This is a genomic window from Paenibacillus lacisoli, from assembly GCF_030580655.1.
Taxonomy (GTDB): Bacteria; Bacillota; Bacilli; order Paenibacillales; family Paenibacillaceae; genus Paenibacillus; species Paenibacillus lacisoli.
This window is the reverse complement of the sequence record NZ_JAUQTB010000006.1, coordinates 56,332-114,002: the sequence shown is the minus strand read 5'-3', so window position 1 is coordinate 114,002 and position 57,671 is coordinate 56,332. Positions and strand designations below refer to the sequence as shown.

Annotated in this window: 53 protein-coding genes (1 of these 53 running past the window's edge); 10 read left to right on the top strand and 43 right to left on the bottom strand. The window is 50.6% G+C overall.

All coding sequences use genetic code 11. From position 1 onward, the window contains the following. Positions 1 to 188 precede the first annotated feature (188 nt). Both Q5741_RS12465 and Q5741_RS12460 read left to right on the top strand, forming a co-directional pair. Entirely contained in the window at positions 189 to 1,361 is a 1,173-nt protein-coding gene (locus Q5741_RS12465; protein WP_305024420.1) for a M23 family metallopeptidase, read from the top strand. 70 nt (positions 1,362 to 1,431) lie between these two features. Beyond that, entirely contained in the window at positions 1,432 to 1,860 is a 429-nt protein-coding gene (locus tag Q5741_RS12460) for a bactofilin family protein (protein WP_305024419.1), read from the top strand. 51 nt (positions 1,861 to 1,911) lie between these two features. On the opposite strand, the gene Q5741_RS12455 is transcribed toward Q5741_RS12460, so the two are convergent. From Q5741_RS12455 to Q5741_RS12380, 16 genes are all read right to left on the bottom strand, one after another. Then, a complete protein-coding gene (locus Q5741_RS12455; protein WP_305024418.1) occupies positions 1,912 to 2,184 on the bottom strand; it encodes a hypothetical protein in 273 nt (90 codons plus the stop codon). 141 nt (positions 2,185 to 2,325) lie between these two features. Then, complete coding sequence (locus Q5741_RS12450) at positions 2,326 to 3,273, bottom strand: LCP family glycopolymer transferase (protein ID WP_305024417.1); 948 nt, start codon at positions 3,271 to 3,273, stop codon at positions 2,326 to 2,328. 25 nt (positions 3,274 to 3,298) lie between these two features. Further along, positions 3,299 to 4,633 carry a UDP-glucose dehydrogenase family protein gene (locus tag Q5741_RS12445; protein WP_305024416.1) on the bottom strand — a complete coding sequence of 445 codons (1,335 nt, stop codon included), beginning with the start codon at positions 4,631 to 4,633 and terminating at the stop codon, positions 3,299 to 3,301. 30 nt (positions 4,634 to 4,663) lie between these two features. After that, positions 4,664 to 5,797, bottom strand: a complete 1,134-nt coding sequence (locus Q5741_RS12440) for a hypothetical protein (RefSeq protein WP_305024415.1) — start codon at positions 5,795 to 5,797, stop codon at positions 4,664 to 4,666. Between the two features lie 17 nt (positions 5,798 to 5,814). After that, entirely contained in the window at positions 5,815 to 7,179 is a 1,365-nt protein-coding gene (locus tag Q5741_RS12435) for a sugar phosphate nucleotidyltransferase (RefSeq protein WP_305024414.1), read from the bottom strand. Continuing rightward, complete coding sequence (locus Q5741_RS12430) at positions 7,176 to 8,459, bottom strand: glycosyltransferase family 4 protein (RefSeq protein ID WP_305024413.1); 1,284 nt, start codon at positions 8,457 to 8,459, stop codon at positions 7,176 to 7,178. The genes Q5741_RS12435 and Q5741_RS12430 overlap by 4 nt, the downstream gene beginning before the upstream one ends. Then, positions 8,456 to 9,094: a putative colanic acid biosynthesis acetyltransferase gene (locus Q5741_RS12425; protein WP_305024412.1), complete on the bottom strand. Its 639-nt coding sequence runs from the start codon at positions 9,092 to 9,094 to the stop codon at positions 8,456 to 8,458. The genes Q5741_RS12430 and Q5741_RS12425 overlap by 4 nt, the downstream gene beginning before the upstream one ends. 14 nt (positions 9,095 to 9,108) lie before the next feature. Continuing rightward, positions 9,109 to 10,320, bottom strand: a complete 1,212-nt coding sequence (locus tag Q5741_RS12420; RefSeq protein WP_305024411.1) for a glycosyltransferase — start codon at positions 10,318 to 10,320, stop codon at positions 9,109 to 9,111. 51 nt (positions 10,321 to 10,371) lie between these two features. Continuing rightward, positions 10,372 to 11,703 carry a lipopolysaccharide biosynthesis protein gene (locus tag Q5741_RS12415; protein WP_305024410.1) on the bottom strand — a complete coding sequence of 444 codons (1,332 nt, stop codon included), beginning with the start codon at positions 11,701 to 11,703 and terminating at the stop codon, positions 10,372 to 10,374. Positions 11,704 to 11,718: 15 nt separating this feature from the next. Then, positions 11,719 to 12,708: a GDP-mannose 4,6-dehydratase gene (gene gmd, locus Q5741_RS12410; protein WP_305024409.1), complete on the bottom strand. Its 990-nt coding sequence runs from the start codon at positions 12,706 to 12,708 to the stop codon at positions 11,719 to 11,721. Positions 12,709 to 12,756: 48 nt separating this feature from the next. Continuing rightward, positions 12,757 to 13,695 (bottom strand): GDP-L-fucose synthase family protein, encoded by a 939-nt coding sequence (locus tag Q5741_RS12405; RefSeq protein ID WP_305024408.1) that lies wholly within the window; start codon positions 13,693 to 13,695, stop codon positions 12,757 to 12,759. A 24-nt stretch (positions 13,696 to 13,719) separates the two neighbouring features. Beyond that, positions 13,720 to 14,421, bottom strand: a complete 702-nt coding sequence (locus Q5741_RS12400) for a sugar transferase (protein ID WP_305024407.1) — start codon at positions 14,419 to 14,421, stop codon at positions 13,720 to 13,722. Then, positions 14,421 to 15,326, bottom strand: coding sequence for a UTP--glucose-1-phosphate uridylyltransferase GalU (gene galU, locus Q5741_RS12395; protein ID WP_305024406.1), 906 nt, complete (start codon positions 15,324 to 15,326; stop codon positions 14,421 to 14,423). The genes Q5741_RS12400 and galU overlap by 1 nt, the downstream gene beginning before the upstream one ends. 355 nt (positions 15,327 to 15,681) lie before the next feature. Continuing rightward, entirely contained in the window at positions 15,682 to 16,347 is a 666-nt protein-coding gene (locus tag Q5741_RS12390) for a CpsD/CapB family tyrosine-protein kinase (RefSeq protein ID WP_305024405.1), read from the bottom strand. Further along, positions 16,328 to 17,077: a YveK family protein gene (locus Q5741_RS12385; protein ID WP_305024404.1), complete on the bottom strand. Its 750-nt coding sequence runs from the start codon at positions 17,075 to 17,077 to the stop codon at positions 16,328 to 16,330. Before Q5741_RS12385 ends, Q5741_RS12390 begins: the two co-directional genes overlap by 20 nt. Positions 17,078 to 17,286: 209 nt before the next feature. Next, positions 17,287 to 17,595, bottom strand: coding sequence for a hypothetical protein (locus Q5741_RS12380; RefSeq protein WP_305024403.1), 309 nt, complete (start codon positions 17,593 to 17,595; stop codon positions 17,287 to 17,289). Positions 17,596 to 17,932: 337 nt separating this feature from the next. Here Q5741_RS12380 and Q5741_RS12375 point away from each other — a divergent pair, with 337 nt between their 5' ends. Beyond that, entirely contained in the window at positions 17,933 to 18,307 is a 375-nt protein-coding gene (locus Q5741_RS12375) for a helix-turn-helix domain-containing protein (protein ID WP_305024402.1), read from the top strand. An 86-nt stretch (positions 18,308 to 18,393) separates the two neighbouring features. On the opposite strand, the gene Q5741_RS12370 is transcribed toward Q5741_RS12375, so the two are convergent. The 4 genes from Q5741_RS12370 to Q5741_RS12355 all read right to left on the bottom strand — a co-directional run bounded on the left by Q5741_RS12370 (position 18,394) and on the right by Q5741_RS12355 (position 21,995). Continuing rightward, positions 18,394 to 18,558, bottom strand: a complete 165-nt coding sequence (locus tag Q5741_RS12370; RefSeq protein ID WP_305024401.1) for a hypothetical protein — start codon at positions 18,556 to 18,558, stop codon at positions 18,394 to 18,396. Between the two features lie 451 nt (positions 18,559 to 19,009). Then, complete coding sequence (locus Q5741_RS12365; RefSeq protein ID WP_305024400.1) at positions 19,010 to 20,092, bottom strand: AI-2E family transporter; 1,083 nt, start codon at positions 20,090 to 20,092, stop codon at positions 19,010 to 19,012. A gap of 222 nt (positions 20,093 to 20,314) precedes the next feature. Next, positions 20,315 to 21,094 carry an ABC transporter permease gene (locus tag Q5741_RS12360; protein ID WP_305024539.1) on the bottom strand — a complete coding sequence of 260 codons (780 nt, stop codon included), beginning with the start codon at positions 21,092 to 21,094 and terminating at the stop codon, positions 20,315 to 20,317. Further along, entirely contained in the window at positions 21,087 to 21,995 is a 909-nt protein-coding gene (locus tag Q5741_RS12355) for an ABC transporter ATP-binding protein (RefSeq protein ID WP_305024399.1), read from the bottom strand. Before Q5741_RS12355 ends, Q5741_RS12360 begins: the two co-directional genes overlap by 8 nt. Positions 21,996 to 22,237: 242 nt before the next feature. Between Q5741_RS12355 and Q5741_RS12350 the strand changes: the two genes are divergently transcribed. Then, the gene (locus Q5741_RS12350) at positions 22,238 to 23,551 is read left to right on the top strand and encodes a hypothetical protein (protein ID WP_305024398.1); all 1,314 of its coding nucleotides are present in this window, start codon (positions 22,238 to 22,240) and stop codon (positions 23,549 to 23,551) included. 68 nt (positions 23,552 to 23,619) lie between these two features. Here the strand turns inward: Q5741_RS12350 and Q5741_RS12345 are convergent, their stop codons facing one another. The 4 genes from Q5741_RS12345 to Q5741_RS12330 form a co-directional block, all read right to left on the bottom strand. Beyond that, positions 23,620 to 24,129 (bottom strand): hypothetical protein, encoded by a 510-nt coding sequence (locus tag Q5741_RS12345; RefSeq protein WP_305024397.1) that lies wholly within the window; start codon positions 24,127 to 24,129, stop codon positions 23,620 to 23,622. A gap of 384 nt (positions 24,130 to 24,513) precedes the next feature. Then, positions 24,514 to 29,112, bottom strand: coding sequence for a glutamate synthase large subunit (gltB, locus tag Q5741_RS12340; RefSeq protein WP_305024396.1), 4,599 nt, complete (start codon positions 29,110 to 29,112; stop codon positions 24,514 to 24,516). Positions 29,113 to 29,668: 556 nt separating this feature from the next. Continuing rightward, entirely contained in the window at positions 29,669 to 32,017 is a 2,349-nt protein-coding gene (locus Q5741_RS12335; RefSeq protein ID WP_305024395.1) for a YhgE/Pip domain-containing protein, read from the bottom strand. Positions 32,018 to 32,214: 197 nt separating this feature from the next. Beyond that, positions 32,215 to 32,811: a TetR/AcrR family transcriptional regulator gene (locus Q5741_RS12330; protein WP_305024394.1), complete on the bottom strand. Its 597-nt coding sequence runs from the start codon at positions 32,809 to 32,811 to the stop codon at positions 32,215 to 32,217. A 427-nt stretch (positions 32,812 to 33,238) separates the two neighbouring features. Here Q5741_RS12330 and Q5741_RS12325 point away from each other — a divergent pair, with 427 nt between their 5' ends. Next, positions 33,239 to 34,417, top strand: coding sequence for an MGDG synthase family glycosyltransferase (locus Q5741_RS12325; RefSeq protein WP_305024538.1), 1,179 nt, complete (start codon positions 33,239 to 33,241; stop codon positions 34,415 to 34,417). A gap of 150 nt (positions 34,418 to 34,567) precedes the next feature. Here the strand turns inward: Q5741_RS12325 and Q5741_RS12320 are convergent, their stop codons facing one another. The 14 genes from Q5741_RS12320 to Q5741_RS12255 all read right to left on the bottom strand — a co-directional run bounded on the left by Q5741_RS12320 (position 34,568) and on the right by Q5741_RS12255 (position 49,814). Continuing rightward, positions 34,568 to 35,251, bottom strand: coding sequence for a metal-dependent hydrolase (locus Q5741_RS12320; protein WP_305024393.1), 684 nt, complete (start codon positions 35,249 to 35,251; stop codon positions 34,568 to 34,570). A gap of 107 nt (positions 35,252 to 35,358) precedes the next feature. Further along, on the bottom strand, positions 35,359 to 36,201 hold the full coding sequence (locus Q5741_RS12315; protein ID WP_305024392.1) for a cell wall hydrolase: 843 nt from the start codon (positions 36,199 to 36,201) through the stop codon (positions 35,359 to 35,361). A 108-nt stretch (positions 36,202 to 36,309) separates the two neighbouring features. After that, entirely contained in the window at positions 36,310 to 36,897 is a 588-nt protein-coding gene (gene thpR, locus Q5741_RS12310; RefSeq protein ID WP_305024391.1) for an RNA 2',3'-cyclic phosphodiesterase, read from the bottom strand. Positions 36,898 to 37,129: 232 nt separating this feature from the next. Beyond that, complete coding sequence (locus Q5741_RS12305; protein WP_305024390.1) at positions 37,130 to 38,092, bottom strand: TRM11 family SAM-dependent methyltransferase; 963 nt, start codon at positions 38,090 to 38,092, stop codon at positions 37,130 to 37,132. 41 nt (positions 38,093 to 38,133) lie between these two features. Continuing rightward, a complete protein-coding gene (locus Q5741_RS12300) occupies positions 38,134 to 39,897 on the bottom strand; it encodes a HAMP domain-containing methyl-accepting chemotaxis protein (RefSeq protein WP_305024389.1) in 1,764 nt (587 codons plus the stop codon). Positions 39,898 to 40,370: 473 nt separating this feature from the next. Continuing rightward, entirely contained in the window at positions 40,371 to 41,309 is a 939-nt protein-coding gene (locus tag Q5741_RS12295; RefSeq protein ID WP_305024388.1) for an MsnO8 family LLM class oxidoreductase, read from the bottom strand. 164 nt (positions 41,310 to 41,473) lie between these two features. Further along, entirely contained in the window at positions 41,474 to 42,883 is a 1,410-nt protein-coding gene (locus Q5741_RS12290) for a deoxyguanosinetriphosphate triphosphohydrolase family protein (RefSeq protein WP_305024387.1), read from the bottom strand. A gap of 254 nt (positions 42,884 to 43,137) precedes the next feature. Further along, positions 43,138 to 44,037, bottom strand: a complete 900-nt coding sequence (nikC, locus tag Q5741_RS12285; RefSeq protein ID WP_305024386.1) for a nickel transporter permease — start codon at positions 44,035 to 44,037, stop codon at positions 43,138 to 43,140. Positions 44,038 to 44,147: 110 nt separating this feature from the next. Continuing rightward, positions 44,148 to 45,152 (bottom strand): ABC transporter permease, encoded by a 1,005-nt coding sequence (locus tag Q5741_RS12280; protein WP_305024385.1) that lies wholly within the window; start codon positions 45,150 to 45,152, stop codon positions 44,148 to 44,150. A 120-nt stretch (positions 45,153 to 45,272) separates the two neighbouring features. After that, positions 45,273 to 46,931, bottom strand: coding sequence for an ABC transporter substrate-binding protein (locus Q5741_RS12275; RefSeq protein ID WP_305024384.1), 1,659 nt, complete (start codon positions 46,929 to 46,931; stop codon positions 45,273 to 45,275). A 557-nt stretch (positions 46,932 to 47,488) separates the two neighbouring features. Then, positions 47,489 to 47,794 carry a holin gene (locus Q5741_RS12270; protein WP_305024383.1) on the bottom strand — a complete coding sequence of 102 codons (306 nt, stop codon included), beginning with the start codon at positions 47,792 to 47,794 and terminating at the stop codon, positions 47,489 to 47,491. Between the two features lie 35 nt (positions 47,795 to 47,829). Next, positions 47,830 to 48,786, bottom strand: coding sequence for a glycoside hydrolase family 25 protein (locus Q5741_RS12265; protein WP_305024382.1), 957 nt, complete (start codon positions 48,784 to 48,786; stop codon positions 47,830 to 47,832). A 135-nt stretch (positions 48,787 to 48,921) separates the two neighbouring features. Continuing rightward, complete coding sequence (locus Q5741_RS12260) at positions 48,922 to 49,218, bottom strand: helix-turn-helix domain-containing protein (protein ID WP_305024381.1); 297 nt, start codon at positions 49,216 to 49,218, stop codon at positions 48,922 to 48,924. A gap of 2 nt (positions 49,219 to 49,220) precedes the next feature. Beyond that, positions 49,221 to 49,814, bottom strand: coding sequence for a sigma-70 family RNA polymerase sigma factor (locus Q5741_RS12255; protein ID WP_305024380.1), 594 nt, complete (start codon positions 49,812 to 49,814; stop codon positions 49,221 to 49,223). Positions 49,815 to 50,151: 337 nt separating this feature from the next. On the opposite strand from Q5741_RS12255, the gene Q5741_RS12250 reads away from it, so the two are divergent. Next, a complete protein-coding gene (locus Q5741_RS12250; RefSeq protein ID WP_305024379.1) occupies positions 50,152 to 50,604 on the top strand; it encodes a helix-turn-helix domain-containing protein in 453 nt (150 codons plus the stop codon). 48 nt (positions 50,605 to 50,652) lie between these two features. After that, a complete protein-coding gene (locus Q5741_RS12245; protein WP_305024378.1) occupies positions 50,653 to 51,066 on the top strand; it encodes an ImmA/IrrE family metallo-endopeptidase in 414 nt (137 codons plus the stop codon). 78 nt (positions 51,067 to 51,144) lie between these two features. Here the strand turns inward: Q5741_RS12245 and Q5741_RS12240 are convergent, their stop codons facing one another. Both Q5741_RS12240 and Q5741_RS12235 read right to left on the bottom strand, forming a co-directional pair. After that, positions 51,145 to 52,878 (bottom strand): proline--tRNA ligase, encoded by a 1,734-nt coding sequence (locus Q5741_RS12240; RefSeq protein ID WP_305024377.1) that lies wholly within the window; start codon positions 52,876 to 52,878, stop codon positions 51,145 to 51,147. A 44-nt stretch (positions 52,879 to 52,922) separates the two neighbouring features. After that, positions 52,923 to 53,174: a hypothetical protein gene (locus tag Q5741_RS12235; RefSeq protein ID WP_305024376.1), complete on the bottom strand. Its 252-nt coding sequence runs from the start codon at positions 53,172 to 53,174 to the stop codon at positions 52,923 to 52,925. Between the two features lie 193 nt (positions 53,175 to 53,367). Between Q5741_RS12235 and Q5741_RS12230 the strand changes: the two genes are divergently transcribed. Further along, positions 53,368 to 54,036, top strand: coding sequence for a 3'-5' exonuclease (locus Q5741_RS12230; protein WP_305024375.1), 669 nt, complete (start codon positions 53,368 to 53,370; stop codon positions 54,034 to 54,036). Here Q5741_RS12230 and Q5741_RS12225 read toward each other — a convergent pair whose 3' ends face one another. From Q5741_RS12225 to Q5741_RS12215, 3 genes are all read right to left on the bottom strand, one after another. Beyond that, positions 54,037 to 55,017 (bottom strand): helix-turn-helix transcriptional regulator, encoded by a 981-nt coding sequence (locus tag Q5741_RS12225; protein ID WP_305024374.1) that lies wholly within the window; start codon positions 55,015 to 55,017, stop codon positions 54,037 to 54,039. A gap of 111 nt (positions 55,018 to 55,128) precedes the next feature. Then, entirely contained in the window at positions 55,129 to 55,815 is a 687-nt protein-coding gene (locus Q5741_RS12220) for a hypothetical protein (RefSeq protein WP_305024373.1), read from the bottom strand. A gap of 239 nt (positions 55,816 to 56,054) precedes the next feature. After that, positions 56,055 to 56,207 carry a hypothetical protein gene (locus tag Q5741_RS12215; RefSeq protein ID WP_305024372.1) on the bottom strand — a complete coding sequence of 51 codons (153 nt, stop codon included), beginning with the start codon at positions 56,205 to 56,207 and terminating at the stop codon, positions 56,055 to 56,057. 432 nt (positions 56,208 to 56,639) lie between these two features. Here Q5741_RS12215 and Q5741_RS12210 point away from each other — a divergent pair, with 432 nt between their 5' ends. Together Q5741_RS12210 and Q5741_RS12205 are read left to right on the top strand one after the other, a co-directional pair. Then, positions 56,640 to 57,056 (top strand): hypothetical protein, encoded by a 417-nt coding sequence (locus tag Q5741_RS12210; RefSeq protein WP_407074357.1) that lies wholly within the window; start codon positions 56,640 to 56,642, stop codon positions 57,054 to 57,056. Between the two features lie 7 nt (positions 57,057 to 57,063). Further along, on the top strand, positions 57,064 to 57,671 hold the 5' portion of the coding sequence (locus tag Q5741_RS12205) for an AIM24 family protein (protein WP_305024370.1). It continues 97 nt past the right edge of the window; the window shows 608 of its 705 coding nt (coding positions 1-608); its start codon is at positions 57,064 to 57,066; the stop codon falls past the right edge of the window.

Here is a 57,671-nt window from a genome sequence, read left to right as displayed (position 1 = left end):
CCTTATGTACCTATGGAATGAATACTATGTATTAGAGCACTATGGACACAGTCTTAACGTTTCACGGTCCCGTTAATCATACATACCCTGCAGTGCGAAGGAGAACGCAGAATGGATCATGACTTTTTTGACATAACTTGATACAGGCCTGAATACATAGTGTATTGGGCATCGGATAAGCAATCCGGATGCACCCCACACTGGCGCTTCCCTACCGGGATGGCCGGAAAGGAGCCATGATGAAATCCGCTGTCGCCCAGGAACGTTTGACCCTCGTCATTCTTCGGGATGCCCAGCATGCCGCCAGGCAGTTCCAGATTTCAAGACCGGTCCTCCTGCTTGTCCCTGCTGCTGCCCTTCTCTCCATTTCCGCTCTGATTATATCGATGCATATCCATTCGACCCGCCAGGTCAGCCGCCTGGAACAAGCGCTTGCCGCGGCTCAGCTGCAGCTGGATGTGACTGTCACCAACCGGAATGAGGCTCTCCGCAGATTGCAGGAGCAGATGACGAATTACGGCATTCCGCCTATACCGCTGCAGGAACAAGCTTACCGGCTTCCACGCCTTGAACAGCAGCTGCAGACCTGGATCACCCGGTCCCAGCCTTCTGCTCCAGCCGCGGCGAGTCTGGTCAGGGATACAGCCAAAGCGTTGTCTCTGCCTGCTGCCCAGGCTGTCCCAGACAGCGCAGTCTCTGCTGTCATACCTGCGATCCGGCCGCAGGAATACACAGCCGTCTTCGACCGGAGGAGCGATTCGGCAGCTCCGCTGGAAGATGATATGGAAACCATGAAGCAGTGGATGCGCCGGATGCAGTCTTCTATTCCTGACCCAGCTGTCACTGCAGCTGCTCCGCGGATCACTAAGACCCAAGAACAAAAGCTCACCCCTGCATCGATTCCATCTGCTCAGCCAAAGCAAAAAAAAGCCCGTACGCAGCGGGACAAAAAAGCACCTACCCCTGCAGCACCTTCCTTATGGCCAACCTCATCTACCCGAATCACTTCAAGCTTCGGCTACCGAAGTGATCCGTTCCACAGGACGTCTGCTTTTCACGCAGGCATTGATATCGGGGGCAAAATCGGTGACCCGGTCTTCGCTGCAGGCAGAGGTGAGGTCATCGATACAGGCCGGGATGGCTCAAGGGGAAACTACATCATTATTGCCCACGGTAACGGAATGGAGTCATGTTACATGCATTTGAGCAAGATCAGGGTGAAGACAGGTATGAAAGTCGCCCAGGGAGAAGTCATTGGTGATCTCGGCAGTACCGGCCGCAGCACAGGACCGCATCTGCATTTCCAGGTTACGAAGAACAGCAGAGAGATCGACCCGCTCAGCGTCTTGGGACGCAGCTGATGCCAGGTGGTCTGGAACAAAGAGAGCGGATACCTTATTCTACTCCATATGGTTACAGGGGGAATGAACCATGTTCAAGGAAACGAAACGGACGGCCGTTTCAACGGATACACTGATCGGTCAGGGCACTGAAATACAGGGAAGCCTTCACTGCTCGGCCGATCTTAGAATCGAGGGCAGGCTCATTGGGGATATTGTCAGCACGAGGGATGTCATCATTGGGGAATCCTCCATCCTTCGCAGCTGCATCACGGCCCGAAATGTGATCATAGCTGGGAAAGTGTTCGGCGACATTACAGCCGAGGGAAAGCTGACCATTATGGCTTCAGGCAAGCTGTACGGCAATATACAGGCCAAATCTCTGATTGTGGCTGAGGGCGGTGTCTTCAACGGAACCAGCGGAGGCATGGAAGAGACGGAAGAGACAGAATGGTTGACTGATAATGATCGCATACAGGCTCTCTCCGCAGTAGAAAGCACAGAGTCACAGGCAGGATAAACAAAAATAATCCCCCGCAGATCGCCTATGCGATGAACGGGGGATTTTAAGTTACAGCTCGGATTCTTCATTACACACAAAAGATCGATGGGTCGGTGAATGGGCTTCATGACTGCCGCCGGATAACACAGACTCATGCACCGGGGAAGGATGTGATGCCCTCATACAGTGCTGACAGCAGCCCAGAGATATCTCGCTGCGATAGAATCCGGTACGGAAAATATAAGGCAGGTTCCCGTCTGTTCCATCCTGATCCTGCAGGGAATAAGGTACCGGCAATATCTTCTGACAGCTGACGCAGTAAAATCTGCCCTTATCAATCAATGAAATGTCTCCTTGATCGCGCAAATTCCGGTCTTCGACACGGTCGCTGATACACTTTGTATCTTAACCAGTAATTTACTCGACACCGTACGCGTTGTCAAGACATTCTTCGCAAGTCCTTAATATTTTCAACCTAAGCCCCTAAGGACCTGATACCGGTTCCATCTGCTTCTCCAGCAGATCATGGATGCGTGAGCGCTCTTTCTCATCTACCAGATAATAATAAATGCCGCCCATTTTTGTCCCTTTCCCCCGGATCTCCTCCGTCTTCAGCTGTTTCAGGTCTGCGCGATAATCGGTCAGCAGCTTCTTCATGTCATCGAATGAGATATCTGTCCGGACGTTAGCACCGACTTCTTTCAGTGCAGATTCAATGCGTAACAGGCTGGATGCCTGCAGGGCCTGATCCATCAGCTGCTCAAGAATCTGTTTCTGGCGGTCATTTCGCCCAAGGTCCCCCTTGGGATCTTCGTACCTCATCCGCGCATAGGCAAGCGCCTTCGCCCCATCCATCTGAATCAGTCCCTGGTCAAACTGGTAGCCGCCGGAAGCAAAGGCAAACTTGTTATGGACCTGAACACCGCCGAAAAGATCAATTAACTGCTTGAAGCCTTCCATGTTCACACGCACATAATAGTCTACCGGAGTGCCCAGAAACTGCTCTACAGTTGCCACCGCCATATCAACCCCGCCAAAAGCATAGGCATGGTTAATCTTATCTTCGGTCCCCTTCCCTGCGATCAGGGTCCGTGTATCCCGGGGAATGTTGAACAGCAGCACAGACTTATTCGCCGGATTGACGCCCGCAACAATCAGAGTATCTGATCTGCCGCGGTCCCCTGATCGTTCATCAACTCCCATGATCAGCAGTGTGAACGGCTCTTTCCCGCTCAGATTCGCAGGCTGCCGGGGATGGCCGCCTTTCCCCGTTGGATTCAGACTTGCGACAGCCTCCGGAACCGGATTCCGGGGCTGGTACATTTGGTCTGCGGTCGACTTTACGCTCTGGTACAGATAAACTCCGTACCCGAAGACACCCGCAGCGACGATTCCGGAAGTGATAAGCGATATTTTCAGCCACTTCTTCATCCGTATCCCTTCCCGCCTCTCCTGCTTATCCGTTGCGAACAGCGATGCGCTGCTCCAAATGCGTCAAGTCAGGCCGCCCAACCGAGTAATAGCGGAACGGGGACAGCAGGACCTGCTCGGGACCGAACACATTCCGGCCGTCAATAAGAACATGGTCTTTCATGACAGCCGCCAGCTCGTTCAGGTCAACCAGCCGGAATTCGCTCCATTCCGTCAGCAGGCATACAGCTTCGCTATCCTGTGCTGCTTCCCATGCATCCTCTGCCCACGTGATGGACGGGTGATCCAGCTCCCGGCGGAAGTTGGCCTGTGCAATCGGATCATAAGCCCTAACGTGCGCCCCTTGGGCGAGCAGGCTTTGAATAATATCCATCGCTGGCGCATCCCGGACATCATCCGTATCCGGCTTGAAGGCAAGACCCCAGACTGCAATATTTCTGCCTTCCAAGGGTCCCAACGCTTCCTTAAGCTTGCGGATGACGTTAAAACGCTGATCATTATTTACTTCCACTACGGATTTCAGCAGCTTGAATTCATAATCCACATGCCCGGCAATCTGGATTAGAGCCTCGGTATCCTTGGGGAAACAAGATCCGCCATAACCGATACCCGCCTTCAGAAAAGCCGACCCGATCCGCCGGTCATATCCCATTCCCTCAGCAACCCGTGTAACATCAGCTCCTACCTTCTCACAGATATTGGCGATCTCGTTGATAAATGAGATTTTGGTAGCCAGGAAAGCATTCGACGCATATTTGATCATCTCCGCCGAGCGGATATCGGTTGTGATAATATGATGAGTCAGGCGCTTATGCAGCTCCACCAGGGTCCGCAGGGTCTCTCCGTCCTCTGTTCCAATAACGACACGGTCAGGGGCCAGCGTATCCTGAACTGCTGTGCCCTCCCGCAAAAATTCCGGAACGGAGGCTACTGCAAAAGAGTGGGAAGTATTCCTAGATATCAAATCCCGGATCATTTCATTCGTGCCTACCGGCACGGTGCTTTTCGTCACAATGATCTTGTGTCCGTTCATCGCTCTGGCTATATCAGCTGCAGCCTGTTCAATGTAGCTCAAGTTAGCCTCTCCATTAGGCAGTGAAGGTGTTCCTACCGCGATAAAGATAATATCAGCATAACCAACGGCCTCATTCAGGTCGGTGGTGAAGGACAGCTGCTCTTTCGCCCGGTTAGACGCGATCAGCTCCTTGAGTCCCGGTTCGTAGATCGGCACTTCCCCTGCGTTCAGCATATCAATTTTATGGGCAGCAGCATCGACGCAGATCACTTCATTCCCAAGCTCTGCAAAACATACCCCTGATACCAGCCCTACATAACCCGTACCAATCATCGTTAATTTCAAGTCCGTCTCCTCCTTGAGTTACAATCCTTATTATTCAGCTCCCGGAACAGAGAGAAGGTTCAAAACACAATCTGTCAGAGCTTTGACTCCTTCTTCCCCGCTGTTCCCTTTCATTCCAGCTCCAGGACGGACAGATAACCCCTGCTCCTCCAGCCATGCAGGCAGGTCATTCAGGTCCGCCAGTTCCTCCCAACGGAGCAGCCGGACAGGCAAAAGCTTACGCAGAACATCAATGGTGTTCCGGTCCTCTGGCATAGCCCCCCTCTCGATCAGAAGCATGGGCTTGCCGTATTGAACCGCTTCACTGGCTGTGCCCCAGCCTGGCTTGGAGATAACGAGGTCAGAGGCAGCCAGATACAGCTGGGACTCTGTCATTTCCCGGGGAATGCGGATGATCCGTTTCCCTTCGACAGGCATATTACTGGATACAATGAAGAGACAGCGGTTGTCCTCCATCCATCTCAATGTTTCAAGCCCCTGCACGTCCATTCCCATTCCGATCGCAAAATAGACAATCAAGCTGCCGCCGTACGGATCCAGCTGCTGCCTTAACTCCAGGACCGTCCGGTGATCTGCAGGCCTTGAATAAAACCCCGCTTCCAATCTTGCCTGCCGGCCCCAATCAGGCTCATCGGCCGCACCAGGCAGTGAAATAAAATAATCCATGTTCCGGTAGGCCTCATACAGCGGTTGAAGCTCCTTTTCATTCAGGACATCACGACAGGCTGTATACCAGGTAAAATTAGAGATGCCTATAGACGGAATTCGGGCTGCAGAAGCCGCCGCAAAAGGAATGGCTGAAATATCTGAAATGACCCAATCAAACTTCCCCTGAAGTAAAAAATCCCTCTCCTGCTGAACCAGCACAGAGAAGGATTCTATATATTTTCCGTACGCGGCCTTCATGGCAGAGGGGTCGATCTCCACAGTGCCCGGCTTCAGCACATATCCAACATCCAGCTTCACGCGGCGGTAATGGATATTGCCGCTGCCTCGCTGGCCTGCCCCGGCGAGAGATGCCACCAGAAAAGGCAGCACTCGCTCCGAACAGATGGTCAGCTGCAGCTCCGCGGCACTGAGCCTCATGAGCAGCTCACGAATGAGCGCAACACTGCGGGCGGCATGACCATAGCCGTAGTCGGTGATATAGTAACAAATGTTCATCAACGAATCGCCATCCGCTACTTGGCACAGTGCCTTTCAATTTCGGACCAGTCTTTATACAGTTCAATGGCATCCCCTTCTGAAATATCCGGTCCAGTCTGTACAGCAATGAACTCCACATCATCAAAGGCACGGATGCCGTGCATCGTTTTGGCCGGAATATGCAGCACGTTGCCGGACTGTACCCGCATCAGATTCCCATTGTGAATAAACTCAGCCTCTCCCTTTACAATCGTCCATACCTCCTGGCAGGTACGATTCAGGCGGTAGCCGAGATTTTTGCCGGCCTGAAGGCTGATCCGCCGGGTTACCACACGGCTGCCGTCGCCATAGGCCTGGGTGTCCAGAATTTTGCTCCAGCCCCATTCGCGCTCTTCATACATCGGCCCCTGATTGAAATTAATCAGGTCCTTAATTCGCGGGCTTGAGCTTTTGTCCGTAACCAGAATACCGTCCGGACTGGCAGCCACAACAATGTTGGAGACACCGAGAACGGTGACCGGGATGTCGGTCTCGTTAATCAGGTGGGTGTTCTCGCAGTCGCTGCTCAGAATCCCCTTGCCCATCTGACAGCTCCCCATCTCTTCCGTGAGCGTATTCCAGGTCCCGAGGTCCTTCCAGTATCCCTCGTAAGGAACAGCAACCACTTTCTCTGCTTGTTCCACGACCTCATAGTCAAAGCTGATCTTCGGCAGCGTATCATAATGCTTGAGCATCGCTTCGTAATGGATGGGAAGCCCCTTCTGCTCCAGCAGTGTAATCAGATAGTCCAGCTTGAAGGCGAATACACCGCAGTTCCATAGGGCACCTGCTGTAATCAGCAGCTCCGCTTCCTCTTCGCTCGGTTTCTCCTGAAAACGGGCCACCCGGCGGTACGAGGCGCTGTCTACCTCCTTCTCCGGGATCATGTAACCATACTTGGAAGAGTTATAGGTCGGCTGAACGCCAATCAGTGCCAGGTCAGCCCCGCTGGCTTGCAGGATTCCGTCAAGACTTTTGACAACTTCAAAGAAGTGATCCTCCACGTAAGGATCCACCGGCAGGATGGCCACCGTCTCATTCAGCGCAATCCCTTCTACCGAATACAGATAAGCTGCCGCCAGTGCGATCGCCGGAAAGGTATCCCTCCGCTCCGGTTCAATCAGCAGCGGCACATCATAACCTACCTGGGCCTGCATGATCTCGACTTGAGCTTTGCCGGTAGCAATCATGCTTGAGCGGCTGAGCCCCGTAGCCTTAAGCTGATGCCATACCCGTTGAACCATGGAGACATGCTCACGGTTCTCATTCTCCAGCACTTTCAGGAATTGCTTGGAGCGGGCGTCATTGGACAGCGGCCATAAGCGCTTGCCCGAGCCGCCGGATAATAACACTAATCTCATCGAGGCACCTCCATCTCGGAATACGTATGAGGCTTCGGACTGTCCGCCAGCTGCCGGAGCAGCACACGGTACTTCTCCATCGACGTTTCGCGCCGAAGATGCTTCTCCAGGTAGGTGCGCCCGCGCCCTCCCATCCTGCGCAGCTGTTCACGGTCAAGCAGATACATGTTTTTCATACTTTTGACAAATTGATCATACTGCTGGGGCTCCACCAGCATCCCGTTTCCGCTCAGCTCAATCAGCCGGTAGGCTTCGCTGCCTTCCTCCAGGACACCGAGGACAGGCTTACCTGCGGCCATGACACCGTAAATTTTGCTCGGCACAGACACGCCCTTGATTCCCTTCTGATTCACAACAAGATGGACATCCGCCGCATTCAGGGAATATACCAGGTCTTCCTTCGGCTGATAAGGCAGGAAGCGGACCTGATCGACACCAAGCTTCTCGACCACCTGCTGCATCTTCTTCTTCACAGCACCGTCGCCGATAAATACAAAGACCATATCCTTAAAGTCTCTAAATTGATCCGTATATCTCACCAGATTCTCAAGGTCATAATACAAGCCCAGATTGCCGGAATACATGACAATGAACTTGCCTTCCAGTCCATGGGCAGCAATAAAATCCGCTACACGCGGATGCGTCTTGGGCAGCGGCACGATCTCCTCTTCATTCGTCCAGTTATGGATTACTGTGTTATCAGGCACCTTGTGGTAGTTAAACCGTTTCTCCAGGGTCTCCTTCATGTCATAACCAACGGTAATAATGTGGGTTGCCATACGGCAGTTGAAGATGTCTACCGCACGTGCAAGCTTGATCATCAGCGGGCTGCTGAAGCCTACCGCTTCGGCCTGCTCAGGGTTAAAATCCTGAATATTATAGATGTGCTTGGCGCGTTTTAGCCACTTACCGATTGTGCCAATCGTCCCTCCCAGAATCGGCGGCTGTGAAATGGTATAGACAAAATCCACCTTGCGCTGCCGAAGCAGCAGCAGGACAGCCTGAAAAAAATAGGCTGCGATGTATCGCAGCCTGCTCGACATGGAATTTTTATTCACGTTGGGAAGGGCAATATGAAGAATACGGATATTCTCAAGCCGGCTTTCCTCGACCCTTTTGCCCGTCCGCACTCCTTGTTCGTTATATCCGCCGGGACGGGCCGCAATCACCGTAATATTGAAGTCATGCTGAAGATGAAGGCACAGCTCGGTCAGAATCTGGCCTGTAGACGCGTAATCCGGATAAAAATAATTAATGACAAATACGATATTCGGTTTCATCCCATAACCTCTTTCATTACAGCCCGGCTGGTCTGCTGCGTTTCCCGGGCAGGATCATGCATTTCTTCGGAATCTTCAAGAAAGCGATGTTTCACAAAAGAAGCCGGCGTCCCGGCATGAATCTCGTTACTAGGCACATTACGGGTCACCGTACTTCGGGCCGCAACGGCGCCCATTACCCCAATGTCCACGCCAGGGTAGACAAAGACATCACTCGCTATCCACGCGCCATCACCAATCGTAATCGGCTTCGTAACCAGCCCGAAATGCGGGTCACGGATATTATGGGAACCGGTGCATAAGTAGCTGTTCTGCGAAATGACACAGTGACTGCCGACCTGAATTTCGTCCAGGCTGTAGAATTCTACATGATCTCCGATCCAGCTGTACTCGCCAATCCTGACCTTCCAGGGATAGGTAAACTTTGCTGTGGAGCGGACCTGCACGCCCCTGCCAACGTCGGCCCCGAAGAGACGCAGCAGGAAAGCTCTCCATCGGTACATCGGATGCAGAGAAAAACGGAACAGGGTGCCCTGGATGAACCACCAGAGCAGCACGATCATGCCGCCGCGGCCGCGGGAATACCAGCTCTGATCGTAGCGGTCCAGCCGGACCTTATTCGGAAGAGTGTTCATGCGGATCCCCTTCCCTACACATCGGTTACACCCATCCACGGCGTGCCCGCCGCAGATACGTTGTCTTTGAGGATATGTCTGTACTGCTGATCCAGCAGACGGCTGATGCTGTCCCATTCGTAGTAGTCCTTGACCATCTGTTCCGCTTTCTCTCCTGTCCGTGTCAGCCGTTCAGGGTCAGACAGCAGGGCACTCATCTGGCCGGCGAAGGCCTCAGGGTCGCAAGGAGCAGCAAGCCCCGCTTCATTCGCTACAATCTCTCTCCAAATATTGACCTTGTCAGAGATTACTACCGGAATACCGCAGGCCATCGCCTCAATGACCGAAATGCCGAAATTCTCGGAATACGAAGGCAGCACGAACATATCCGCATCCCGCAGAACCGCATGCTTGGCTTCACCGGTGACCATACCGATAAATTTCACATGCTCCGTCAGACCGGCCTCGTCAATCCAGCCCTGAACTTTCTTCGCATAATTATCATCGTCAGGTCCGGCAATGATCAGCATCGAATCCGGATGCTGGCGGTGCACGATCCGGAAGGACTGCACCAGAATGTCCAGCCCCTTTTTGAAGTTCACCCGTCCCAGGAACAAAATCATTTTCTTGGTGCCCAGCCCTTTTATTGTGCTGCGAAAAGTTCCTTCCGCCGGAAGCTGGCTGTAATCCGCGCTGTTCAGCCCGTTAGGCACAACAAAACCCGGACTATCGAAGACATAAGGCCGGGCCAGAATCATTTCTTCTTCAGTTGTATAATGCAGAGCGTCCGCTTTTCGGATGTTGCGGTTCTCGAACAGCAGCTCCATCACCTTCTTACGGTAACGATGACGTGCATACATAACAGGATCCAGCGTACCGTGAGGACGGATAATATATGGGATTTTATATTTGCGGGCGTAGTGTCCGGCCACCATTCCGTGAAACAGATAGATGGAATGAATGTGGACGATATCATACTGCCTCATTTCTTCTCTCAGCGCCTTGGCCATAGAAGATGAGGTGCGCCAGAACTTCGGAAATTGAACCGGAAAATAACGAATGGTTACACCATCCTGTACCACCGGCTTATTCACCGGTACATCCAGCACACCGGCCCCATCCTGGTTAGTGGTGAAGATCGTTACGTCATGCCCAAGTCTGGCCAAGGCGCTCGACATCTCCAGTCCCGCCTTGGCCGGCCCTCCGTACCTTGGTGCCAGGTTGGCGATTACGTGCAATATTTTCATGATTGGCCTCCTACACAATGAATCTCCAGTGAATCTCCAGCACCCTGTCAGTCAATTGCTGCTCTGCTGGTTAAGAACGGCTTCACCCGGCTTGGCTATAGGCTGAGCAGCCATCTTTCTTCGAATGACAATGAACAGACTTACAGCGATGCTGACCCCTCTTACCAGCATTCCTATGACGATGCTCCAGGCTGCGCCAGACATACCATAGCCGGGAATCAGGAAAAAAGCAGACACAAACACGGATGCACAGGACACAACATAGATCGGTACTTGTACATTCATATTTCGCGATATTGTTAACCCTGCCCCCAGACAGCTGGATATGAACCAGATGGTACTGGCAAGCATAATAATCGTGAGAATCTCGCTGTGCTGTCCGTATTCCTTGCTGTACAGCAGATTGAGTATAGGCCTGCCGGCAGCCAAAGAGATTAGAATACCTGTGATTCCTATACATCCTGCGAGAAAGGACAGCTTCAGCAGATCTTTTCGGAATCGATCCAGATGCTGATGATACAGAACAGACAACTTAGGACTGAACGCTTGTATTAATGCAGTAATGAAGGTACCGCCCGCTACCATGATATATGCAATAGCAGCATAATAACCGAGCATTTCCTCCCCGCCAAAAGCCTGCAGCCGATAGCGCGGGATATTATTCATCAGCGAGTCCAGGGTTGCAACAATTCCAAGCGGAATCGTGAGTAAGCCCAGTTTCCAGATCCGCCGCAGATTGACTTGTTCCCAAAAATATTTTTTCTGCTGACCTGTTCTGCTGTACAACTGTTTCAGTACACGGATAGCGTTTCTGATATCATACAAGACCAGAATCAGCAGCCAGGCACACGACATCCCCACCACAGACCAGACAATGCTGTCTGTCAGCAGTAATACTACTGACAGTACAGCAACGGAGGACAAACCTTTCATAATCATGGATCTGGCGATCCAGTGCATTTGTTCATGCTTTTGAAACAAGCCAAAAATGATATCAGAGACAGACTCAATAACCTTGGATATTCCCACGAAGAGAATGACAAGCCGCAATACAGACGAGTAGTCCCCCGAGACCGCAATCACAGCAACGCACAGCAGCGACAGAATACTCATGAGCATTCGCAGCCGGAAATATTCTGTAAATGCGTACTCGTCTTTGGCATCGGTAGCCTGAAAATTACGAAGCTGAAAATTACTGAACAGAATCAGGGGAGCGATGAGAGCAAGAGCCAGGGAAAATTGCCCCACCATCGCGGGATTGCCCAATTTGGCAATCGACATGATCATGCCCCACTGGGATGCAGCATAGATCAGGTTGCCTGCGAGAAGGGCTGAGAAATTGCCTTTAAATATTTTACCGAGAAGTTCCACGGATTTGTTCATTTCCTCGGAACCCGATTAGTAGATGGCGGTAATGGTGTGGTCGGCAAGCTTCCTTGCACGGTCCAGATCGGCATCCACCATCATGTGGATCAGCTGCTCAAATCCGACCTCAAGCTCCCAGCCCAGCTTCTCCTTCGCCTTGGTGCAGTCGCCCAGGAGCAGATCCACTTCTGCCGGACGGACAAACTCCGGATCAATGACGATGTAATCCTGGTAGTTCAGACCCACATAAGAGAAAGCTACATCCAAAAGATCCCGTACCGTATGCATTTCACCTGTGGAGATGACATAATCGTCCGGCTCTTCCTGCTGCAGCATCAGCCACATCGCCTTGATATAATCGCCGGCGAACCCCCAGTCGCGGAGTGAATCCAGGTTGCCGATCCGCAGCTCGTCCTGCAGGCCGAGCTTAATGCGGGCCACAGCGTCTGTTACCTTGCGGGTAACAAATTCGAGACCGCGGCGCGGGGACTCGTGATTAAACAGGATTCCCGAGCAGGCGAACATATTGAAGCTTTCACGATAATTCACCGTGATCCAGTGGCCGTAAACCTTGGCCACCCCATAAGGGCTGCGCGGATAGAACGGCGTTGTCTCGGACTGCGGTGTCTCTACAACTTTACCGAACATCTCACTGCTGGAGGCCTGATAGAACTTGGCATCCGGCTTCATGATCCGAACGGCTTCAAGCATATTGGTAACGGACAATGCCGTAATTTGCCCTGTAAGCAGCGGCTGCGGCCAGGATGCCGCAACGAAAGACTGTGCAGCCAGGTTATATACTTCATCCGGCTGTGCCAAACGAACCGCTTCAATCAGCGACGCCAGATCGGTCAGGTCTCCGGAAATCCAGTGAATCTGATCCTTGATATGTTCCACATTCTCGAAATTTGGAGTGCTTGTTCTTCTGCGCAAACCGTAAACTCTGTAGCCTTTTTCCAGCAAAAACTCTGCAAGATATGAACCGTCCTGTCCGGTTACTCCGGTAATTAATGCTCTTTTCATATGGGGTTCCTCCACTCAGATTCTATTTTTAAGTCCAGCTTGCTGCTGCTAATTTTGAACCAGTGCCTCTTTTTGATAAGCATCATATACCGACGTAATCCCCTCTTCGAGAGAGATCCGCGCCGCCCAGCCCAGTGCATGAATCCGGGAGACATCCACGAGCTTCCGCGGCGTACCGTCCGGATAAGAAGTATTGAACTCGATTTGGCCTTGATAACCGACAATTCGGCTGACCAGTTCGGCCAATTCGCGGATCGAGATGTCTTCCCCCACTCCAATGTTCACAATCTCATCGCCTTCATAATGGTTCATCAGGAACAGGCAGGCATCAGCCAAATCATCGGAGTGCAGGAACTCTCTCCGCGGGCTTCCCGTACCCCAGACCTCCACGGAGGGCAGCCCCTGTTCCTTCGCTTCATGAAATTTACGCAGCAGTGCCGGAAGCACATGAGACGTATGGAGATCAAAGTTATCATTGGGACCGTACATGTTCGTAGGCATCGCTGAGATAAACCGTGTGCCATATTGGCGGTTATAGGATTGACACATGGTGATCCCCGCAATTTTGGCAATGGCATAAGGCTCGTTGGTTTTCTCCAGTTCACCGGTCAGAAGATATTCTTCCTTGATGGGCTGGGGTGACAGCTTCGGATAGATGCACGTCGAGCCCAGGAAAAGCAGCTTTCTGGCACCATAACGGTATGCTGCATCAATCACATTCGTCTGGATCTGCAGATTGTCGCGGATAAAGTCAGCCGGATATTCATGGTTGGCTACGATGCCCCCGACCTTGGCGGCTGCCAGGAAGACATAATCAATCTCCTCTTGGGCAAAAAATTCGTCCACTGCCGCCTTATCCCGCAGATCCAGCTCGGAGCTGGTACGATAGACAAGCTGGGAGTAGCCCTGCTCCTGCAATGCCCGCAGAATGGCAGAACCGACCAGTCCCTTATGACCGGCTACATAAATTTTTGAATTCAGCTCCATCTTCACACCTCTATTTTCATAGATTCAGTACGCATCCTTTGAGCCCAGCAGAACCCGGAACGTCTTCAATATAATTTTGATATCGAGCAGGATGCTGCGGTTGCAGATATAATCCAGATCAAGGCGTACCATTTCATGAAAAGTTAGATGATTGCGTCCGCTTACCTGCCATAAACCTGTACAACCCGGTGTTACGAGAAGTCTTTGTTTATCATATGGCGAGTACTCTTCGACTTCTCTCGGCAGCGCAGGCCGGGGTCCTACCAGACTCATATCCCCTTTCAGCACATTGAAAAGCTGTGGCAGTTCATCCAGACTGGTCCTGCGGATAAACCGGCCGACACGGGTGACACGCGGATCCTCCTTCATCTTAAACATGGCTCCCTGAATCTCGTTATGCTCCAGAAGCTGCTCCAGCTGGGCCTCCGCATTGGTAACCATAGAACGGAATTTGTACATTCTAAAATGCTTGCCGTCCTTACCTACACGGGTCTGATAGAAGATAACCGGTCCCTTCCAGTCTTCCAGCTTGATCAGAACCGCGATCACAAGCAGCAGAGCCGATAGAGCAACCAGACCGACTGCGGCACAGCAGACATCGAGAATACGTTTGAAATAAATATAGGAACTGACACGTGTGCTCGCCTCAAGCACACTTCCGTCGATATAGACCTCACTAGCAGAAGCGATAAGGGATTCAACTTCTGTTTCGGGAGATGCTGACATTACATTTCACCCCTGACACTTAGAAGATTTCTTTCTTTCTCCCGCGCAACAACGGCTTCCAGTGCTGGCAGCAGCTGTGACTGCAGTTCAGGATTGCGCAGTGCAAAATCAACGCTGGTCAGAATAAAGCCCAGCTTCTCCCCAACATCATAACGGACGCCTTCAAAATCATAGGCATAGACTCCCTGTGCCTGATTCAGGCGATGTATCGCATCGGTCAGCTGGATTTCACCACCTGCACCGATTTCCTGCTGCTCCAGATAATCGAAAATTTCAGGATTTAGAACATACCGGCCCATAATGGCCAGATTGGACGGGGCTGTACCCCGTGGAGGTTTTTCTACAAAACGGTTCACGGTGGATACTCTTCCTTCAGTTTCAAGAGGATCAATAATACCATAACGGTCGCAATGTTCAGGCAATACGGTCTGGACTCCAACTATGGAGCGCTCCAGTCGGTTATACTGTTCAATCAATTGCTGGGTGCAGGGTACATCGGACACGACGATGTCATCACCGAGCAGAACCGCAAAAGGTTCATCTCCAATAAAATTACGGGCACACCATACGGCATGTCCGAGCCCCCGTGCTTCTTTTTGCCTTATGTAATGAATATCCACGTTAGAGGGCTTGCGCACTTCTTCCAATAAAGCCAGCTTGCCTCTGTCCATCAGGTGAAGCTCAAGCTCAAAAGCATTATCGAAATGGTCTTCGATCGCCCGCTTCCCTTTGCCGGTCACAATAATGATATCCTCGATTCCTGACGCTACTGCCTCTTCAACAATATATTGTATTGTTGGTTTGTCTACGATAGGCAGCATTTCCTTAGGCATAGCTTTGGTAGCCGGCAAAAATCGGGTACCCAGGCCTGCAGCCGGAATAATGGCTTTTTTTACTTTTCTCATGAGACCATCCATCCTATCGATTAGTTTTGTGTCTTCACATTTCTGGTTAGCCAGAAGCGGCCGACCTTGTAACATTTCAGATAATGGGCATTTAACCCGGCCTCACGCTGCATCCTTGACGATCTACGTCTAAGGCTCCGGAAGAGCCCACAATACAGCCGAGTGCCTACAGTGATACAGGTCCAGTAGACATTACCCTCCGGTCTATGAAAAAAATGAAACCGGACATTATTTTTCAACACAGTCCAACCGAAAGAGAGCCTCGTTGTTTCTGAACGCGCTTGTAGACCTCCTCGGTTTCAAACTGTAAAATTCGGGTTAAATAATTTACATTTAAATGGTTTTATTTGTAGGTTTATAAGCTAGCGGTATACGCATCGTATCGTGTGGCATTATTTAATACGACTCCCAGAATACGGGCTTTCACTTTCTCCAAGCTTGCTTTGGCTTTTTTGACATTTTCCTTCTTCGCCTTGCCTGCATTCACGACAAGCACAACACCATCGCAGACAGAGCTTAGAATAAATCCGTCGGTAGCCGCCAGAAGCGGAGGTGAATCAACCAGGATCACGTCATAAACTTCACGCAATTCAGCAATCAGATCCCGAAGTCTCCGGGAACCGAGCATATCTGAAGGGTTAGGCGGGATCGGACCTGCGGTCATTAATTGCAGATGCTCCACATCCGTATCCTTTATGACCTCAGACCAGGTCTGTTTGTTAGCAAGTACGTTAGTCAGTCCGTCAACATTGCGGAGATGGAACAAGTCATGCAAAGAAGGTCTGCGAAGATCCGTATCGATTAACAGTACCCTTTTCCCTTCCTGTGCATATGTAACGGCCAGATTACCTATTGTCGTTGTACGCCCTTCACCCGCTTCAGCAGAAACGATCATAATGACCTGCATCTGGTCATCCAGTGATGAGAATTGAATATTGGTTCGGAGCATCCGGTACTCCTCCGAGATGGGCGACTGGCTGTTCGCTGTAGTAATGAGATGATTACTGGTTGAGCGCGGCATATTGGCCTTCACCTACTTGTTTATGATTTAGCGGAGTACGGCTGGAGCGCATATCTACCTTGTTGATCTTTCCGATCAGGGCAAGGGTTGGGAGGCCAAGTTCTTTTTCAATGTCTTCTTCTGTCTTAAAGGTGTCATCAAGGTAGTTGAGCATAAACGCAAGCCCGATTGACAGGATCAATGAGGCGATCAGGCTGATAACAATATTCGTAACGGGGCTGGAGTTAATCGGACCGCTGTCTTCATCCATTTTGGCTTCGCTGAGGATGGTTACATTGTTCACCTTCATAATGGTAGGGATCTGGGCTTTGAACACTTTGGCGATGGAATTCACCTTTTTGACTGCGGCAGCATAAGAAGTATCAGTCACGGTCAAATTCATGACCTGGGAATCATTAGCCGAATCCACCTTCAGCTTCCTGGCAAGTCCCTGCGGGGTGTCCCGCAGATCCGGATAACTGCTCATCACCTGCTCCATGATGGCAGAGGACGCCATAATTTCTTTATAAGAATTAATCAGGGCAATGTTAGTCTGTACAGACCCGTAATCGAGGGTGCTGACTCCGTTACTCTGTTGGGAAGAGTTAACAATCAGTTTGGCAGAGGCCTCATAGATCGGCTGAGAGAAATAAAAGCTCTTAATTGCAGTTGCTGCGCAGGCGATGATGACAATCGCGGCGATCAGCCAGATTCTTTTGCGAATCACCTTCATATATTCCTTGAGTTCCACCTAATCCATACCTCCTTCACAAAGTAAAAGAAACGCTTCATGATATAATCATAAGGTGCCTTCCGGAACACCTGTAGGAAACGCAATGTATGTTTATGCTCCGTTTTGTCTACACTTTTGCAGACCGGACAGGCAAAATGTTTTATATGAAAGAATTAATGCAACGTTTTTTAAAATATAGTAAACTGTTACAAGGACTTCGTGAAACTTTACACCTTTAGGTTAAATTGTCCGGCATCAAGAATTTTCATTTGATTGAAATATTCCATATAAGGCTCATAAGGATCCGGCGGGTAGGCTGTGCTGCCTGTATGGCGGCGGGAATGCAGCTCGAGAAGCATGTTATGCAGGCTCGGCCTGTTTTCATTCCAGAAAATCTCGTAAAGACTCCAATTTTGCAGAACCGTCTTGCCTGATACAGAGCCTGTTGTATCTGCTCTGTATCCACTGTATTCAAGTTGAAATCCTAAAATAACCTTGGAAGAAACCGGTAATTGCAGATCACTTAGAAAAATCATGGATGCTGTGCTGATACTGAGTACGATAATGGGCCTCCGTCTGCTATCGACCCGTTGATGATGAACAGTATGCAAATACATAGAACATTTAAGGTATACAGGATACTGATAGTGGCTCGATTTCATCGGTAGGCTCCATTCCTCTCCGGAGAGCTTGTCATCTGGGGTATTAGGAGATCTATCTCAGGGAAAACAACGTTTAGATACAATTTGTATCTATTAACCTAAAATTACGATACAAATCGTATTGTGTCAAGATCAAAATGGACATATCAGCTTGTTTTGTCATTTTTTCTCACCATATGATCTTAGAGACGGCAATCAGGAGGACTAATGAATGAAGACTGGTAACCGCATTGCGGAACTGCGTGAACAGCGGGGCTTAACCCAGGAAGAGCTCGCGGGCTCGCTAGGCATTACACGTGCTTCCCTGTCTCACTACGAGAAAAACCGGCGTAAGCCGGATTTCGAGACGTTAACTAAAATTGCAGATATCTTCGAGGTATCTATTGATTATCTTATTGGCCGCACCAGTCAGCCTGATATGATCATGGACGAGGAAGTTCGGGATTTCGTGGATCATCTGGAGCTGTCAGATCAGAAGCTGCTGGAACGGTTTAACCTTACGATCGACGGCAGAACCCTGACAGAGGAAGAGGCCAAACGTTTTATTGCTTTTGTACGGATGGAACGCAGTATGAGTGATAGCTAAATTTGTTAAAAAAGCCCCCAATCAGTTACAGAACGTATCATCACGGTCTGATCTGATTAGGGGCTTTTGTATAAGGGTAGAAAAGGTCAGCTTTTCTCCTGAAGGGTGTGCCGAAGGCCAGCTTCCACCTGAATCCCGCATTGCTGCAGAATATCTTTAATATCCAATGTTGGCTTCGATGAGATCTTCTCTCCCTTATTGCTGGTGCACGTGCATGGTTCCTGCCAGTTCTTCTGATCATTCATGCTCATTCTCCGCAACCTCTCCTAATTATCTTTGTTTAGAGTCTGTACCACTAAGAGAAGGAAGATCATCCTGTTATGTAGGCATATTGTATTACCCCATCATAGACAGATGGAGTCCACACATATGCATTGGGCCGCCCTGTGTATTGACTTACGTCTCTCACGCTATCGAGCACTGGATGCGGCTGCTGAATGCAGCAGCTGTTCATAATTGCACTATTATGCTGATAGCAGAAGCATCATTCGGGGTAGAGCGTCCAAGTTCGTAGAACATAAATTAATAATGGTCTTATTATAACGAAGAATAGTTTGCAGTGCTGTCGTCTTATGGCGATCATTTGTTTATATTTCCAGGATTTTTATAGGGCTAATTACTCAAATTATCTTTCCGGACGAGATCGTTTCCGCGTTCAGACAGAAAAAAACCGATCTCTTGTCGAGAACGGTTCTCTTTGATTCAATCCATAATATCTTCCATTTTGCGTTCAAGGAACAACTGGTACACCTTACGAATGATAATCTTGATGACCATGTACAGCGGAATCACGATAATAATCCCGAGAATACCGCCCAAATCACCACCAAGCAGCAGTAGAATGACCGTTGTCAGCGGATGAATATCCAGCTGCTTGCCGTACACGATCGGAGACAGGAGATTATCTTGCAGCTGCTGGGCTACCACGATAACGACCAGTGACCAGATGGCCATCGACGGAGACTCAATGAAACCGATGATGACAACCGGAATGGCTGCCAGAATCGCTCCGACATAAGGGATGAAGTTCAGGATGACGGATACTACTGTCAGAAGCAGCGCGTACGGCAGGCCGATAATCAGGAAACCGATATACATCATAATCCCCAGTGCCACATTAATCAGCACCCGGCCTACGATAAAACTGCCCAGAGCTTCATCAATTTCAGCCATCACTTCTCTGCCATCTTTATGATAGCGTTTGGGTATGACATGAAGCAGCGATTTACTGAACTTATCCCCCTCTTTCAGCATGTAATACAGAATGATCGGGAATGTAGCTATCACGATGACGAAGGTGGACACAAAAGAGAAAATGCCGGACAGATAGTCTGAAGCCAATACCAATCCGCGGTTTAGTGCCTCGGAGAGCTGGGATAACGGATCCGAGCCTTCCGGCAGCAGCCCGGCGATAAAACGGTTTTTCTGCCACTCTTTCAACTGGTCTGTCAGGTTATTGATCAGCTCCGGAGCATTCATGACAAAATTAGTAATCTGCGTCCGCAGCGTCGGCCATACCCCCATGGAGAACCCTACAATAATCGCAATAATGACCAAATAGATCAGAATGATGGATATCGCACGCTTGATCCGCTGCTTCTCCAGATAATTAACGACCGGACGCAGCAGATAATAGAAAAATAAAGCCAGCAGCACAGGGACAAGTGTCAGATGCACGAGGGAGATCAGCGGTTGAAAAATGAATCCTACCGTCGAGCCCAGGTAAATAATGACCAGCAGCATGATGATCCCTAGACTGATTCGAAAAAAATTACTTTGCATCATATGGTTCCCCACCTTGCTATTCAATTTGTCTGCTATTTCGTTGTTCTCTTTGTCTTTGCAGACATCCGCCTCGCGGCGTTCGTTCTTTTCTTATGTACGCCCTTCCTCCTACTATATATATAAACGTAAAATCCTTTTTCGCTTTCATGTCATCAGGATTGAGGATAACAGAAAACACCCCGTATCTTTCCATTCGAAAGGATACGGGGTGTTCTAAAGAATTTAGGCGGCCACATCGCGGCGGTTAAAGATCAACCAGCCTACGACAAGAAAAATGATATAATATACAGCCATGACAGCGGCACTGAAGCCCAGCGTCAATCCGTTTGCATCGACGTCGGTACCGATAAAGCGGGTCAGATCCATGTTGTTAAACAGGATGTATTTGGCCCAGCTAAATCGTTCCGGTGAGAAGATGGCTGCAAAGATACTGCTGGTGAAGATGATAAAAATAGATAGACCAATAGCCAAAGCACTGGAACGGAATACCGAGGACAGCATAAAGGCCAGCGCCAGAATGACGAACAGATCCACATAATTATACAAAAAGGTCAATGCTACGTAAGTTCCATCACTAACATTCCCCGAGAGAGGTGCACTTCCTTCCTGTCCCCCCAGGAACAGGGATGAGAACAGCAGTGAAAGGACTAATAGAACCACGGTTGTCAGCAGGCTGAAGAGGATCACAGCGATATATTTCGAAATGAGGATCTTGCTGCGTGACCAGGGCCGGATCAGCAGCAGCTTAATCGTCCCCCAGGAAAATTCACCCGCCACGGAATCCGCAGCGATGATGACGGCGAAAATGCTGTTCAGCATGAAAACAATGGTCGCCGTCAGAACAACACCCTGCCACATGCTTGTATCCTCAGAGGTGCTGTAGGAAATAAGAACCGGAAACAATGCACTGAGCAGAACCAATATCCCGAGCATTACCCAGGTCCGGACCCGGCTGTAGATTTTAATATTCTCGTTATGTACCAGCTTCATAAAATTAGCCAATTTGTTCACTTCCCGTCATTTCCAAGAATTGATCCTCCAGGGTACGGGTAACCGGCGTAATTCCGTAGACCTTGACGCCGCCGCGAATCAATACAGCATTCGTATCCGCAATCCCTTCCCTATCGAGACTAACGATCAAACGCTGTCCCTGGATGATGCCGCTGCCGACCAGCTCCAGAGCCTGCTCCGGGCTGCTGACTTCAAAGGCGGTTTCCGTCGTCCGCACTTCGCCTTCCAGCGGCTTAATCTGTCTCACATCGACCAGCTTGCCGTTCTGGATGATGGCTACCGAATCACACATCAGCTCCATTTCGGAGAGCAGATGGCTGGAGACAAAAACAGTTGTTCCTTCGCTGCGCGTCAATTCACGCAGATAGTCACGCAGCTCGCGGATGCCCTGAGGATCGAGACCATTCGTGGGCTCATCAAGGACAAGCAGTTTTGGGCGGTGCAGTATGGCTTGGGCTACACCTAGACGCTGCCGCATCCCGAGCGAATACGTTTTGACTTTGTCGTGAATTCGTTTGTTGAGACCGACCAGCTGGATAACTTCCTCGATACGCTCCTTGGTGATTCCGGGGGACATGCGGGCAAAGTGAAGCAGATTCTGATATCCGGACAGGAACTTATACATCTCCGGATTCTCCACAATGGCTCCTACGTGTGAAATCGCTCGTTCAAATTCATTCTTGATACTGTGTCCGCAGATGACAATATCACCTTCACTGATGTCTATAAGGCCTACCATCATACGGATTGTTGTCGTCTTGCCGGCGCCATTGGGTCCCAGAAAACCGAAGACCTGGCCCTGAGGCACATCAAGTGTGAGATTCTCCACCAGTTTCTTGGAGGACTTCACTTTGCTTACGCCCCGCAGAGAGACAACGGGCTGCTGCTGCATATTTTCTCCACTCCTTTATATTGTCAGACGCATCTGACAGGGTCAGCATGGTGCACATACATCATCAAGTGTAACATATGAACCCCCATTTTTCTTCCATATTTTAATAATTCCACTAGATCAGGCATCATTCTCTCATAAGCATCGATGTCAAATTGCATCTTTCCAGCTGATCATTCATAAGATAGTTGATCGTGCCAAAGAGGTTTATGATACAATATGTATCAAAAGGAGGTTCATGTATGGTTAAAGCGATCCGCTTCTTTTCTTTGCTCTTTTTGATCTTTATCGTCATTCCTTTTTTGCCGCAGGCTGTCTACAACATCATGAATCATGGATTAGCCCACATTAAATTCTATGAGCAGGGCTCCTTCCTTAACCTCAACTTCAGGTTTGTGAAGGACGTCATCATGATTGTGCTGCTGGGACTGTTTTTACTGCACGATCTTATCATGATTAAAACAGAGCCCAACCGCTGGAGGCTCATTCCCTACTATTTGCTGGCCGCTCTGACCGCCTATGGTGTCTGTGTAATGAATTTTCAGGAGCAAAACGTCAGTATGGTACAGGTTGTCGCCGGTATCCGCTCCCTGCTGCTCGTCCTTCTGTGTTACAAAGTGCTGCGGTATCTTCAAGAACCTAAGTTCAGACAAAAATTTAATATAACACTGGCAGTGCTGATCGTTGTCGAGTTTGTTGTTCTGCTGCTGCAGTACATCACATTTTTTCAGGTTTATGGACTGACGAATCCTTTTTCTCTCAGACTAATCGGTACATATGGCAGCTTCTCTACAGCCGGTTATTTCGGCTTGGGGGCCTCGTGTTATATTTTTATGTCCAGATCCTTTCGCTTCACTCCCGTTCTCCAGGTTCTGTGCTTTGCCATTTGCATGTTCAGTGGAACCCGTTCCGCACTCTTGGGTGTTACGATCATCATGGCCATCACCTTGTTCCGCAAGCTCCTGGAATCATCCACAACTTCGCACAAAAGAGACTTGTATATGATTCTGCTCAGCCTTGGTTCGGTTGGAAGCTATTTCTTAATTCAGTTCATGAGCATGATATCGGAAAGAGGAAGTATCGTGGGTGCCCAAGTCGAAGGAGGCCGTATTGAAATCTTCCTGCGTGTATTTAAAGAGAATACACTGGCGGAGCTGATTTTCGGTAAAGGTATGGGATTTGGTACCAATGCAGTGGTCAACACGATTAAGGAAACCAGCGGTACCTATGACCGGTCACAGATTATGGACGGTACCCTGAATTCCCTGCTTGTACAGTACGGATTGATCCTAGTAGCACTGCTGTGCCTTTACCTTCTGCATGTATATGTGGTTCATTTCAAAACGTACAATACCCGTCGACTGGAAATGGTCACCTTAGTACTAGTCTGTCTTCTCATGTGTTCGGCAATTAATATATTTGAACAATTCACCTTCCTGTTCCTGTTCTTTGTGTCCTTCTATCTGGTCCGGATCGATCCTCAGCCCGCCTCCATCGAGACGGCCGAGGATCATCCCGTTCATGTTCAGTCCGGCAGCAGAGTTGTAACAACATGACAAAATGCCCTTGATGCAGCCTGCCGGCTGGATCGAGGGCATTGATGTCATATAGATACCATGACTATTTATTCTCCTTCCGTCTGTTCTTCCCCATCCTTGGTGAATATCCAGGACAGCTTCCATTGTCCAAGCTCTAAGGATACATAACACGGCTGTACGATGCTGAAATTGCCAAACTGGGTTTCATATACCTGGGTTACCACCATCTTGTATGCCTTTTCCAGGACAGGTCCATTGTCTACCAGCTTTACATCGTACTCCAGTTTGGGCTCAGTCAATGAGAATTTGAATGATTTGACATTAAAATGCTGCATAAACACATGCGCACGGCTCTGAATATAATTCTGCTTGTCAAAGCGCTCCTTCATTGCTGCCGAGAACAGATCCCAGGAGCTTCCAAAATCTCCGGTCTGCTCATATTTGTAGAACTGCTCCGCCGTCTCTGCCGCTTCACGGACTTCGCTGTTCGTCAGCCAGGACTTGAAGCTGTACCATACCAGCACACCCAAGCCAACCAGTACAATCAGAAATACAATCTGCCCGATGTAACCGCCTCTCCGGTTTCCTCGCCGCATGATAACTCCCTCCCTGTCCATACGCTGGTCCTACCTCAAATGGTATGCTGGTCCTGTCCTAACTTATGAATTGACTTCCGCTGAAGAATCTTCTACTTTTACAATATGAAGATATAGATGGAGGTGCAGTATGGATAAAGATCACCGCAACGACAGGTCTTTTGCCAAAGGCTGTCTGTGGGGCCTGCTAATCTCCGTCCCGGTATGGGTGATACTGATCTGGCTTCTTGTTGTCTGGATTCGTTAGGAGAACATCTCATACATAATAGCTATTCAACCATTCACCATGGCAGCACCATCAAAAAAGGACTTGCCTTCAGCTCCCTTCCCGGAAGCTGTCAGCAAGTCCTTTCGTTATTATTCTAGAGCACAATGCGTTTCTGCTTAGCTGCCGGCACGAACAAGCTCACGCATATTCGCTTCAAACGCAGCCAGTAGAGCTTCATCGCCGGTCAGGCCGGATGCCTGCACACGTTCAATCTGCTCCATCATCTTCTTGAAGTCTTTCGGAATGACACGAACGAACTGGGAGCGGGCAGTTTCCCACTGCTCCAGAACTTGCTGTCCTCTTTCACTGCCTGTAAAGATGTTATGACGCTGAATCAGCCCGCGCACCTCATTGGCCTCATCCTCATCCTCCAGACGTTCCAAAAGCACCATCTCCAGGTTGCAGCGGTCGAGGAACTTGCCCTCCGGGTCATAGACATAGGCAATACCGCCGGACATTCCCGCTGCAAAGTTACGGCCTGTTTCACCTAATACGATAACACGTCCGCCGGTCATATATTCGCAGCCATGGTCGCCCACGCCTTCAACAACGACCTTCGCACCCGAGTTGCGCACAGCAAAACGTTCGCCGGCAATCCCGTTAATATAGGCTTCACCGCTGGTAGCTCCATACAGAGCCGTGTTACCGATAATAATGTTCTCCTCTGCCTTGAAGGTTGCACGCGGTGAAGGCTTCACGATCACCTTGCCGCCGGACAGACCCTTGCCGACATAGTCGTTGGAGTCCCCTTCTACAGTCAGGGTGATTCCCTTCGGAACAAAGGCCCCGAAGCTCTGACCAGCCGAACCGGTGAAGGTAAACTGAATGGTATCCTCAGGAAGCCCCTCCGCTCCGTACTTGCGGGTAACTTCGCTGCCAAGAATGGTGCCAACCGCACGATCCACGTTTGTAATCGGCAGTCGGGCTTCCACCAGTTCCCCTCTTTCCAGTGCAGGGGCAGCCAGCGGCAGCAATTCCTTCATATCCAGCGTATGCTCCAGACCGTGATTCTGCCGCTTCGTGCGGTAACGCGTGCTGCCTTCCGGCAGTTCCGGAGTGTACAGCATCGGCGAGAGATCAAGCCCTTTCTTCTTCCAATGGGCTACAGCTTCTTCGCTGTCCAGACAATCGGTGCGTCCCACCATCTCCTGGATCGTGCGGAAGCCGAGTTCAGCCATCCATTCACGTACATCCTCAGCGACGAAGCGCATGAAGTTTACCACATGAACCGGGTCACCCATGTAATTTTTGCGCAGCTCCGGATTCTGTGTAGCGACACCGACCGGACAGGTATCCATTTGGCATACACGCATCATGATACAGCCCAGTGCAATCAGCGGAGCTGTCGAGAAGCCATATTCCTCGGCACCGAGAAGGGCTGCTACAGCCAGATCACGGCCGGACAGCATTTTGCCGTCGGTCTCCAGTACAACACGGTCACGCAGGTTGTTCAGAATCAGCGTCTGATGCGTTTCGGCAAGACCCAGCTCCCAAGGAAGACCGGCATGCCGGATGGATCCCTGCGGTGAAGCGCCTGTACCGCCGTCATAACCGCTCACCAGAATAATGTCGGCACGGCCTTTGGCTACGCCGGCAGCTATTGTGCCTACGCCTACCTCGGATACGAGCTTGACATTAATATCTGCACGCGGATTACTATTCTTCAGATCATAGATCAGTTCTGCCAGATCCTCGATCGAATAGATGTCATGATGCGGTGGCGGGGAGATCAGTCCCACGCCCGGTGTTGAACCACGGACCTCGGCCACCCAAGGATAAACTTTACGGCCTGGCAGTTGTCCGCCTTCACCCGGCTTCGCGCCCTGCGCCATCTTGATCTGAATCTCATCTGCATTCACCAGGTAGTTCGAGGTTACACCGAAGCGTCCCGAAGCGACCTGCTTAATTGCGCTGCGGCGCAGATCACCGTTGGCATCCGGCTTAAAGCGCGAAGGGTCTTCGCCGCCTTCACCGGTATTACTCTTGCCGCCGATCCGGTTCATGGCGATCGCCAGATCCTCGTGCGCTTCCTTGCTGATCGAGCCGAAGGACATCGCACCCGTCTTGAAGCGGCGCATGATCGACTCCGCCGATTCCACTTCAGAGAGCGGTACAGCTGGACCCGCCGGCTTCAGCTTCAGCATGGACCGCAGGGTCAGACGCTGTTCATTCTCTCCCTGTACCAGTTTGGCGTATTTCTTGTAAGTCTCATAATCGCCGGTACGGACCGCCTTCTGCAGCAGGTGGATCGTCTGCGGGTTAAACAGATGATCCTCTCCGTCGCTGCGCCATTGGTAGTCCCCGCCGGAATCCAGCACTTTATCGTTGCCATCCTTGTCGGTGAAGGCACGGTTATGGTGAACCAGGGCTTCCGCAGCCACTTCCTCCAGCCCGATACCCCCGATGCGCGATGGTGTCCAGGTAAAGTATTTATTGACGAACTCTTCCTTTAAGCCAACGGCTTCGAAGATCTGGGCACCCCGGTAGGATTGAATCGTCGATATTCCCATCTTGGACAGAATCTTCGTGACGCCCTTCGTTACAGCCTTGATAAAGTTCTTCACAGCCTTCTCGTGAGAGACGCCGCGCAGCATCCCCTGCTGGATCATATCATCCATTGTCTCGAACGCCAGATAAGGATTCACAGCACTTACCCCATAACCAAGCAGCAGCGCGAAATGATGAATGTCACGAGGCTCGCCGGACTCGAGCAGGATGCTCACCTTGGTCCGGGTTCCCTGCTTGATCAGATGGTGATGCAGCCCCGATACGGCCAGCAGTGCTGGGATCGCTGCGTTCTCACGGTCCATGCCGCGGTCCGACAGAATCAGGATGTTATGTCCTTTCTCAATGACACGGTCGGCAGCTTCGAACATCCCTTCCATTGCGCTGCGCAGACCCTCAGCTCCTTCGCTTGCCGGGAAGAAGATCGGAATGGTCATGGATTTGAAGCCAGGACGGTGCACATGACGGATCTTCGCAAAGTCTTCATTAGACAATACCGGCGTATCCAGACGAATCTGTCTGCAGCTCTCCGGTTCCGGATCCAGCAGATTGCGCTCTGGTCCGATTGTCGTTCCGGTCGCCGTTACGATCTCCTCACGAATGGAGTCAATCGGCGGGTTCGTGACCTGTGCGAACATCTGCTTAAAATAGTTATACAGACGCTGCGGCTTATCCGACAGCACCGCAAGCGGTGCATCATAACCCATGGATCCGATAGGCTCTGCACCCGTTGTAGCCATCGGCTCCAGCAGCTTCCGCAGTTCTTCAAAAGTATATCCGAATGCCAGCTGCAGCTGGTTCACGTTATCATGCTTCGGCTCCGGCAGGAAGGTCGACTCCGGCAGCTCATCCAGGTTAACCAGGTGCTCATCGAGCCACTGCTGGTAAGGCCGCTCGGCAGCGATCTGTGCCTTCACTTCTTCATCCGAAATAATGCGGCCTTCCTTCGTATCCACCAGCAGCATGCGGCCTGGACGGAGACGGTCCTTGTACAGAATATCTTCCGGAGCAAAATCAAGCACTCCCGCTTCCGAAGACAAGGCTATCACATCGTCCTTGGTGACATAGTAGCGGGCCGGACGAAGACCGTTACGGTCCAGGATAGCCCCGATCTGGATTCCGTCCGTGAATGCCATCGCAGCCGGTCCATCCCACGGTTCCATCAGGGTGCTGTGGTACTCGTAGAAAGCACGCTTCGCAGGGTCCATACCTTCATGATTGCTCCACGGCTCAGGCACCATCATCATCGCAACATGCGGCAGTGAGCGTCCGCTCAGGTATAAGAATTCAAACGTATTATCAAACATGGCCGTATCTGAACCATCCGGATTGATGACCGGCTTCACTTTGGCCAGATCATCACCAAACACCTCGCTCTTGAAGAGGGATTGACGCGCATGCATCCAGTTCACATTGCCTCGCATCGTGTTAATCTCGCCATTGTGAATCATGAAGCGGTATGGATGCGCCCGCTCCCAGCTTGGGAACGTATTCGTGCTGAAACGGGAGTGGATCAGCGCAATTGCCGATTCAACCCGCGCATCCTGCAGATCCAGATAGAACTGGCCTACCTGCTCGGTGGTCAGCATGCCTTTATATACGACTTTACGACAGGAAAGGCTGGAGACGTAGAACGTGCTTCCATGCTCCTCATCATCCGAGTAACGGATCGCCAGCTCGGCACGTCTGCGGATCAGGTACAGCTTGCGCTCGAAATCCATATCGTCCTTAAGCTCAGCACTGCGTCCAATAAACACCTGACGTACATGCGGCTTGGCAGCCTTCGCTGATACACCCAGCATCTCATCGTAGGTCGGTACATCCCGGAATCCCAGAACCTGCTGGCCTTCCTCTTCAATGATTCCGATCAGGCGCTGCTCGTGACGGGAGCGCACGGCTTCATCCGTAGACAGGAACAGCATTCCTACCCCGTAACGGCCTGGTTCAGGCAGGCTGACCCCCTGTTCCGCAAGCTCTTCCTTGAAGAAATGATGAGGAATCTGCATCATGAGTCCGGCGCCATCTCCGGAATTCGGCTCACTTCCCTGGCCTCCACGATGTTCCATATTGACCAGCATAGTAAGCGCCTGTTGAACGATCTGATGGGAAGGCTTTCCCTTGATATGTGCAACGAAGCCCATACCGCAAGCATCTTTTTCGAACTGAGGGTCATACAAACCTTGTTTTGGAGGTAATCCTGTCTGTCTCATGGAACGCAACCTTTCTGTTTGTAAAGTATTTCTCTCTCGCTGAACCAAAAACGTAACGGCGGCAACAAGTATTCAGCCGGGGCTGAGTAAAAACGGAAGGAATTAATGCGACAGGCGGTCGAGAACCATACCCGGGGGATGCGGCGTTGTCCGGCTTCCGATGCCGGAATGACCAAGTTTCAGCGCTTTCGCGAGGGCGGGCGAGTCATCAACCATTCGTCCCGGAGGGACGGTGGATTGGAAGGATGATACAGCATCAGAACAGCATTTTCTATAATTATTCAAGAATTTTATTAGTTCTATTATTTTAACATCGACCTAACATGAGCGCAATTCAAAAATTTTATACTCGTGATAACAATTGTTTTGCAGTGAAGCTGTGTTGCGTTATTACTTAAATGCGGTAAAATAACGTATTTTTATTCTGACTTATCTATAATTAATCATTCCATGCAGCAGGTTGTTATATGTCTTCTCTCCGCACGCTGTCTCTATTATACAAAAATCCGCCTGCCCCGAGGGCAGACGGACTTTGCAATTCCAGAAGACGCTTCGATTAGACGGCGGCCGTTTCAGCAGCCTGCGCCTTTTGATTTTTTTTACCTTTAAACAGGAAATACAATGCAGTCAGTACAATGGATACCCCGCCGTAGATCGCCAGAATACCTGCCTGATGCCACATCACACTGTAATCACCTGTCGAGATCACGCTCTTGTAACCCAGAATACTGTGGGTCATCGGGAGAAGCGGACTCAGCGGTTTCAGCCAATCCGGAATCAACTCAATCGGGAACGTACCACCGCTGGTTGCCAGCTGGAAGGTAAGTGCCAGAATGACGATGAACCGGCCTGGCATATCGAACCAGGTTACGAGCATTTGCACCAGGAAGATGAACGCCAGGCTCACCAGGAAGGTGTACAGATAAAATAATGGAACGCTCTGAACCTCAAGTCCAAGTCCATACAGGATAATGGTAGTAAGAATCAGCGACTGGAACAAGGCCATACCGCCGAAGGCGAACGTCCGGCTAACGAACAGATTCCATCCGGAAGCTTCCGGTACGGAAGATTCACGCACTTTCAGAACGATGGTTGAAATCAGCGCCCCGACAAACAGACCGAGAGACATAAAGTAAGGTGTCAGACCCGTACCATAGTTCGGAACCTTCTCGCTGGTATTCTCGGCTGTCTGAACCGGATCAGCGAACATATCAACCATCGCATCGGTCTTATTAATGCTTGCCCGGTCTGCCGCATCGTTCAATTTGTATGCCAGCTCATTAGAACCGTCATTAATCTTGTCGATGCCCTCTTTCAGCTTGCCGGCGCCATCGTCCAGCTTAACGGAACCATCCGCCAGTGTAGTAACACCGCTGCTCAGCTTGTTGACACCTGCCAGAAGCTGGCTGGAGCCGTTATCGAGCTGGCCGGCACCTTGGGCCAGCTGCTGACCGCCTTGGGCCGCTTCGCCCAGCTTGGCATTGAACTGCTTCAGCCCGGCGCTCAACTGATTCTGGCCGCTTTGCAGGCTTTTCGCACCGTCCACCAGCTGCTGCTGGCCGGCTGCGAGCTGGCTGCTGCCCTGCACCAGCTGCTGCTGGCCGTCATGCAGCGCCGCTGCGCCCTGCACCAGCTGCTGCTGGCCGTCATGCAGCGCCGCTGCGCCCTGTACCAGCTGCTGCTGGCCATCATGCAGCGCCGCTGCACCTTGGGCCAGCTGCTGCTGGCCGTCGTGCAGTTTCGCGCTGCCTTGAGCCACCGCTTCGCTGGCTTGGAGCAGCTTCTGCACGGCCGGATTCTGCGCCAGCTCAGGGCTCGCCTGAGCCAGCTGCTTCAGCCCGTCGGCTACGCCCTTCGCCCCGTCGGCAACCTGGCCGCTGGCATCCGCTGCCGAAGCCAGGCCGCTTTCGAGCTTGGCGCTGCCCTGCTCAGAAGACTGCAGGCCTGCAGACAGCTTCGCACTGCCATCCTCTGCGGACTGCAGGCCAACGAGCAGACGCTCGCTGCCAGCCTCAGAGGAGACCAGCCCCTGATTGAGCTTCTTCGCTCCATCCAGGGAGCCCTGCAGGCCGTCAACCAGCTTGCCGCTGCCCTCGGAAGCCTGATCAGCACCTGCCGCCAGCTTGGTTCCGGCAGCCTGCAGCTGGCCAAGACCGCTGCTGAGGTCACTGCTGCCCTGCTTCAGGCGGGAAGCTCCGCTGTGCAGTTCACTGACCCCCTTCGTTAACGGACTGAGGCCGTCTTTCAGCTCCAGTGTGCCGTTGGCCAGCTTCGCCAGATTTTCCTTAAGCGTGGCTGCACCCTCATCCAGATCGCCGGCACCGGAATGAAGCTCACCTGCGCCTTCACCAGCCTTCGCAATACCGTCCGACAGTTTGGATACCTGGTCCAACAGACTGTCCGCATAAGCTTCCGTTACTTTGGAAGAAACTTTGGCACGAATTTCCTTGATGGCGCTGTTGCCAATCTGGGATGCCACAAAGTTGTAGCTTGCATTAGGCTCATAGACCAGCTCGGCTGGCTTCGGCTCATCATCCATCAGTGTCGTAGCCTGAGTCGAGAAATTCTCTGGGATGGTGATGGTCATGTAGTATTTGTTGTCTTTCATACCTTTACGAGCCTGATCCTTCGAGACAAACTGCCAATCAAATTCCTTATTGTCTTTCAGTTCCTTGACCAGGTCTTCACCTACATGCAGCTGCTTGCCTTCAAGCTCGGCGCCCTGGTCCTGATTAACGACCGCGATGGGAAGACGGTCCAGATGACCGTAAGGGTCCCAGAAGGCGGCCAGATAAATACCGCTGTAGATAATCGGGATAAACATAATGGCAATGATCGGAATCAGCACCTTCGGGTTTTTCACGGCTGTCCCCAGATCCTTGAAAAACACGGATAACGACTTCATGGTGGTTTCTCTCTCCTTAATGGTGATCTCTATTTGCACCTCATCATGATGTAGATGCTCCACACTGCTCCTATTAATCGAACTGTTCTGCTCTTTTTTATATACAGTCCGTGGAAAATGCCTTTCGTTCAAAACTCAATGACCAGAATAACCAAACGGTCAGTTCAGGGCATAAAAAAAGCTGCTCACCACTCCTGTCATTCGGAGTCAAGGGCGGGCGCAGCTGCCAGTCCGTCCATTACAAAAAGCTGCAGATAGTTGCGAATCTGCTCCTGGGTCAGAGGCACATGCTTCCGACTCCAGTCAGTCGTCAGGGTTACATACAGCTTGAGCAGCACATACGACACCACCTGTGGGTCACACGGCTTCATCTCCTGGCGTTCCAGGGCAAGCCGGATCTCCTGCTCGATATAGCCTGCAATCGCCTCTTCCACTTTGTACAGTCCCTCAACAGCCTGGGCGGTTCCGAAATCACGGACTTCCTGCATCAGCTTGATGAACAGTTCATGTTCCGTTCTGAATTCGAGCAGGGCATCCAGAACCCGGAACAGGTTATCGAAGAACGGCCTGTCATGGCTAATCTGAGCTTCCGCAATCCTCTTCATCTCCAGAATGAGACTGCGGAGAATTTCATCAAATAACTCTTCCTTGTTCGTAAAAAAGGTATAGATGGTTCCTTTGCCGACATTCGCAATCTTGGCTACCTGCTCCATCGTAGTCGCCTTGTATCCGAACAATGCGAAGGATTGGGAGGCGGCCTTCAGAACTTGCGATCGGCGGTCAACCACGGTCAAGACACTCTCCTCCTCGTATCAGTTATGACCATAATTCAAATCCGGTCATTCGGTCATTTCTCACTTTACCACTTTCACTGCCGGGAAGCAACAGGTTCGCTTCAAATTTTATGTTTTAATCTGCATATCATGGACGCGCTGCTGGTCCAGCAGGCTGCGGATCCCGAAGCAGTCCTAATTCCTCCTGTCAAAAGCGTTTTTATTCATTTTTTTCCAATAGACTATCGACCATATATTTAAAATGTTACACTTGCAGGGTTGAGTAAAGTTCAATTCGTCTATACAATTTGGTAAGAGCTTGAAATCTTTCCACCCGGTCTTACGTATGATATTAAGAGATTGTCTCCGTGACGTATTTTCATGGACATATGAATTTTGATAATAGGGTTTTACCCGAATGATTTAAATGAGCAAAGTAGGTGCTATGATGCGCAAGAAACGAATCCTGCTGCTGTCAGAAGGCTTCGGCACGGGACATACACGTGCAGCTTATGGACTGGCAGAAGGAATGAAGAAGCTGTATCCCGATATTCAGACCCGGGTCATCGAATTGGGGAATTTCCTGAATCCGACCGTCGGTCCCCTGATCCTGTCGGCATACCGCAAGACCGTCAGCGTACAGCCAAGGCTTGTCGGCATGCTGTACCGCAAACAGTACAGCAAATCGCTGAACGGCCTTACACAACTTGCCCTGCACAGGATCTTCTATACTCATGCAGCGCAGGTCATCCGCCAGCTGCGTCCGGACGTTATTATCTGCACTCATCCTTTTCCGAATGTAGTGGTATCCCGCCTGAAGCGTCATGGATTGGAGGTTCCGCTGTATACCCTAATTACCGATTATGATGCCCACGGAACATGGATTAATCCGGAGGTTAATCAATATCTTGTCTCAACTCCTAAGGTCAGCAGCCTGCTCCGCAGCCGCGGAGTCCACAGCGACCGCATCCAGGTTACCGGCATTCCAGTGCATCCGGAATTCTGGGAGAGCTGCGATCCCGGAGAAATCCGGCGTCAGTTCTCGCTGAAGGCTATGCCGACTGCCTTGATCATGGGAGGTGGCTGGGGGCTGTTGTTCAAGGAAGAAATCATGAACAAGATCGCCGCCTGGAGCGACAAAATACAACTGATCTTCTGTATGGGCAGCAATGTCAAACTCGTACAAAAATTACAGGACAATCCCCGCTTCCGTCATCCGAACATTCATATTCTGGGTTATACCCCCGAGATCAGCAAGCTGATGGATGTCTCGGATCTGCTGGTTACCAAGCCGGGCGGAATGACCTGTACAGAGGCTATGGCCAAAGGCATCCCCATGCTGTTTGCACCAGCAATACCTGGGCAGGAAGAAGAGAACTGCGAGTATTTCGTACAGAATGGATTTGGTGAAGTCATGCACTCTGAAGAAGTTGTGGAACGTTGGTTTAACCAGCTCAGCTCCCAATACAAGCAGCTGGAGCAGCAGCGTCCACTCCGGAGCATGCTTGCCGGCCACCACCGCTACAATCCCGAAATCTGCTGTCGGACGGTTGCAGAACTGCTGTCTCATACCGTCAATGAGCGTCCGCTTATTGCCGCTGGTCGAGATATGTCACCCGCAACCTAGATCTTCATGAATCCCATCCATTTCATATACAAAGAGAGCTCTATTCCCGCAGGGATAGAGCTCTCTTTGTATATCTATCTTCTATATAATAGCACCCATTGAAGAATGATCTATTTTTATGTTCTTCGACAAGAACTCTCCGAGTACAGGTCAGAACTCAATGCTTTGTCCGGGACGTAACGCCAACCCTTCCATGCCAGCCTGTCGAAGACGGTCACAAAAGAGATTCCCGTCCTGCTGAATTTCAGGAAAGGTGTTATAGTGTACCGGAATTGTTCGCTTGGCCTGCAGCCATTTTGCCGCCATCAGCGCATCCTCGGGTCCCATTGTCAGATTGTCACCAATCGGCAGTGCCGCAGCGTCAATGCTGTTCGTCTCTCCGATCAGCCGCATGTCACTGAAAAGTGCGGTATCTCCGGCATGGAAGAAGGTCTGGTTATCCATCGTCAGCAGCACGCCTCCAGGTTCACCCAGATACAGCGGCTTGTCCTCCACCATAAGCGCTGAGCTGTGGAAGGCCAGCGTATATTTCACCTTAAATCCATCAAATAGATAGCCGCCGCCGATGTTCATCGGATGAACTTTAACGCCTTGAGTACGGCAGTATTCAGCCAATTCGAAGACCGCAATAATCGGACAGTCGTTATTTCTGGCGATTTCAATACAATCACCAAAGTGGTCGGAGTGTCCATGAGTAAGCACAACAGCATCCGCCTCAATATCTTCAGCCCGAGTCGATGCCGCCGGGTTTCCTGTTAAAAAAGGATCGATTATAACTTTCTTTCCAGCGCCTTCAACCAGCATGGCTGAATGTCCATAATACGTAATCTTCATACGGATCAGCACCTCCTCTATATTCTTTTACCCAAATATAGCGAAGGACTGCACAAGGAGCGGCAGAATTTCATAACAAATAAAACCTAGCCAATCAATCTATAAAACTATTTATAAAACGTATGATGCCCAATCTGCTTGACCAGCGTCTGGTGACGGTGCACATACAAATCATCTGCCAGCGTCAATGACAAAAAATAATAAGTCGTATCCGGCACTTCCTTGCGTCCATTCAGCGCTTCCGCGGCAGCACGAATTGAATCCTTATTCGGCGTCACACGGTTAAAACGTCCATTGGCCACCGGGCTGAACTGGGCTCTTTGATATATTACATCTTTGATCGTGTCGGGAAAATTGGCTGACCGCAGCCGGTTTAAGACAACATTGGCAACTGCCACTTTGCCTTCGTACGGTTCGCCTTCCGCTTCTGCCATAACAATTTTTTGCAGCATCAGCAGTTCTTTAGGGGACACATTGTAACTGCGGGTAGACTGAGCATGGTCAGCCGGACTCAGCAGCCGGGTCCGCGTAAAGAAGATCGTTTTTGGGGGGATGGTAAGATCGGCCTTGGCGACCGTTGGAACAGCTGCCTTGGGCTGGTGCGAAGCCGCAGCTGTCTTGCTCTTGGTTTGTGGGACTGCTTTGGTTGCAGGTGCAGCCACCACTTGCTTCGTCATCGGGTAATTGAACGCTGTAGCTGTAAAGGATGTCTTTAACAAGCTTCTTTTTTTCAACATTTCCGAGCTGACGGCAGAGCCTGTCCTCTCCTGCTGGGTAGAAGTAGCTGTGAATGGCGCATGAACCGATGTCTCCAGTGCGACCAGTTTTTCGTTTGATGCAGATTCTTGCTTTTTATTTTGGGCCTGTGCTACCAGGCTAACCCCCATAATACACACCATGATTACGCCCAGAAGAGGCGCAAACCAGCGATTCTCTCTAATGATATCCATATCTTTCCTCCTGTTATCAGACACACACCTAGAATTATGTAACCCAAAATGCGTCTTTTGAATAACGGGGTCAAATATATCACTAAGTTCACACAGAAATCAAGCCGTTCATCTGTGAAATGGAAATGCTTCAATAACTTGGTACATCGGCTGTTTCCCCATTCTTGTCGCAAAAAGGACGAATTCACCGACCTCCCATTCCTCTGTTAAAGACACCTCTCCAGCTCCAAAATCCGGCGAAACAGGCTGGTCTGACTTGTATTTGCGGGCCAGTGTAATATGCGGCCGGTAAGGGCGGTCTTCCGGCTGATATCCTAAATCAGAAGTCAGAGAAACGATATCTTCATAGAGCACGGTCAGAGGCTGAATCTCTCCTTTTATCCCTCTCCATAAAATACGGGGAAATTCTTTTCTACCAAAAAAACCTGTTTCACCCAGATGAAGCACAAAGGAATCCCGTTCCTTGGCAGCTTCCTGCAGCTTTTCGACCAGAAGCGGAATCCGTTCAAGAGGCACATCTCCTAAAAATTGTAAAGTAATGTGGTAATCTTCAGGATCTACCCATTTTGCAAAATTCAACGACGGCCTGTGGGTCATTGTCCAGGTGTACAGTTCCTGCTTCCATGCACTCGGAAGACGGATCGCAGTAAACAATCTTTCCTGGTCTATCCGCATGGATTGATACTCCTGTGTCATCTTGGTCCCCTCCTTTTCCAATCAGTGTTGCCGGAGGAAAATGTACGTAAACCCTACTTTCCTAACAGATTACTCCGGGGGAGAGATTAATGCAAATCATGACAAGGAATAATTTCCAGATTAAGCAGTATCCGTTATTTGTAAACGTTATCTTTGAACGAATGAAACTCCAAAATCAAAGGCCGTGCGCCGCAGTTCTTGTCTGCACACGCACGGCCTTTTCCAGGACCAATTATTCACATACCCGAACCAACCGCTCGAAGGTTCCCTTCCTTACGCTGCAGCCCCCAGTCACCTGCCAACCCGTCTCTTGCAGACTCTGATCCATATCGGCTGTACTTACTACGACAGCTCTTTTGGCCATCCTGCGCAGGCTCCTCAGCATGTTCAGCTGGGCAGTATCTTCAATCAGCGAGCACAGGTTATATGGCAGGTCCAGAATAGCTGCATCGTAGGACTCCTGAAGGTCATTCATGTCTCCGCACTGAACACGTTCTCGGCTGTAACCAAAGTGCTCCAGGTTCTTGACTGCGCCGCGGTAGGCAGCCGGGTTCCATTCATTTCCGTGAATGTTTATTCCCATAGACAATGCCTCGATCAGTACGTTGCCCATCCCGCAGCAGGGATCGATTAAGGTGATTTTATTAGGATTTGGAACAGCAATATTAACGAGAGATCGAGCCATCTCGACACTAAGCCCTGTTGAATAATTATGAGGCTTATGGCGGTGCTTCCGGTAGTCTCTTGAACTGAATACACAAACCCCGAGAAGCCATTCGCCGCCCGTATGAACGAGTCCAAATACGAGATCGGGATCCTTCATCCGGGCAGTCCCTTGTATGCTGCTTCCAAGGACACTTTCAGCCCAGCGCTGGGCTTCATAATCCAGCGGCACGGCTTCTTTGATACACATTAATTTAAAGGTCTGGCCCTCCGGAACACTAAGGCGGGCCGTCAGCTCCCTCAGCTGCTCCAAGGAACCCGCAGACAGCAGGGGGTCCAGCCTTAGCCGGATAAACGGACTTATGTCCGGATCCACCCGGCGGTCTGAGACAACCATGATTTCATTTTTCCCCGCAGGACCAAATAACGATTGCAGTTCAAGCCGGCATAAATCCTGTTCTGTTTCATGGCTGTTATGAATGTATACATGGGGAAGCTGTTCTGCCGCTTCACCGGGTATGCTGTCTGTCATGCTCGTCATCTCCATCCTTTGTACCGGCTTTTACCCGCAGCTTAATCCAGCTTGAATCTGGAGACCGAGGCCTGAAGCTCCTCGGCCATCTCTTTCAGCTCTTGAATCTGGACCGTTACACTTTCCAGAGATCCTACCTGCTCTTCTGCAGAGGCTGACGCCTCCTCAACTCCGGCTGCAGCCTGCTCCGAGACGGCCGAAATCATCTGACTGTACTCATTCATCCGCTCACTGGCTTCCTCCATCTGTGCCAGATTGGAGGTTAACGCTCCAATCATGCTGTCCATTTCGTCCAAGGAACCTGCGATAACGCCAAAGGCTTGTCCGGTAGACTCCATCTGTACACGCCCCTGCTCACTCTGAACCACACCGGTCTGCAGGGACTCAACCACCAGCTTGGAGTCATGTTGAATACTGGCTGTCATCGTCGTAATTTCCTGGACCGATCGCTGCACGGCTTCAGACAGCTGGCGCACTTCGCCAGCAACGACAGCGAAACCGCGTCCGCTCTCGCCGGCCCGGGCAGCTTCAATCGCTGCGTTTAGAGCCAGCAGGTTGGTCTGACGGGCGATGTCCTGAATGACCTGTACGAGTTTATCGATACTGGCATTCTTCTGATCCAGCTCCATCACCTTGTCCATAGAGTCAGAGACAATATCCGCGATGATTCGCATCTGCCTTACGGCATGATCCATTGAAGCTTTCCCTTGTTCGCCGGCACGCATGATTTCCTGAGAGGTGCTGCGCATCTGTTCTCCCCGGCTTGAATGATCTTTGATATACGTGTTCAGCTCACTAACCGCCTGGGCAGAATCCACAGCCGTCTGCGCCTGCGACTCTGCTCCACGAGCAATCTCCTCCATCGTAACCGCAATTTGTTCACTGCCATGCTTCGTCTCGCCAAGCATAACAACCAGCTCACCACTGCGGCGGTTCAGAGTTCTCGACGTCCTCGAAATCGCTGTAACCATCTGTGCCAGATTGCGCTTCATATCATTCATAGCTAAAGCCAGAATACCAATCTCATCCCGTCGCTTGACTATGATGTCCCCTTCAGCCAGATTACCTTCAGCCATGACCTGAACAGCGGATGTTACACGCACCAGTGGGCGTACAATCGAACGGCGGACGAGCAGATTAGCCAGTATGGTCAGGATAATGACCGTCAGCACACCTATCATTAACGTCCACCGACCGGTCTCAAAGCTGTTGAATACTCCGTTTCGGTCCGACGCTGCCATTTTGTGATTATAATCAATCAGAAAATTCAGATCATCCTGTATCGTATCAAAGGCTGCCGTTCCCTTCCTGGCCACCTCTGCCGCCAGTTCACCCTGCCCCTGTTCGCTCAGGTTGATGGCCTGCTGATTGACAATCATATATTCGTTCCATTTATTCTTCAGTGAATCAAAATGCTGCTGTTCTTCTGAAGAATACAATCGGGAGCCATATTCCTTGAACGTCTGTACCAAATCACGGATGGTCGAGGTGCGTTCATCCATAATCTTCGATTTGATATCAGCCGATTCGCCTTCAAAGTGACGATAACTGAGAGTCAGCACATGCTCCATGTCGTAATGAATTTTATTAATCTGTTCAATACCAGGCATCCATGTGTCCGCAATATTCCGGGTATTGTCCCTCATCTCGTTCATCCGGATGAGCGTAACCGCTCCCAGCACAATAAGACAAGCCACCAGAATGCCAAACAAGATCCCGATTTGCCGGCCCACACTTTGACGAACATCAAACCAGGATAAACGGTTACGATTGTCCAGTTTCTTGCTCCCCTTAGCGAATTTCATTAATACCATCTCCCCCTGAGACAAATCCTTTTTTTGATTCAATGGAACCGGAGCCTTGCGCTTGGGTTAAAGATGCCCTGTCTGTATTTTTTTGTATGTAGGCATAACATCCCACCTGAACAACGGGTGCCAAGCATAATTATGTAGGAATCTGATCCCAATTCAGCATAAAGAATAAATGATGATTACGGCCTTCATCAGCATGTATCGAGCTAAGTGTTTTACTGCGGCCGCAGGCTGCTGTCACCAACAGCATGTATCACATCACGCTAAAATTTGGCCAGGATCGATTCATTTCTCTATTTATTTTTTCGGCTATTTATACATTTTTGATTAGCTGGATCTTATGAATCCCACCTTCCCTTCCCTGTTTAAAAATGACAGAAATAAACCCGTTTCTTATTCCTGACCAACATCCAAAAAATGGTTCAAAGGAACTACCCTCTCTCCTTTATAATGTACCATTGCCGACATCATTTTCCAATAAGGGTTTGTGCCAGAAGACGATAGGATTGAAGTCGCTCCTTGTGGTCAAAAGGGGTGGTTACGATCAGCAGCTCATCGGTTTTGAATTGACCAGCCAGCACGTTCAGCTGCTCAGCTGCCTGTTCTGCATTACCGACAATCCAGCTAACCGGATAACCCTCAGGCCCCTGCCCCTGCGGGTCTGCGTTCATGCTTGCTGCGGCACGTGCTGCTGTCTCTTTCGCTTCGGCTTCAGTGCGGGCGCAATACAGAGCTGCTGCCACGATCACCCGGGGCTCCTCCATCATGGAAGAGGGCTGGAACTGTCCTCGGTATTGATGAACGGCTTCCGCACCGTCTGTCTCACTCATAAAATGCCCGAACACATAGCCCGTGCCGAATTCGGCTGCATAAGCAGCACTCTTGACATTGGTACCGAGCAGCCAGGGCACCGGCGGAGTACGCGGACTCGGTGTTGCATGGACGGGCACATCTTCATAGGTGTAGGTTCCCTCGAGCAGCTCCATCACAGCACGCAGCGATTGGGGAAATTCAGCTACATGCTGCAGGAAATTTCCACTGAGCGCCATGGAAGCATGGGCTTTTCCCCCGGGAGCACGTCCAAGTCCCAGTTCCACTCTGCCCGGATAGAGAGCAGACAGCAGGTGGAACCATTCTGCTACCTTCAGCGGGCTGTAATGCGGAAGCAGAACAGCGCCTGAACCCAGCATAATCCGGCTGGTGCGTGCACCAATGTGGGCAAGCAGCACCTCCGGGCTTGCTGATCCCAAGGATTCGAGGTCATGATGTTCAGAGGTCCAGTAACGCTGGTATCCCCACTCCTCCCCTTTGACAGCCAATTCGGCGGCTTGCTGTACTGCCTGCTCCGCGCTTACACCCGCTTGTACCGGGACAAGATCAAGAATACCCAAATTCAATGTTGTCATCCCTACACTCCCGTCCAAAAAAATTTATTACTATAATATTGTCCTATTTCTACAATTGCTTCTCCTGCTTCATAACTTGTTCATCTGCTTCACTACAGTATGCGTATTATGAAAGCTATAAAGCGTACACAAAAAAACAGCCGACATCGGCTGCTTCCCTGCTTCTAATCCACATCATAAATCGATCCTACCTTGAGACCGTAGAGTTCATTGTAGATTTTCTCCGCATAAGCATCGGTCATACCTGCAATGTAATCAATCACCATATGCTCCCATGTCCAGATCGGCCGGGCTTGGGCTTGATCCCGCTCATACCGCTGCAGCCAGTCGGTTGGAATAATGGACTTCGAGGTAGCCGGATCCAGGAAGGCTCCCCAGAGCCTGCGAATCATCCACTCACTTCGTTTCTGGAGCCGCTGCACCCTCATATCTTTAATCATCGTTACCCAGGCAAAACTTTTCAATACACTGACAGTACGGAGCATATCCACGTCCTCGGCGCCTTCGCGGACAAAGGTCACCTTCTTCCAATCCCCTTCGTCCAGCACGCCCAGGCTGTTGGCGAACAAGCTCACCCAATGCCCTTTCACTTCGCGCCGTGTCCGGGAATAATCCTGCTCGCATACCGGCATTTTCTCATTCCATACCTTAAGAAATGCTTCCAGCACGTTCTGAACCTTATGCTGAATCTGGAGTTCGTCCCAGCCCTTCCAAAAGCTGTCCTCCAGCGTCATAATTTTCTCTACAATCAGGCGGTTCAGGTGAGGATCAAACAGAAAATGCTCGTGAACCTCAATCTTGCCGGCCTTGATTCCGTCTTCCAGGTCATGAGCAGAATAGGCAATATCGTCGCACAGATCCATTAACTGCGCTTCGAGCGTCTTTTTACCTGCCGGTATCCCCCATTCATCACGGATATGCGAAATATACTCCCATTCATGCCGATACATGCCTTTCTTACTGACCATACCGGAATACGGATATTTATTGATACCGAGGAGAACAGCGTCCGACAGATTCAATCCATCGATGTTCTCCCGCTTTTCCAGGAACATGATCAGACGGAAATTGTGAGCATTGCCTTCAAAATGTTCATATTTGCTTCGGACCTTTGCCTGAACATCCAAAATCTCCTGAGGTGTCGGCTGTTTCCCCTGGAACGCTTCCTTCACCTTCTCTTCCACCAGACGGTCCAGTATCCCGTCCAGAACTTCTTCCCCCTTGTGCCCGAAAGGAGGATGGCCAAAATCATGGGCAATCGCCGCACATTCGACCACTTCGGAATCCAGCACAAGCCCCGGATTGGCTGCACGAGACAGGTCAATATCAGGATACAAGCGAATCAGGCTTCTTGCAGCTTCCCGGGCAATCTGGGCAACCTCCAGCGAATGGGTTAGACGTGTACGGTAATAGTCACCGGTACCGGCGCCAAACACCTGTGATTTACCCTGCAGGCGCCGGAACGTAGGGGAATGAATTAGTCTGGAGTAATCTCTCTCATAGGCCGCACGGGTAGCATCACTTCGTGTCTGCTCCGGGTGCTGCCGGTGTTGTCTCTTTTCACTTATTGTCATCATGCCACTCCTACTTCGCATTTTGCATAACCATCCGGTAACAGATCTAGGCTTACACACATATTCAGCATATCGATGATGTTAATATTTATACCGTGATGCTGCTGATGGGAAGTTACTGTCAGGTTTCATGCAAATAGCTGATTTGTCTCTATTGGAGTGATTATACACATTTTTGCACAGGTCATAAAGCAGCTGCAGTTATCCATCCATATGATCTCAGATGTAACCGCTCTATTAAAGTCCGTACCCCATTACTTCCGCTGCGATTTCGGGTCTAATACATCCCGCAAACCATCACCCAGCAAATTAAAGCCCAGCACCGTCAACATGATGGAGATGCCCGGAAAGAATACGGTCCACGGAGCAAGCTGGATAAATTGGCGGGAGTCTGACAGCATTTTTCCCCATTCCGGGGAGGGCGGCTGGGCACCCATACCCAGAAATCCGAGAGCCGCCGCCTCAATGATTGCCGTACCAACCCCTAACGTTCCCTGTACAATAATCGGTGTCAGCGTGTGCGGAAAAATATGTCTAGCCAAAATTCGTATATCAGAAACTCCAATCGCCCGTGCTGCTGTAATGTACTCCTCATTCTTCAAGCTGAGCACCCTTGAACGAACCAGGCGGCCATAAGTCGGTACATTCACGATGGCAATCGCATACAGTGCGTTCTGCAGGGAGGGGCCAAGAATCGCGACAATCGCAATCGCCAGCAGAATCGCAGGGAAAGCGAGCAAAATATCAAATATACGCGAGATCAGCATATCCAGCCATTTCCCATAAAATCCGGCCACAATCCCGAGTACCGTTCCTGCTGCGATAGAACCGATGACAGACAGAAATCCGACCCATAACGAAATACGGGCACCATACAGCGTGCGGGACAGCAGGTCCCTCCCCAAATCATCTGTACCAAACCAATGCGTGGAACCCGGAGCTTTTAAACGCTGTACCAGCTCCTGGGCTTTGTAATCATATGGAGCGATTAGCGGAGCAATCAGGGCCAGAACAATAAAAATCAGAATAACTGTCAGTCCTGCGACAGCGGATTTGTTGCGGCGGAAGGACCGCCATGCGTCCCGCCACGGACCCGACACCCTCTGGGTCTGCTCCTTGACCTGTACCTGGTTATTCATGGATACCTGTGCCATCGAGATCCTCCTTTTCTATATGCATGCAAGAGAAGCGGCTTAAATATTTTCCTTCTATATAATATAAGTTCTGAAATGACCCGGACTTCCGGATACATCAGCCGCCCAAGTCACTGATAGTGAATACGGGGATCAAATAAGGCATACATCAGATCAACGATCAGGTTGATAAACACAAAAATAAAGGCAACCACCAAAATGCCGCTCTGAATAACAGGATAGTCCCTTGAACTGATTGCTTCAAAAATATAACGGCCTATACCCGGCCAGGCAAAGATGGTCTCGGTCAACACAGCTCCGCCCAGCAGTGCTCCTGTCTGCAATCCCACCACGGTCAGTACCGGAATAAATGCATTCTTGAGCGCATGCTTATAGACCACCAGGAAAGGAGACATCCCTTTTGCTCTTGCCGTACGAATATAGTCGTTGCTCATAACCTCCAGCATACTGGAGCGTGTCATCCGGGCAATAACAGCCATAGGGATGGTTCCCAGCGCAATGCTTGGCAGAATCAAGTGCTTAATAACGGTCCATACCTGATCCCATCTTCCGCTAATGATTGCATCAACAACAGCCAGATGGGTAACGCTCTCGACAGGATCACGCGCATTCATGCGTCCAATGGAAGGCAGCCAATGCAGTTTGTTGGCGAATATCCACTGTTCCATCAGTCCCAGCCAGAAGATCGGCATCGACACCCCAACCAGCGCAATGACCATACTGGTGTAGTCAAACCACGAATTTTGTTTCCAGGCGCTGATGATCCCTGCATTCACACCGATGACGACAGCGAACAGCATACTGGCAAACGTCAGTTCAAGCGTCGCTGCAAGATAAGGCAGCATTTCCCGGGCAATCGGTTCACGAGTGCGGATCGATTCCCCAAGATCGCCTCTCACCAGTTCTCCAAGATAGGTGCCATACTGCTGAAGCCAGGGCTTATTCAAACCCAACTGCTCGCGCAGCGCTTCCTTGGAGGCTTCTGTCGCCTTTTGTCCAAGTATGGTCTCAGCCGGATCACCTGGTATAGCATGTATAATAGAGAACACGATTAGCGTCATACCGAGCAGAACCGGGATCAGCACGAAAATGCGTTTGACGATATAGAAATTCATCGAACCTCCACCTGCCTGTCATCGAAATGGAAGAGGCCGGCATCCCGTCCGCAGGCTTCTCAATAGCGGAGAAACCCTCTCGGGCAGGTACCGGCGCTCAATGGGTCAGACACTTACAGTCTATTCAAAATAAATACCTGCATACGATTCCGAACCAGTCGGGGATGGAACGTAGCCTTTCACATTGGCTTTCCCTGCCAGGAGTGGGGTGGAATGCACCAGCGGAATCCAGGGCGCATCCTTCTTAATGATCTCCTGTGCCTGCTTGTAGAGTTCAGCCCTCTTGTCCTGGCTGGTCTCCTGCTGTGCCTGGATCAGCAGCTTATGAAGTTCCTCATTCACATAAAAGCTGCGGTTATTGCCCGGAATGGCATCCTTATCCAGCAATGTATACAGGAAGTTGTCCGGGTCACCATTGTCACCCGTCCACCCCATCATATAAATATCGTCTTTCTCTCCGTTCTTCGTATCATCCAGATAGGTCGCCCATTCCGGCGACTGGATACTGACCTTCACGCCGATCTTCTCAAAGTCTGCCTGAATAGCTTCGGCCACCTTCTTGCCATCCGGCATATATGGACGGGATACCGGCATCGCATAGAAGGTCAGCTCCTCAGGAATCCCATTCGCGTACCCTGCCTCGGCCAGCAGCTTCTTGGCCGTATCGAGATTGTAGTCATAATCCTGGACACTCTCGTTGTACCCCCATAGGGAAGGAGGCATAGGGTTAACCGCCGGCTTGGCTTGTCCGCCGAAGAAAGCGTCGATAATCGCCTGCTTGTTCACAGCATGGTTCAGGGCCTGTCTGACTTTAGGGTTATCGAACGGTTTCTTCTTCATGTTAAATCCGATATATGCCACGTTAAAAGACGGGCGTTCAAACTTCTGCAGCTCTGTGTTACTCTCCAGCAGAGGTCGGTCATCCGGGTTTAAATCCTCCATCAGATCAATCTCACCGTTCTGCAGTGCATTGAAACGGGCTGTGTTGTCCGGAATGGAGCGGACAATCACCTTGTTCAGCTTCGGCAGCCCCTGCTTCCAGTAATCCGGATTCTTCTCCAATGTAATGGAATCATTACGCTTCCACTCCTTGAATACGAAGGGTCCGGTTCCTACTGGCTCGCTCTTGAAATTCTCCTTCTTATCCTTAATAGCCTGCGGGCTGGCGATTCCGAAGCAGGTCATGGCAATGTTCTGCAGGAAAGGCGCCTGCGGCTGGTTCAGCGTGAATTGAACCGTTGCTGGATCGACTGCTGTGACTTCCTTGATGACACGGCTGCCTTCAGGACCAAACATCGAATCATAATAGTCAAACGAATCCCCCGCAAATTTATAAGAACTCTTCGGGTCACTCCAGCGGTTAAAGTTAAACACGACTGCTTCCGCATTAAAATCAGTGCCATCATGGAATTTCACACCCTGGCGAAGCTTGAAGGTGTATGTCAATCCATCAGCTGTGACCTCCCAGCTCTCGGCCAAGGCGGGTGCAACTTCCGTTGTACCTTCCTTATACTCCAGCAGAGAATCGAATACCTGATGGCCAATCTTCAGCGATTCACCATCTGTAACGATAGCCGGGTCCAATGCAGCTGAATCCCCGCCCCGTCCAAAGATAAGCGTATCCTGGGTACTGGCTGTGCCGGTTTCACCCTGGCTTTGGCTGCTGTCATCCTTCTCCGGTGATGTTGACGTATTGCCTCCTCCGCTCTCTCCGCAGCCAGACAGTACAATGGACATGCCCAATGCCAGCATCAGCATGCCGTTCAACCATTTCCTCATGCAACGATCCCCTTCCTCTGCCCGATATTTTATTTTATATGTGTTTAACATGTTGTTACCAGAATTATTGACTTTACATCATATAGGGCTCTATCCCTTGCTTTCACCGGAGATCCGAAATCATCCGTTGAACAACAATCGAATTAAGGTATGTAAAAACCATGCCTGCACGCGGCGGACTACCGGCGCTCAAGCACGGATATTCATATAAAGTTAGAAAGAAGAAGGACATCTGAAAGTGGTCGAAGAAGAGTTTGTAGGATTAGGGTGATCAAGATCGGTGGTGCAGAGAGAACAGTCATAAAGTCTGCGTCTGCTAGGGAGTGGAAGTGCTCGAATCGTAGTAGGATTTTGTCAGATTAGGTAACATATTAATTCATGAATCAATCTACACAACGTTTGGGGAATAACAATAATAGGTTGGTAATGGTAACTCTACAATAAAAAGTATTTGATGACAAGAGTGTTTTTTTATTAAAGTATTCATTTTTGCTATAAACAATCTTCAAGTGTCATAAACAATGACATAAGGCACCTCCGTTATTATCCTAAACCCGTTAGGCGCCTGGCGGTTTTTGAACATGATCATCCTGACTCATACCGGAACGTTTGTTAAAGGCCAATTCGAACAGTCCGGTTGCCGCCAAGCCTGCCAAACCTCCCGACCACAGGCGGGGGACCAGCTCGAGATCCGTGAAAGGAAAGGAGGTCCACCCTACAAACAAGCCAATGGCCAGGCCGATCGCCGGGATCCACTGCTTGGGTACATTGATTGTCGTTTTGACCAGCTGGACCAGAGACATTACGAATACCGCCAGTACGGAAGCAAAAGAAAGCACCGTTGTGAGAAGCTCATTCGCCATTTCTGTCACCCCCTCCCCTTGTCCGCCGTTGCACGTTATTTCTCAAACAGTCCGAGGCGGTAAAGAACAACCATGAACCTGTAAAAGTCATAGCTGCTGTTCTCTGTCGTGTTGACCAGCGGACTTCCCGGGCTGAAAGCTGCTGCTGCCTTCACGGCATCCTGAGCCCACACCGGTACTCTCATGCTCTGCCTGCCCTGCAGGGAAGCCAATGCCTCTGCCTGCTGCTTAATCACATTCCCCTGTTCCAGAAGGGCCTGCTTCAGCACATCCCGGCTGTTCTCCAGCTCGGCCACCTGTTTTTGCAGAGCTTCAAAAGCCGCCTTCTCTTCTGCCGTCATCGGTGATACCTCCTTCGTAATATAAGCGGATCGGAGCTGCTGCTCGGTTCCGTCATAGACATTCAAGTCGACATTCCCCCGGATTCCCGCCACACGGCCGCTGTCACTGTACTGCCAGAAGTTCCAGGATTGCCAGGCTGTTGTATCGGTTGGTGGTCTGCTGCTGTACCGGGCGATCCACAGATCATATGCACCCAGCGCTGGGCCGAAATTAGCGGCAAAGGAATTCCCTGTGTAGACAATGGGCCTGCGCCCGGTCAGCTGTTCTAATTCACTAAGAAAAGCGAGCGCTACCACCGTAATCTGGTCCGGCTTCAAGCTGCCCGGATTGTTCTCATAATCCATTACAGGTGGAAGCATAAAAGCCTCCGCACCGCCCGCTCTCTGCAATACAGCTGCAAAATGCCTGGCCTCAAGACGCGCTTCACTTTGGCTGACCGCATCCACGAAATGATAAGCACCTGTAAGCAATCCGGCCTGCGCAGCCTCTTGTGCATTGCGTACGAACTGCGGATCCATAAATCGTTGTCCCTGAGACGCCTTAACAAATGCAAAGGTAATGCCGTCCTCCCTCACCGCCGCCCAATCAATGGTTCCCTGATGATGGGATACGTCGATACCGCGCACATCGCTGCTGCTGCGGTTCTGCATACGTCCTCCCCCTTTCTGCCGTATGTGGCTGATGCAGGGGACAAGTATGCCGAGGCTGCTCAGCCTGATGACCTACTTGTCTCTCCTATATTGTAATATATGCGAGACGATGACCACGGTATGGTCACTCCCCTCTTATTGTGAAAGACTGGCTCCTGCCCCTTCCGGCCGTTCAGCAGATAACCCGGTCAGCTCCGGGACCTGTCCGAATTCATCTACAAACTGCCAAAAGCCGGGGGTACGATCCAGATCATATTTTTGGACAGCTTCAATCATTTTGAGGTACAGCTCCTGGCGCAAATCGTCCCTTTCCTGAATACTTGTCTGACATAAGGAGCGGCTGATCTTTGGCTGGAACAGCTCCAGAATGCGCTCCATGGCCTGCGGGTGATATCGCTGGGCCTGCCGGCACAGTTCAAATAAATTATTCATCTTCATCCACCTCTCTTCACATAAGCTTCTCTCAATTTCCGGATTGCCCGGCTTCGTGTCTTCGACACGGCCTGCTGGGTGATGCCCAGGGCTCCGGCAATCTCCGTATCACTCTGCTGACTTACATAAGCAGCGGTTATCACTTCTTTCTCCCGCAATGTCAGCTTTTTCAACGTCACATACAAGGATTCGCATCCGATCATATCCTCCAGCAGTACCCCGCCTGCAGGCTCCTGATCCCGGCTCCCATTCTCTGATATAGGATCAGCCATCAGTTCAATCCGGCTCGTTCCTCCCTCTTCCGGTTGAACCGGCTGATCCAGAATCAGCTCATACCTGGAACGTTCCCGGCGTTCCCTTCGGTCAAAACCTACAGCATAATAATGAACAAGCATGGATATATAAGCCCGGAACCGGATATCAAAAAAGAAAATACGGAAAGCCTCATCCAGCTGCTGACGGTTTTCATTATTCGGCTTCCGCTGCACCTCGTGGAATAATCTCCTATGCTCAGGCACCGCGAAGAACGAGGCAAGTAACGTATCTTTACCGGCCGATGGACTGTCATGCTGTTGCAAGTTTTTTTCTGTACCCATCCTGCAGATCACCTAACCTTTCATCCAGCTTTGAATTGGTTCTCATCTTGTTTTTTATTACTTAAAGTTGACTTGCCCGCCAAAACAACAACCAAAACAGGAACATTTGTTCGTTTTTATTTTGTAAAAAAAACCTCCTTTTCATTAAAGAAGGGCAGTTTCAACATAGCATGGACAGCCATTTCGGGTAAAACCTCGTTATCGGGCAAAATCACAGGAAAATGGATGGATACATCCCCATTATTACCTTTTGGCTTACATTTATCCTGTTTTTCCTTTACCTTATGGCAATGATCGTTTATAGTAAAGACAGAACACAAAAGGAGTGGCAGCCACCATGGAGCAGCACAGCTTTGGTACTTATATGAGACATCTGCGTGAAGAGCAGGGAATGAGCATCAACCAACTCGCCGCATCTGCGGATATCAGCAATTCCCAGATTTCCCGTATCGAGAACGGTCTGCGGGGTGTGCCCAAGCCAGTGACCATCCGCAAAATTTCCGATGCACTGGGCATCCCCTATGCGGAGCTGATGCAGCGGGCTGGTTACTTGGAGGACGGGGCCGAGGCTTATATGAACGAGAAGGGCGCTGTACCGGACTGGGCTAATTCACGTGATAAGCGGGATTTCAAGAAAATGCTCGAAGAAGACGGCGAGCTGATGTTTGACGGCATCCCCCTGAATCAGGAAGACAAAAAGCGGATCAAGGATGTATTGACCGGTCTGTTCTGGGAGGCCAAGCAGATGAACAAGCATAAGCCAAGGCGCCGTCCCGATCCGGCGGAATGATGATGTCCACAGCAATGCACTTCCGACTTGAACGGGCAGGTGATAATCTTGGATGATCTGATACATAGGCTGGTTCGCAAATACCGCACGAACTGCCCCTTCGAGCTGGCGGACGCGCTGGGCATACATATCCGCTATGCGGACCTTGGCTCAGCCACCAAAGGATTGTACTTCCGGAAGCTGCGGCGGCGTTTTATTGTCATTCATAACGGTCTGATCCCCGAATGGCAGCGTTTCGTCTGTGCCCATGAGCTTGGTCATGACCGTCTTCATAAGGGCATCAGCCGCTTCTTCATGGAGGAACATTCCTACTTCCGCCCAGGCAAGCTGGAACGGCAGGCCAACCGTTTTGCCGTGGCCCTGCTGGGGGCTGGCCAGCCCATCGAATCCGGTGAGCCGCTGGAGAACTATTTTATGCGCATTGGCATTCCCAGGGAGCTGGTGCATACGGATGCGCTTTAGGCAGCTATTACAGAAAGACCCGTTTCCCGGACTCACCGGGAAACGGGTCTTTCTTATCAACGGAACTGCTGTCTTGCGCTACCTCCTGCGGCTTTTCAGCCGCTGTATAGCTTCTTCAAAGGTCAACTCTTCCTTCCCTTCTGCTGCGCGTTCCTTCCATTCGACGATCCGTTCCGCTGCACCTTTTCCCACGACTAACCGCACAGGGCAGCCAATGAGATCAGCATCCTTAAATTTCACACCTGCCCGCTCATCCCGGTCATCCATCAAGACATCGAACCCGAGCTTCTGCAGTATCTGTTCAAGCTCCTCAGCTGCTGCCATTTGAGATTCGTCCTTAACAGATACAGGAATCAAATGCACATCGTACGGAGCCAGTCCCTCCGGCCAGATTATCCCCTGCTCATCATGACGCTGCTCGACGATCGCGGAGAGCAGCCGCGATACACCGATACCGTAACAACCCATGATAAAAGGCTTCTGCTGACCATTCTGATCCAGATACATCGCGCCCAGCGCCTCACTGTACTTGGTTCCCAGCTTGAAGACATGGCCGATCTCAATGCCCCGGGTAAATACAACAGGCTCGCCAGATTGCGGATCAAGATCTCCTTCCTTGGCCAGCCGGACATCAGCAATCAGATCCGGCTCGAAATCACGGCCCGGCACAACGCCAGAGAGGTGCATATCCATCTCATTAGCACCGGTAATCGCAGACCCCATATCCATGACACTCGGATCGGCAAGCACAGTCAGCTTCAGACCAACAGGCCCGATAAACCCCACGGCCAGTCCCAGCGACTCAGCCTGCGCCGCATCGATCATCTCTATTTCATCTACGCCTAGAAGAGCTGCCGCCTTGAGTTCGTTCACCTCATCGTCACCACGGACCAGTACAGCCGCAACCTGCTGGCCTGCCTTATAAATCAAGGTCTTAACAATCCGGGATGCAGGCACCTTCAAAAATGCTGTCAGCTCATCAATCGACTTGATCCCCGGGGTATCGAGCCTAGTAAAGGGCAGATCCGCACTCCAATCCCGAGGCGACCCTTCCAGCGCCTCTGTGCTCGTGTCCAGGACAGAATCAGCCCGCCTCGTGTACGCCTTCTCCAGATTAGCCGCATAGCCGCTGGCAGGTGCACTCACAATCCAGTCCTCCCCGGATTCAGCCAGTGCCATAAATTCATGGGTTCCTCCCTCTCCACCTATGCTGCCGGCATCGGCCTCAACCGCAGCGAACCGAAGTCCGCACCGCTCGAAGATGCGGTGATAAGCGCTGAACATGGCTTGATATGCATCATCCAGTTCTGTCCACCCTGCAGCAAAAGAGTAAGCATCTTTCATCATGAATTCCCGGCCGCGGAGCAAACCGGAGCGCGGACGGCGCTCATCCCTGAACTTGGTCCCGATCTGATAGACGGTTACCGGCAGCCGCCGGTAAGAAGAAACCTCACCATCTACCAGTGCCGTAATAACCTCCTCATGCGTCGGTCCCAGAACAAATGGACGGCGGTGCCGGTCCTGAAGACGCATCAGCTCGGGGCCGTATCTTTCATATCGTCCCGATTTCTCCCACAGGTCGGCAGGCTGCAGCGAGGGCAGCAGCACCTCCTGCGCACCGGCATGCTCCATCTCTTCCCGGACAATCCTCTCAATCTTGTGCAGGACACGCCTAGCGAGCGGCAGATAGCTGTAGATTCCCGCTGCCAGCTGACGAATGTAACCCGCCCGCAGCAGCAGCCGGTGGCTGGCCGTCTCGGCCTCTGCAGGTGCTTCTCTCAATGTCGTGCTTAATAGTTGGCTTTGACGCATTTCCTTCAACTCCAGTCAGCAGAATAGAACACAAAACAGCACACTCATCGCAAGGGACGAGTGTGCTGGTCGTGGTACCACCCTAGTTTGAATACGTCATGATGTTTAGCGGGTCTGTCGAAGCCGACGTATTCCTCTGGAGGGATAACGGTCCATACCGGCGGCGTTGGTCCATCATCGGACGCCGCAGCTGCAGGAGAGGAGGAAACGGCCGGATGCGGGCGGCCTTGCAGCCTGGAGCCGCCTCTCTGTTCACTCCTGAACCGTATCCCATATTCCTGGTCTTTGCTGATCACGTATTCATAATTTCCCCCATATTACTCCGCTGTTAGAGCCCTTGTCAACCTGAAGCGGAAGTCCCTTCCGGATTCCTGCGCTGACAGAAGCACGCGGAAGCGTTAAGATAGAATTATCCGAAATATATTATGTATCAGCATTTTGCCGTATTCGACACATGGCCTAATATGCTGTGACCAAAGGAGCATCGGCATGTATTATGTAATTTATGATCTTGAGTTTACCGTCAGCCGCAATACGCGGTACTCTTCTGAAATTATTGATATCGGGGCCGTAAAGCTGACACAAGAGAACGGAGTTCTGGTTACGGTGGATACCTTCCAGACTTTTGTAAGGCCTTCTAATCGTTCTGTCCTGTCATCCGATACAGTCCAATTTACCGGCATCACCCAAAAAGACATCGATGCGGCTCCCCTGTTTCCTCACGCTGCTGTATTGTTCAGGGAGTGGCTGGCCGCTGACGCCCCCTACTACCTGTGCGCATGGGGACCCGATGACCGTTCCAAGCTGCTGTCCCACTGCCGGACCCATGAAGTAGATGCAAGCTGGATATGTAATACCAACGATCTGCAGCAGCAGTTATCCCGTTCGCTCAGCAGCGAAGGGACATATCGCCAGATCGGGTTAAAGCAGGCCCTGGAGCTGTGCGGAATTGAATTCGACGGCCGCCAGCACCTGGCGCTGGACGATGCCCTGAACACAGCCGAAGTATTCAAGCATTACTTCGACCGCTTCGAGCTGGAGAGGAATGAGGCCGAGCTGGAGACAGGCGGCTCCAGTCTGGTCTACTCCAGTGATGACGCGGAAGACGATAGCTCGAACCCGTTCGGCAGTCTGGCGAATCTGTTCAAGAAGGACTGATCATTCACCCGAGCTGTAGACTCGGGTCCAGGCTTCAAGCCGTTTCAGCATACTGCTCCGGTACAGCTTGGGTTCCAGAATCTCGGCGCTTGGTCCAAACTTGGTCAGCCAGCACAAAAAATCATAATCATGATTCAGCGTAACTTCAAACAGGATGCTGCCGTCAGGCAGATCCGTAATAACCGGGCGCACGAACATCTCTTCATTTTTGACATATTCGGCTGCCTCGGCCGAAAATTTAATTTTGAAATGAATATGCCCGCTGCCATGGTGAAGTGACCAGGAATTGCGGTAAAAGGCCTCAAAATGGAAGTAGTCCTTGCGGAAGGTTTCATTAGTAATCGTTACATTCGTAAGACCGCTTACCCTGAAGGTTCTCACCTCCTGTTCCTCATGACAGAAGCCGACCAGATAGAAGCGGTGTTCCCGGGGGATCAGATAATACGGGTCGATATAGCGTGGAGCGGGACGGGCTTCTTTATGGAGTGACGGATCATGGTAAGATGCCCGAATCGTCTGCTGTGTCAGACTAGCTAGAATGATAGGAAGGAGAAAATCCGTTTTCTCCTCCTCCAGTGCCGCAGGCGTACCCGTCTTGAAAATGTCAGACACCTGCTTGGCAATCACATTCTGGTCAAGCCTGCTCTTATGCCGGGATGCCATCAGCTTCTCATAGGCTGTCTCAAAAGCAGGTGGCAGCGCCGGCTGGATCTGGTCCATCACCAGCGACAAATCCTCGAATGCCTTCGTTTCCTCCTCCGTCCAATTGAGCGGGTACAGCGAGAACTGGCTGATAAACTGATAACCCTTCCCATGGCCCATATTAGCAATCGGGATATGCATGGCGCTCAGTGCCTCCATATCCCTGTATATTGTTCGTTCTGAAGTCTCGCAGCGTTCAGCCAGTTCCCTGGCCAGTATACCAGGTTTACCCTGAATTAAAGTGATGATGCGCATCAAGCGAATAAGTCGATCAGTCATGGTGTTCCCTCCTGGACGTACTAGTAGTCTATTAGACTCACTATCATCTTATATAAACTAGTACATTCGACTTATAAACACAATTTTCCTATGTAATTTATCTTCATAAATCTAAAAACCTTTTACTTTTATGAAGAGATCTGGGTCTAAAGTAGCGTCGAGCAGTTGTTGAAGCTTCTCGATCGTCTCCGACTCTATTAAATAATCCGGGTCACCGCTTCGAGCTGCCAGGATCAACAGCTCATCTGCCCGGCGCCGCAGCAAAAAGTCTCCCTTTGCCGGGTCTCCCTGGTCAAAGGCTTTCACCGCTTCCTTGACCAAGCATGGCGAATCACTGATTTTCACATACTTCTCCACCCGTGGATTGGGCGCATTCTGGAGCAGACCCAAATGTGTGGTGAATTGAAGGAACAACGGATCCGCGCGAACAACGGTATTTAACGGCTGATCCGGCTTGCGCATTGACCATTCCATACTGACTGCCAGTATCCTCCCTGTTGCATGAGGCTCCACCTCAAAAGTAAAAACGGCATACTTCGGGCATCCCGCATACAGGCTGCCCAGACGTATAGCAGGGCCGCCATGCTCACCAACATGAAGTGTAGTACGGCAGCCTCCAACCTTTTTTAAATGGATCCCCTCCTCCAGCTTCAATTCAAGCTGAAGGTCTGAACCGACCGCCTTGGCTGGAACTGATCTTCTTCTTTTGCGAATGGCACCGTAGCTCCATTCCACCAGGAGATGGATTTGCTCGGTACTGTTTGTTGACAGTGCGTCTTTGGTCCAAGAATAATTCACATGAAAATTTGAATTCACTTGCGCATAACTCCCCCGGTTTTATTTCTTTGGTTCTAAGTTAACAGGGTTGCACGACAGCTAGTTGTCAGGGAACGTATGTTCTTTTATAAAAGTTTAATGATGAGATATATGGATTTTACAAGATGAATATAACAAAAAGAAGCAACCTGTAAGATCAGGCTGCCTCTGTCCTTTTCGATATCCGGTTATAAAGTAAAATCAAAAAATTAATAACAATTTTAAACATTTGCCGGTGTTTCAAAATCATACGCGCGTTCCAGGGGTCTGGAGACAGGCGCATAAGTGACACTGTCAACAATTAATTCGCGTTCGATAGGTTCTCCATTCACAGTAATCAGGATTTTTTTGTACGTTTGGTTTTGTTCTTGCATCACGATCATTCTCCTTTGTTATTGAAGCATTCTATGAGGAATGCTGATTATTTATTATATTGGTATAAGGCCGACAATATGTGTGTCCCATATCCATCCATAGCTGTTTATTATTTAGCCACCGGTCATGCCATGGTGATCATAGCGGCGCCATGATTTAGGATTACCCGGAATAGATCGGTGTTAAACAGCGGATGGCATGAAATGCACATTGGGTGCCGGATAGTTTCATGATAAAATCTCTTTATAAAAAAGGCTGTCGAAATCGGACATCCCTGGGTAAAAATTTAGAAACGAAATCCGACATGATTCGTAGTAGTCTCTTGTTCGTGACAGTCAACAGGCGCAGCGTTAAAACCATTTAAGATGTTCTCCAGTTTATATAGAATTGAGGTGGCTTCTGTGCCCAACTCCTTATGTCGCCGTGCCGTGATGCGCTTCATATCTGTTCTCCTGGGAACAGCAGTCCTCTTCGGACTGGAAGCTCCGCAGGCACATGCAGGTTACTTTGACGATTGGTATAAGGGCATTGAGCAATTTTCCGACCTGCCCAACGAAGTCTATAAATTAAAGGAAGACTATCAGGCTACACTGGACGAGCTGGACCAGGCCAAATCCAATGCGCAGGCCTATCAGGAGCAGAATGCGCAGCTGGTTCAGCAGAACGAGAAGCTGACTGCCATGGTATCTGATCTGCGCAAAGCCCAGGAGGAACGCGATGCCTACGCCCGCCGGATCAAAGCGATGCTCTTTACCGTGATTGGACTCATCATTGGCTATTTTATACTGACACGTCTGGTCCGTTACGGGATGAGAAGAAGATCGCATCGGGGTTATAGGAAGGAGTGACCGGCAGATGATCATTGTTCCATCAGAGCCTTTCGAAGGAGGTTCCGGACTGGCCGTGACCTTCTCGCTCGCTGAGGGGGACCGCGTGCACGTCCTCCATCCCCAGCAGATCGTCGCCTATCGCGGTCCCAGCCAGGGACGAAGCGATCGCTTGATGAATGTGAAAGGCATGTACCGCAAGCGCAAGCTGATCCAGGCTGACATGAGCGGACCCTGTCAGTTCGTAGCAGCCCTTCCGCCCGGCTTCAGCATGAAGACCATCGAGCTGGATGGAGACAGCGATCTGCTGTACGATTTCAGGCATCTCTTTTACTTCAGCGACGGCATTCAGATGCGATCCAAAATTATCAGTATGAAGAACATGCTGATTACCCGTGATGCAGTCAAAATGAAATTCTCCGGGAACGGACAGCTCGGGATTCTGACCCAGGGGCAGGTATGCCAGCAGGAACTGCATCCCACCCAGCCGCTGTATGTCGATGCAGGCAGTATTATCGCCTATCCTGAGAATGCCAGTCTGGAGCTGACCGTCTACGGCAACAATCTGGCCAGTCAGCATATGAATTATCATTTCAAAATGACAGGCCACGGGTCAGTTCTGTTTCAGGCCGGACG

What these genes read in the sequence shown, in the direction of transcription:
- Q5741_RS12465 (WP_305024420.1), top strand. Translation starts at nt 189, where the DNA reads ATGCACCCCACACTGGCGCTTCCCTACCGGGATGGCCGGAAAGGAGCC.
- Q5741_RS12460 (WP_305024419.1), top strand. Translation starts at nt 1,432, where the DNA reads ATGTTCAAGGAAACGAAACGGACGGCCGTTTCAACGGATACACTGATC.
- Q5741_RS12450 (WP_305024417.1), bottom strand. Translation starts at nt 3,273, where the DNA reads ATGAAGAAGTGGCTGAAAATATCGCTTATCACTTCCGGAATCGTCGCT.
- Q5741_RS12440 (WP_305024415.1), bottom strand. Translation starts at nt 5,797, where the DNA reads ATGAACATTTGTTACTATATCACCGACTACGGCTATGGTCATGCCGCC.
- Q5741_RS12435 (WP_305024414.1), bottom strand. Translation starts at nt 7,179, where the DNA reads ATGAGATTAGTGTTATTATCCGGCGGCTCGGGCAAGCGCTTATGGCCG.
- Q5741_RS12430 (WP_305024413.1), bottom strand. Translation starts at nt 8,459, where the DNA reads ATGAAACCGAATATCGTATTTGTCATTAATTATTTTTATCCGGATTAC.
- Q5741_RS12425 (WP_305024412.1), bottom strand. Translation starts at nt 9,094, where the DNA reads ATGAACACTCTTCCGAATAAGGTCCGGCTGGACCGCTACGATCAGAGC.
- Q5741_RS12420 (WP_305024411.1), bottom strand. Translation starts at nt 10,320, where the DNA reads ATGAAAATATTGCACGTAATCGCCAACCTGGCACCAAGGTACGGAGGG.
- Q5741_RS12415 (WP_305024410.1), bottom strand. Translation starts at nt 11,703, where the DNA reads ATGAACAAATCCGTGGAACTTCTCGGTAAAATATTTAAAGGCAATTTC.
- gmd (WP_305024409.1), bottom strand. Translation starts at nt 12,708, where the DNA reads ATGAAAAGAGCATTAATTACCGGAGTAACCGGACAGGACGGTTCATAT.
- Q5741_RS12405 (WP_305024408.1), bottom strand. Translation starts at nt 13,695, where the DNA reads ATGGAGCTGAATTCAAAAATTTATGTAGCCGGTCATAAGGGACTGGTC.
- Q5741_RS12400 (WP_305024407.1), bottom strand. Translation starts at nt 14,421, where the DNA reads ATGTCAGCATCTCCCGAAACAGAAGTTGAATCCCTTATCGCTTCTGCT.
- galU (WP_305024406.1), bottom strand. Translation starts at nt 15,326, where the DNA reads ATGAGAAAAGTAAAAAAAGCCATTATTCCGGCTGCAGGCCTGGGTACC.
- Q5741_RS12390 (WP_305024405.1), bottom strand. Translation starts at nt 16,347, where the DNA reads ATGCCGCGCTCAACCAGTAATCATCTCATTACTACAGCGAACAGCCAG.
- Q5741_RS12380 (WP_305024403.1), bottom strand. Translation starts at nt 17,595, where the DNA reads ATGATTTTTCTAAGTGATCTGCAATTACCGGTTTCTTCCAAGGTTATT.
- Q5741_RS12375 (WP_305024402.1), top strand. Translation starts at nt 17,933, where the DNA reads ATGAAGACTGGTAACCGCATTGCGGAACTGCGTGAACAGCGGGGCTTA.
- Q5741_RS12370 (WP_305024401.1), bottom strand. Translation starts at nt 18,558, where the DNA reads ATGAGCATGAATGATCAGAAGAACTGGCAGGAACCATGCACGTGCACC.
- Q5741_RS12365 (WP_305024400.1), bottom strand. Translation starts at nt 20,092, where the DNA reads ATGATGCAAAGTAATTTTTTTCGAATCAGTCTAGGGATCATCATGCTG.
- Q5741_RS12355 (WP_305024399.1), bottom strand. Translation starts at nt 21,995, where the DNA reads ATGCAGCAGCAGCCCGTTGTCTCTCTGCGGGGCGTAAGCAAAGTGAAG.
- Q5741_RS12350 (WP_305024398.1), top strand. Translation starts at nt 22,238, where the DNA reads ATGGTTAAAGCGATCCGCTTCTTTTCTTTGCTCTTTTTGATCTTTATC.
- Q5741_RS12345 (WP_305024397.1), bottom strand. Translation starts at nt 24,129, where the DNA reads ATGCGGCGAGGAAACCGGAGAGGCGGTTACATCGGGCAGATTGTATTT.
- gltB (WP_305024396.1), bottom strand. Translation starts at nt 29,112, where the DNA reads ATGAGACAGACAGGATTACCTCCAAAACAAGGTTTGTATGACCCTCAG.
- Q5741_RS12335 (WP_305024395.1), bottom strand. Translation starts at nt 32,017, where the DNA reads ATGAAGTCGTTATCCGTGTTTTTCAAGGATCTGGGGACAGCCGTGAAA.
- Q5741_RS12325 (WP_305024538.1), top strand. Translation starts at nt 33,239, where the DNA reads ATGCGCAAGAAACGAATCCTGCTGCTGTCAGAAGGCTTCGGCACGGGA.
- Q5741_RS12320 (WP_305024393.1), bottom strand. Translation starts at nt 35,251, where the DNA reads ATGAAGATTACGTATTATGGACATTCAGCCATGCTGGTTGAAGGCGCT.
- Q5741_RS12315 (WP_305024392.1), bottom strand. Translation starts at nt 36,201, where the DNA reads ATGGATATCATTAGAGAGAATCGCTGGTTTGCGCCTCTTCTGGGCGTA.
- thpR (WP_305024391.1), bottom strand. Translation starts at nt 36,897, where the DNA reads ATGACACAGGAGTATCAATCCATGCGGATAGACCAGGAAAGATTGTTT.
- Q5741_RS12305 (WP_305024390.1), bottom strand. Translation starts at nt 38,092, where the DNA reads ATGACAGACAGCATACCCGGTGAAGCGGCAGAACAGCTTCCCCATGTA.
- Q5741_RS12300 (WP_305024389.1), bottom strand. Translation starts at nt 39,897, where the DNA reads ATGAAATTCGCTAAGGGGAGCAAGAAACTGGACAATCGTAACCGTTTA.
- Q5741_RS12295 (WP_305024388.1), bottom strand. Translation starts at nt 41,309, where the DNA reads ATGACAACATTGAATTTGGGTATTCTTGATCTTGTCCCGGTACAAGCG.
- Q5741_RS12290 (WP_305024387.1), bottom strand. Translation starts at nt 42,883, where the DNA reads ATGACAATAAGTGAAAAGAGACAACACCGGCAGCACCCGGAGCAGACA.
- nikC (WP_305024386.1), bottom strand. Translation starts at nt 44,037, where the DNA reads ATGGCACAGGTATCCATGAATAACCAGGTACAGGTCAAGGAGCAGACC.
- Q5741_RS12280 (WP_305024385.1), bottom strand. Translation starts at nt 45,152, where the DNA reads ATGAATTTCTATATCGTCAAACGCATTTTCGTGCTGATCCCGGTTCTG.
- Q5741_RS12275 (WP_305024384.1), bottom strand. Translation starts at nt 46,931, where the DNA reads ATGAGGAAATGGTTGAACGGCATGCTGATGCTGGCATTGGGCATGTCC.
- Q5741_RS12270 (WP_305024383.1), bottom strand. Translation starts at nt 47,794, where the DNA reads ATGGCGAATGAGCTTCTCACAACGGTGCTTTCTTTTGCTTCCGTACTG.
- Q5741_RS12265 (WP_305024382.1), bottom strand. Translation starts at nt 48,786, where the DNA reads ATGCAGAACCGCAGCAGCAGCGATGTGCGCGGTATCGACGTATCCCAT.
- Q5741_RS12260 (WP_305024381.1), bottom strand. Translation starts at nt 49,218, where the DNA reads ATGAATAATTTATTTGAACTGTGCCGGCAGGCCCAGCGATATCACCCG.
- Q5741_RS12255 (WP_305024380.1), bottom strand. Translation starts at nt 49,814, where the DNA reads ATGGGTACAGAAAAAAACTTGCAACAGCATGACAGTCCATCGGCCGGT.
- Q5741_RS12250 (WP_305024379.1), top strand. Translation starts at nt 50,152, where the DNA reads ATGGAGCAGCACAGCTTTGGTACTTATATGAGACATCTGCGTGAAGAG.
- Q5741_RS12240 (WP_305024377.1), bottom strand. Translation starts at nt 52,878, where the DNA reads ATGCGTCAAAGCCAACTATTAAGCACGACATTGAGAGAAGCACCTGCA.
- Q5741_RS12230 (WP_305024375.1), top strand. Translation starts at nt 53,368, where the DNA reads ATGTATTATGTAATTTATGATCTTGAGTTTACCGTCAGCCGCAATACG.
- Q5741_RS12225 (WP_305024374.1), bottom strand. Translation starts at nt 55,017, where the DNA reads ATGACTGATCGACTTATTCGCTTGATGCGCATCATCACTTTAATTCAG.
- Q5741_RS12215 (WP_305024372.1), bottom strand. Translation starts at nt 56,207, where the DNA reads ATGCAAGAACAAAACCAAACGTACAAAAAAATCCTGATTACTGTGAAT.
- Q5741_RS12210 (WP_407074357.1), top strand. Translation starts at nt 56,640, where the DNA reads ATGCGCTTCATATCTGTTCTCCTGGGAACAGCAGTCCTCTTCGGACTG.